General features: G+C 71.1%; 43 protein-coding genes and 2 tRNA genes (1 of these 45 only partly in view). 31 read left to right on the forward strand and 14 right to left on the reverse strand.

All coding sequences use genetic code 11. From position 1 onward, the window contains the following. Window positions 1–483: 483 nt before the first annotated feature. Window positions 484–3,057 (reverse strand): aminopeptidase N, encoded by a 2,574-nt coding sequence (gene pepN / locus IE260_RS05785; RefSeq protein ID WP_189869370.1) that lies wholly within the window; start codon window positions 3,055–3,057, stop codon window positions 484–486. 112 nt (window positions 3,058–3,169) lie between these two features. On the opposite strand from pepN (IE260_RS05785), the gene IE260_RS05790 reads away from it, so the two are divergent. Next, entirely contained in the window at window positions 3,170–3,646 is a 477-nt protein-coding gene (locus IE260_RS05790) for a DUF1203 domain-containing protein (RefSeq protein WP_189869371.1), read from the forward strand. Here IE260_RS05790 and IE260_RS05795 read toward each other — a convergent pair. Both IE260_RS05795 and IE260_RS05800 read right to left on the reverse strand, forming a co-directional pair. Next, complete coding sequence (locus IE260_RS05795; RefSeq protein WP_189869372.1) at window positions 3,643–4,659, reverse strand: aspartate-semialdehyde dehydrogenase; 1,017 nt, start codon at window positions 4,657–4,659, stop codon at window positions 3,643–3,645. The genes IE260_RS05790 and IE260_RS05795 overlap by 4 nt on opposite strands. Window positions 4,660–4,789: 130 nt before the next feature. Beyond that, a complete protein-coding gene (locus tag IE260_RS05800) occupies window positions 4,790–6,901 on the reverse strand; it encodes a TerD family protein (RefSeq protein ID WP_229880435.1) in 2,112 nt (703 codons plus the stop codon). Between the two features lie 140 nt (window positions 6,902–7,041). Here IE260_RS05800 and IE260_RS05805 point away from each other — a divergent pair, with 140 nt between their 5' ends. Beyond that, window positions 7,042–7,578: an RNA polymerase sigma factor gene (locus IE260_RS05805; RefSeq protein WP_189869374.1), complete on the forward strand. Its 537-nt coding sequence runs from the start codon at window positions 7,042–7,044 to the stop codon at window positions 7,576–7,578. A 1-nt stretch (window position 7,579) separates the two neighbouring features. Then, window positions 7,580–8,311, forward strand: coding sequence for a hypothetical protein (locus IE260_RS05810; protein ID WP_189869375.1), 732 nt, complete (start codon window positions 7,580–7,582; stop codon window positions 8,309–8,311). Window positions 8,312–8,379: 68 nt separating this feature from the next. On the opposite strand, the gene IE260_RS05815 is transcribed toward IE260_RS05810, so the two are convergent. After that, the gene (locus IE260_RS05815; protein WP_189869376.1) at window positions 8,380–11,673 is read right to left on the reverse strand and encodes a S8 family serine peptidase; all 3,294 of its coding nucleotides are present in this window, start codon (window positions 11,671–11,673) and stop codon (window positions 8,380–8,382) included. A 255-nt stretch (window positions 11,674–11,928) separates the two neighbouring features. Between IE260_RS05815 and IE260_RS05820 the strand changes: the two genes are divergently transcribed. After that, window positions 11,929–12,369 (forward strand): NUDIX hydrolase, encoded by a 441-nt coding sequence (locus tag IE260_RS05820; RefSeq protein ID WP_189869377.1) that lies wholly within the window; start codon window positions 11,929–11,931, stop codon window positions 12,367–12,369. An 87-nt stretch (window positions 12,370–12,456) separates the two neighbouring features. Here the strand turns inward: IE260_RS05820 and IE260_RS05825 are convergent, their stop codons facing one another. Continuing rightward, complete coding sequence (locus tag IE260_RS05825) at window positions 12,457–13,494, reverse strand: hypothetical protein (RefSeq protein WP_189869378.1); 1,038 nt, start codon at window positions 13,492–13,494, stop codon at window positions 12,457–12,459. Between the two features lie 199 nt (window positions 13,495–13,693). Beyond that, a complete protein-coding gene (pepN, locus tag IE260_RS05830) occupies window positions 13,694–16,273 on the reverse strand; it encodes an aminopeptidase N (RefSeq protein WP_189869379.1) in 2,580 nt (859 codons plus the stop codon). 146 nt (window positions 16,274–16,419) lie between these two features. On the opposite strand from pepN (IE260_RS05830), the gene IE260_RS05835 reads away from it, so the two are divergent. Continuing rightward, window positions 16,420–17,058, forward strand: a complete 639-nt coding sequence (locus tag IE260_RS05835; protein ID WP_189869380.1) for a mycothiol-dependent nitroreductase Rv2466c family protein — start codon at window positions 16,420–16,422, stop codon at window positions 17,056–17,058. 194 nt (window positions 17,059–17,252) lie between these two features. Continuing rightward, complete coding sequence (locus IE260_RS05840; protein WP_189869381.1) at window positions 17,253–18,038, forward strand: SAM-dependent methyltransferase; 786 nt, start codon at window positions 17,253–17,255, stop codon at window positions 18,036–18,038. A 115-nt stretch (window positions 18,039–18,153) separates the two neighbouring features. Here the strand turns inward: IE260_RS05840 and IE260_RS05845 are convergent, their stop codons facing one another. After that, window positions 18,154–18,795, reverse strand: coding sequence for a superoxide dismutase (locus IE260_RS05845; protein WP_189869382.1), 642 nt, complete (start codon window positions 18,793–18,795; stop codon window positions 18,154–18,156). Between the two features lie 141 nt (window positions 18,796–18,936). Beyond that, complete coding sequence (locus IE260_RS05850; RefSeq protein WP_189869383.1) at window positions 18,937–20,319, reverse strand: amino acid permease; 1,383 nt, start codon at window positions 20,317–20,319, stop codon at window positions 18,937–18,939. A gap of 372 nt (window positions 20,320–20,691) precedes the next feature. Here IE260_RS05850 and IE260_RS05855 point away from each other — a divergent pair, with 372 nt between their 5' ends. After that, the gene (locus IE260_RS05855; RefSeq protein WP_189869384.1) at window positions 20,692–21,273 is read left to right on the forward strand and encodes a biotin transporter BioY; all 582 of its coding nucleotides are present in this window, start codon (window positions 20,692–20,694) and stop codon (window positions 21,271–21,273) included. 4 nt (window positions 21,274–21,277) lie between these two features. Here the strand turns inward: IE260_RS05855 and IE260_RS05860 are convergent, their stop codons facing one another. Then, window positions 21,278–22,603, reverse strand: coding sequence for an FAD-binding oxidoreductase (locus tag IE260_RS05860; RefSeq protein ID WP_189869385.1), 1,326 nt, complete (start codon window positions 22,601–22,603; stop codon window positions 21,278–21,280). Between the two features lie 36 nt (window positions 22,604–22,639). Next, the gene (locus tag IE260_RS05865) at window positions 22,640–24,109 is read right to left on the reverse strand and encodes an amino acid permease (protein ID WP_189869386.1); all 1,470 of its coding nucleotides are present in this window, start codon (window positions 24,107–24,109) and stop codon (window positions 22,640–22,642) included. Window positions 24,110–24,315: 206 nt separating this feature from the next. Here IE260_RS05865 and IE260_RS05870 point away from each other — a divergent pair, with 206 nt between their 5' ends. Beyond that, window positions 24,316–24,801 (forward strand): ribose-5-phosphate isomerase, encoded by a 486-nt coding sequence (locus IE260_RS05870; protein WP_189869387.1) that lies wholly within the window; start codon window positions 24,316–24,318, stop codon window positions 24,799–24,801. Between the two features lie 75 nt (window positions 24,802–24,876). Then, window positions 24,877–25,686: an Fpg/Nei family DNA glycosylase gene (locus IE260_RS05875; protein ID WP_189869388.1), complete on the forward strand. Its 810-nt coding sequence runs from the start codon at window positions 24,877–24,879 to the stop codon at window positions 25,684–25,686. A gap of 19 nt (window positions 25,687–25,705) precedes the next feature. Here the strand turns inward: IE260_RS05875 and IE260_RS05880 are convergent, their stop codons facing one another. Next, window positions 25,706–26,974, reverse strand: a complete 1,269-nt coding sequence (locus tag IE260_RS05880; RefSeq protein WP_189869389.1) for a GNAT family N-acetyltransferase — start codon at window positions 26,972–26,974, stop codon at window positions 25,706–25,708. A gap of 162 nt (window positions 26,975–27,136) precedes the next feature. On the opposite strand from IE260_RS05880, the gene IE260_RS05885 reads away from it, so the two are divergent. Further along, window positions 27,137–28,324, forward strand: coding sequence for a PP2C family protein-serine/threonine phosphatase (locus IE260_RS05885; protein WP_189869390.1), 1,188 nt, complete (start codon window positions 27,137–27,139; stop codon window positions 28,322–28,324). Window positions 28,325–28,337: 13 nt separating this feature from the next. Next, entirely contained in the window at window positions 28,338–28,793 is a 456-nt protein-coding gene (locus tag IE260_RS05890; protein WP_229880438.1) for an HD domain-containing protein, read from the forward strand. Window positions 28,794–28,833: 40 nt separating this feature from the next. Here the strand turns inward: IE260_RS05890 and IE260_RS05895 are convergent, their stop codons facing one another. Further along, complete coding sequence (locus tag IE260_RS05895; protein ID WP_189869391.1) at window positions 28,834–29,982, reverse strand: acyltransferase family protein; 1,149 nt, start codon at window positions 29,980–29,982, stop codon at window positions 28,834–28,836. Between the two features lie 655 nt (window positions 29,983–30,637). Here IE260_RS05895 and IE260_RS05900 point away from each other — a divergent pair. Continuing rightward, the gene (locus IE260_RS05900; RefSeq protein ID WP_123999966.1) at window positions 30,638–30,832 is read left to right on the forward strand and encodes a hypothetical protein; all 195 of its coding nucleotides are present in this window, start codon (window positions 30,638–30,640) and stop codon (window positions 30,830–30,832) included. 71 nt (window positions 30,833–30,903) lie between these two features. On the opposite strand, the gene IE260_RS05905 is transcribed toward IE260_RS05900, so the two are convergent. After that, window positions 30,904–30,977 (reverse strand) — tRNA-Gly (locus IE260_RS05905). Between the two features lie 165 nt (window positions 30,978–31,142). On the opposite strand from IE260_RS05905, the gene IE260_RS05910 reads away from it, so the two are divergent. The 5 genes from IE260_RS05910 (at window position 31,143) to clpX (ending at window position 36,081) form a co-directional block, all read left to right on the forward strand. Further along, window positions 31,143–31,219, forward strand: a tRNA-Pro gene (locus tag IE260_RS05910). A gap of 201 nt (window positions 31,220–31,420) precedes the next feature. Continuing rightward, window positions 31,421–32,818, forward strand: a complete 1,398-nt coding sequence (gene tig, locus IE260_RS05915) for a trigger factor (RefSeq protein ID WP_189869392.1) — start codon at window positions 31,421–31,423, stop codon at window positions 32,816–32,818. A 396-nt stretch (window positions 32,819–33,214) separates the two neighbouring features. Continuing rightward, entirely contained in the window at window positions 33,215–33,820 is a 606-nt protein-coding gene (locus IE260_RS05920) for an ATP-dependent Clp protease proteolytic subunit (protein ID WP_030858107.1), read from the forward strand. A 112-nt stretch (window positions 33,821–33,932) separates the two neighbouring features. Continuing rightward, the gene (locus IE260_RS05925; protein ID WP_308434642.1) at window positions 33,933–34,613 is read left to right on the forward strand and encodes an ATP-dependent Clp protease proteolytic subunit; all 681 of its coding nucleotides are present in this window, start codon (window positions 33,933–33,935) and stop codon (window positions 34,611–34,613) included. A gap of 181 nt (window positions 34,614–34,794) precedes the next feature. Next, entirely contained in the window at window positions 34,795–36,081 is a 1,287-nt protein-coding gene (gene clpX, locus IE260_RS05930) for an ATP-dependent Clp protease ATP-binding subunit ClpX (protein ID WP_188179376.1), read from the forward strand. 69 nt (window positions 36,082–36,150) lie between these two features. On the opposite strand, the gene IE260_RS05935 is transcribed toward clpX, so the two are convergent. Continuing rightward, window positions 36,151–37,092 (reverse strand): hypothetical protein, encoded by a 942-nt coding sequence (locus IE260_RS05935; RefSeq protein WP_189869393.1) that lies wholly within the window; start codon window positions 37,090–37,092, stop codon window positions 36,151–36,153. 137 nt (window positions 37,093–37,229) lie between these two features. Here IE260_RS05935 and IE260_RS05940 point away from each other — a divergent pair, with 137 nt between their 5' ends. The 14 genes from IE260_RS05940 to IE260_RS06005 form a co-directional block, all read left to right on the forward strand. Further along, window positions 37,230–39,854: a valine--tRNA ligase gene (locus tag IE260_RS05940; protein ID WP_189869394.1), complete on the forward strand. Its 2,625-nt coding sequence runs from the start codon at window positions 37,230–37,232 to the stop codon at window positions 39,852–39,854. A 143-nt stretch (window positions 39,855–39,997) separates the two neighbouring features. Next, on the forward strand, window positions 39,998–41,539 hold the full coding sequence (gene folC / locus IE260_RS05945) for a bifunctional tetrahydrofolate synthase/dihydrofolate synthase (protein ID WP_373303314.1): 1,542 nt from the start codon (window positions 39,998–40,000) through the stop codon (window positions 41,537–41,539). Between the two features lie 8 nt (window positions 41,540–41,547). Next, the gene (locus IE260_RS05950; protein WP_189869396.1) at window positions 41,548–41,904 is read left to right on the forward strand and encodes a DUF4233 domain-containing protein; all 357 of its coding nucleotides are present in this window, start codon (window positions 41,548–41,550) and stop codon (window positions 41,902–41,904) included. A gap of 70 nt (window positions 41,905–41,974) precedes the next feature. Beyond that, the gene (gene ndk / locus IE260_RS05955) at window positions 41,975–42,388 is read left to right on the forward strand and encodes a nucleoside-diphosphate kinase (RefSeq protein WP_188179371.1); all 414 of its coding nucleotides are present in this window, start codon (window positions 41,975–41,977) and stop codon (window positions 42,386–42,388) included. Between the two features lie 311 nt (window positions 42,389–42,699). Further along, window positions 42,700–43,719, forward strand: a complete 1,020-nt coding sequence (locus IE260_RS05960) for a rod shape-determining protein (protein WP_028422119.1) — start codon at window positions 42,700–42,702, stop codon at window positions 43,717–43,719. Between the two features lie 211 nt (window positions 43,720–43,930). Beyond that, window positions 43,931–44,887 carry a rod shape-determining protein MreC gene (gene mreC, locus IE260_RS05965; RefSeq protein WP_189869397.1) on the forward strand — a complete coding sequence of 319 codons (957 nt, stop codon included), beginning with the start codon at window positions 43,931–43,933 and terminating at the stop codon, window positions 44,885–44,887. 14 nt (window positions 44,888–44,901) lie between these two features. Beyond that, complete coding sequence (gene mreD / locus IE260_RS05970) at window positions 44,902–45,573, forward strand: rod shape-determining protein MreD (RefSeq protein WP_189869398.1); 672 nt, start codon at window positions 44,902–44,904, stop codon at window positions 45,571–45,573. Window positions 45,574–45,671: 98 nt separating this feature from the next. Then, window positions 45,672–47,927 carry a penicillin-binding protein 2 gene (gene mrdA / locus IE260_RS05975; RefSeq protein ID WP_189869399.1) on the forward strand — a complete coding sequence of 752 codons (2,256 nt, stop codon included), beginning with the start codon at window positions 45,672–45,674 and terminating at the stop codon, window positions 47,925–47,927. Further along, the gene (gene rodA / locus IE260_RS05980) at window positions 47,924–49,123 is read left to right on the forward strand and encodes a rod shape-determining protein RodA (protein ID WP_189869400.1); all 1,200 of its coding nucleotides are present in this window, start codon (window positions 47,924–47,926) and stop codon (window positions 49,121–49,123) included. The genes mrdA and rodA overlap by 4 nt, the downstream gene beginning before the upstream one ends. A 563-nt stretch (window positions 49,124–49,686) precedes the next feature. Continuing rightward, window positions 49,687–51,183, forward strand: a complete 1,497-nt coding sequence (locus IE260_RS05985) for a CYTH and CHAD domain-containing protein (RefSeq protein WP_189869401.1) — start codon at window positions 49,687–49,689, stop codon at window positions 51,181–51,183. A 73-nt stretch (window positions 51,184–51,256) separates the two neighbouring features. Continuing rightward, entirely contained in the window at window positions 51,257–53,206 is a 1,950-nt protein-coding gene (locus tag IE260_RS05990; RefSeq protein ID WP_189869402.1) for a TIGR03960 family B12-binding radical SAM protein, read from the forward strand. Between the two features lie 176 nt (window positions 53,207–53,382). After that, on the forward strand, window positions 53,383–55,308 hold the full coding sequence (locus IE260_RS05995; RefSeq protein ID WP_189869403.1) for a trypsin-like serine protease: 1,926 nt from the start codon (window positions 53,383–53,385) through the stop codon (window positions 55,306–55,308). A gap of 170 nt (window positions 55,309–55,478) precedes the next feature. After that, entirely contained in the window at window positions 55,479–56,297 is an 819-nt protein-coding gene (locus IE260_RS06000; RefSeq protein ID WP_189869426.1) for a TIGR03936 family radical SAM-associated protein, read from the forward strand. A 274-nt stretch (window positions 56,298–56,571) separates the two neighbouring features. After that, window positions 56,572–57,671, forward strand: the 5' end (the start) of a protein-coding gene (locus tag IE260_RS06005) for a ribonuclease E/G (protein WP_189869404.1). Its footprint extends 3,034 nt past the window's final position; the window shows 1,100 of its 4,134 coding nt (coding positions 1–1,100); its start codon is at window positions 56,572–56,574; its stop codon lies beyond the right edge, outside the window.

Here is a 57,671-nt window from a genome sequence, read left to right on the forward strand (position 1 = left end):
GCCGCGGGCGTCGGCCTGGCGGAACCGGGATGTGGCCCGTTCCGACGGCCCGGGGCGCCGGCGATGGTGCGGTGCCTGGGAGCGGTGGGCTCCTGGGCCGGCCCCTGCGGGGGTGCTGCCGAGGCCCTGCCCGGGTGGTTACGCGACGGATTCGGGCCGCGGGCGTCGGCCTGGCGGAACCGGGATGTGGCCCGTTCCGACGGCCCGGGGCGCCGGCGATGGTGCGGTGCCTGGCAGCGGACAGGGTCTCCGGGCCGGCCCTTGCGGGCGTGCTATCAAGGCCCTGCCCAAACGGTCATCGGCGGATTGGGCCGAGGCCGTCGGTGCCGGCCCGGCGGGACGGGGATGTGATGTGGTTCGGCCGTTCCGATCGTGTGGGGCCTGGGGAACGGTGGGTGTCGGGTCGAGTCCGTGCCGACGGTGCAGGAGCGGTTGGAGGCGGCCCGGCGAAGTGCCGGGTCGCCCCCGTCGGCGTACCGGACGCTACCGGGCCGCCGCCGCGTCGGCCGCCTGGGCCTTCAGCGCGCGCTCCACGCCCGAGCGCGACTCCGACACCAGGCGCCGCAGGGCCGCGTTCGGCTCGGCGGACGACAGCCACGCGTCGGTCTTGTCCAGCGTCTCCCGGGACACCTGGACCGCCGGGTACAGCCCGACGGCGATCTGCTGGGCCATCTCGTGCGAGCGGGAGTCCCAGACACCCTTGACGACCTCGAAGTACCGGTCCGTGTACGGCGCCAGCAGCTCCCGCTGGTCGCTCTGGACGAAGCCGGTGATGACCGCCTCCTGGACGGCGTTCGGCAGCTTGTCGGACTCCACGACCGACGCCCAGGCCTCCGCCTTGGCCTCCGGGGTCGGGCGGGCCGCCCGCGCCGTGGCGGCGTGACGCTCGCCCGCCGCCGTCCTGTCACGCTCGTACTCGGCCGCGATCTCGGCCTCGTCGAACCGGCCCACGGCCGCCAGCCGCTGCACGAACGCCCAGCGCAGCTCGGTGTCGACGGCCAGGCCCTCGATCGTCTGCGAACCGTCCAGCAGGCCCTCCAGCAGGTCCAGCTGCTCCGGCGTCCTCGCCGTCGCCGCGAACGCCCGCGCCCAGGCCAGCTGGTGGTCGCCGCCCGCCTCGGCGGCGCGCAGGTGGGCCAGCGTGGCCTCCGTCCAGCGGGTGAGCAGCGCCTCGCGGCCGGCCGGGTCGGCGTAGCTGTCGACGGCCAGCTTCACCTGGCGGTGCAGCGACTGCACGACGCCGATGTCGGACTCCTTGCCGATGCCGGACAGCACCAGCGAGAGGTAGTCGCGGGTGGCGAGTTCCGCGTCCCGGGTCATGTCCCACGCCGACGCCCAGCACAGGGCGCGGGGGAGGGACGCCTGGAAGTCGCCCAGGTGCTCGGTGACGACGGCGAGAGACTGCTCGTCCAGGCGGACCTTGGCGTAGGACAGGTCGTCGTCGTTGAGCAGCACCACGGCCGGGCGGGGCTTGCCGACGAGCTGCGGTACGGCCGTCAGCTCGCCGTCCACGTCCAGTTCCACGCGCTCACCGCGCACCAGCTTGCCGTCGGCGTCCAGGTCGTAGCCGCCGATCGCGATGCGGTGCGGGCGCAGCGTCGGCTCGCCCTTGGCGCCGGCCGGGAGCGCCGGGGCCTCCTGGCGGATCGCGAAGGAGGTGATGACACCGTTCGCGTCCGTCTCGATCTCGGGACGCAGCACATTGATGCCGGCCGTCTCCAGCCACGCCTTCGACCAGGTCTTCAGATCGCGGCCGGAGGTCTCCTCCAGGGCCCCCAGCAGGTCGGTCAGGCGGGTGTTGCCGAACGCGTGCCGCTTGAAGTACGCCTGCACGCCCCGGAAGAACTCGTCCTCGCCGACGTAGGCCACCAGCTGCTTGAGCACGGAGGCGCCCTTGGCGTACGTGATGCCGTCGAAGTTGACGAGCACGTCGTCCAGGTCGCGGATGTCCGCCATGATCGGGTGCGTGGAGGGCAGCTGGTCCTGCCGGTACGCCCAGGTCTTCATGGAGTTGGCGAACGTCGTCCACGAGTGCGGCCACTTCGAGCCGGGCGCGTCGGCCTGGCAGGCCGCCTCGGCGAAGGTGGCGAACGACTCGTTCAGCCACAGGTCGTTCCACCACTCCATGGTGACCAGGTCGCCGAACCACATGTGGGCCAGCTCGTGCAGGATCGTGGCGGCCCGCATCTCGTACGCCGCGTCCGTCACCTTCGACCGGAAGACGTACTGGTCGCGGATGGTCACGGCACCCGCGTTCTCCATCGCGCCCGCGTTGAACTCCGGCACGAACAGCTGGTCGTACTTCTTGAACGGGTACGCGTAGTCGAACTTCTCCTGGAACCAGTCGAAGCCCTGCCGGGTGACCTCGAAGATCGCGTCCGAGTCGAGGTGCTCGGCGAGCGACGGGCGGCAGTAGATGCCCAGCGGCACGGACTGGCCGTCCTTCTCGTACACGCTGTGCACGGAGTGGTACGGGCCGACGATCAGCGCCGTGATGTACGACGAGATGCGCGGGGTCGGCTCGAAGACCCAGACGTTGTCCTGGGGCTCCGGCGTGGGCGAGTTGGAGATGACGGTCCAGCCCTCGGGCGCCTTCACGGTGAACTGGAAGGTCGCCTTCAGGTCCGGCTGCTCGAAGCTCGCGAACACCCGGCGGGCGTCCGGCACCTCGAACTGGGTGTACAGGTACGCCTGGTCGTCGACCGGGTCGACGAAGCGGTGCAGACCCTCACCGGTGTTCGTGTACGCGCAGTCGGCGACCACGCGCAGGATGTTGCGGCCCGTGAGCAGGCCCGGCAGCGCGATCCGGGAGTCCTTGAAGACCTCCTCGGGATCGAGGGCGTCCCCGTTGAGCGTCACCTCGTGGACCGTCGGGGCCACCAGGTCGATGAAGGACTCCGCCCCGTTCTCGGCGACATCGAAGCGCACCGTGGTCACGGACCGGTAGGTGCCGCCCTCCTGCGCGCCGGAGAGGTCGAGATCGATCTCGTACGAGTCAACGGTGAGCAGCTTCGCCCGCTGCTGCGCCTCTTCGCGAGTCAGGTTTGTGCCAGGCACGCGGTCATCTCCTCGATATGTGTCGGTTGCGTCATCCTTCCACGGGACCTGGGCGGAATGCGATGTCCGTTTCCCGCCGGTGAACGGGTCGCTCGCCCCGCACTCTGGGCGCATGACCACGTACACGGCACACCCCATCCCCCCGCGGGTCCTGAAGGAGCTGCGCACCGCCGACGACGCGGGACGCGCACCGGCGCCCTTCACCGACGAGGAGGGCGGCGCACCCCTGCGATGCTGCCTGCGGCACAGCACGCCCGGCGAGCGGATCGCCCTGGTGTCGTACGCGCCGCTGCGCCGCTGGGCGGCCGAGACGGGGGCGGACCCGGGTGCCTACGACGAGCAGGGCCCCGTCTTCATCCACGCCGAGGAGTGCGCGGGGCCGGACGGGGACGGACTGCCGTTCACCAACGCCCACCGCGTCGTCCGCCGCTACTCGGCCGAGGGGCACATCCTGGGCGGGCGGCTCGTCGAGGCCGCCGACGGGTTCGACGCGGCGCTCCGGGAAGCGCTCGACGACCCGGCCGTGGCGTTCGTCCACGTCCGGGCCGTCGAGTACGGCTGCTTCTACTACGAGGTGCGCAGGGGCTAGCCCTTCAGCTCCGCCGCCACCAGCTCCGCGATCTGCACCGCGTTCAGCGCGGCGCCCTTGCGGAGGTTGTCGTTGGAGACGAACAGGGCGAGGCCGTTCTCCACGGTCTCGTCCTTGCGGATGCGGCCGACGTACGACGGGTCCTGGCCGGCCGCCTGCAGCGGGGTGGGCACGTCGGTGACGGCCACGCCGGGGGCGCCGCCCAGCAGCTCCTTCGCGCGCTCCACGCTGATCGGGCGGGCGAAACGGGCGTTGACCTGGAGCGAGTGGCCGGTGAAGACGGGCACGCGCACGCAGGTGCCGGAGACCTTCAGCTCGGGGATCTCCAGGATCTTGCGGGACTCGTGGCGGAGCTTCTGCTCCTCGTCGGTCTCGTTCAGGCCGTCGTCGACGATGGACCCGGCCAGCGGCAGCACGTTGTACGCGATCGGCGCCACGTACTTCTCCGGCTCGGGGAAGTGCGCCGCCGAACCGTCGTGGGTGAGCTTCGGGGCGTCCTCGCCGACCTTCTTCACCTGCTCGAACAGCTCGTCGACGCCCGCGAGGCCGGAGCCGGAGACGGCCTGGTAGGTGGCGACGACCAGGGCTTCGAGGCCCGCCTCGGCGTGCAGCGGCTTCAGCACCGGCATCGCGGCCATCGTGGTGCAGTTCGGGTTGGCGATGATGCCCTTGGGGCGGCTCGCGATCGCGTGCGGGTTCACCTCGGACACCACCAGCGGCACGTCCGGGTCCCGGCGCCAGGCCGACGAGTTGTCGATCACGACCGCGCCCTGGGAGGCGACCTTTTCGGCCAGCGCCTTGGAGGTGGCGCCGCCCGCCGAGAACAGCACGATGTCCAGGCCCGAGTAGTCGGCGGTCGCCGCGTCCTCCACCGTCACGCCGTCCAGGTCCTTGCCCGCGGAGCGGGCCGAGGCGAACAGGCGCAGCTCGGTGACCGGGAAGTCGCGCTCCGTGAGAATCCTGCGCATGACCGTGCCGACCTGACCGGTGGCTCCGACGATTCCGACCCTCACGGTGACTCCCTTTCGTGACGTGCTTGTGCCGGCCTGCGTGGCCGAGGCTTTTCCATCATGCGTCTCTCCCCTGGCCACGTGTCCAATCCTTTGCCCGCGGACCGGGACACGGAAGGGGTGGTGACAGGGCTCACGCCCGGGGTTCGAGGGTCCAGCGGCCGGAGGTCCGTATCTGGAGATATCCGCTCGGAACACGTTGCAGACCGGAAGCCGTACTGATCCGGCGTACCGGTTCCAGGCGTTCGTCCAGCTCCCACAGCACCGGAAGATCGAGCTGGCCGCGCGGTTCGTGCCTGAGCATCACCTCGGCCTCGGGCCCGGTGTGACGTACGACTCCATAGCCCTGTCCCTCGACCGGGTGCGGGCCGAGGACCGGCACACCGGCCAGGTCGGCCGGGTCGAGCCGCCAGCCGGTCTCGTCCGAGGTGGAGACCATGACGTAGCAGTACCCAGCCGGCGAGACCCACACCGGGCCGGTGATCGGGCGCCTCCGGACGGTGTCGGCGGAGATCTTCACCTGCCCGTCGGCCTGCACGGTGTGCGTGGCCAGACCGTTCTCGTCGGACGTGGTGCGGCGCAGGCCGAGCAGCGCGGGCGGGCCGTCGTAGCGGAACACCGCACTGCCCCGGCCCTCCGCGGGGCCGGTGAGTGCCGGCGCCTGCTCGATCGGCAGCAGGCGCAGGCCCCAGTCGCCGACGTCCTCCAGCCTCAGCCGCACCTGGGGCTCGCCCTTGCGGAACAGCACGGTACGGCCGTGCCGCCCGTGCCGGGAGCCCTGCAGGAACTCCTCCTCGTCGTCGTACTCGTCCAGCAGCAGCACCCGGTGGCCGAAGAGCCCCTCGCCCCCGTTGAAGGCGTACTCCAGCAGCGCGGGCCGTCCGGGGGCCGGGTTGACCAGCGTGACGGTCTTCTCGCCGCGGCCGGTGTAGGCGCCGGTGGCCTGCGCGGTGGCCTCGTCGGGCACGGCCAGGGGGCGGGCGGTGAGCTGCCAGGGGCCGTCGGCCTCCAGGAGCACCACGAGCGGGCCGTCGGGGAGCGGCACCGTCTGCCGCAGCGGGTCGGTGTCGTTGACCAGCAGGTCGCGGTCGTCGAGGTCGTGCAGCCGCGTCGCCTCCAGGGTCCACAGGCCGAAGTAGCCGCCGCCGTCGTCGTCGCCGGCGAAGTCCACGTCCAGGTCGGCCACGGGTCCGGTGTAGGCGACGACCTCGGGGCCGTAGCCCTGGAGGGGGCCGGTGCCCAGGCGCCGGAGCACCGACAGGGGCTGGACGAGTACCGTCCAGTCGTTGTCCGCCTCCACGCGCAGCCGCAGGGGGCGGTCCTGCGGGGGCTGGACGAGGGTGCGGCCCCGGAAGTCGCGCAGGGTGGAGTTGTACAGCAGGTCGTCGTCCTTGTTGCGGCGGGTGAGGGTGTGCAGCCCGAAGTAGCCCTCGCCCTGGTGCCAGGCCTCGACGACGACCGGCCCCGGGGGCAGGGGCACGTCCACGGAGACCACGCCGTTGCCGTGGCCGCGCTGGGTGTACGGGTGGAACTCGGGGCCGAAGGAGTGGGGCACCGCGTCCGCAGGCGCGGCGACCGGGGCGACCGGGGCCGCGACCGGGGCCGGGGCGGTCACCGGAGCACCCATCGGAGCCGCAGGCGCACCCATCGGGGCGGCCGGGGCACCCATCGGGGCGGCCGGGGCACCCATCGGGGCCGCCGGGACCGGTGCGGGGGCAGGGTCCGCCACGGCTATCCCGAAGTCCGTCGCCAGCCCCGCCAGTCCCGAGGCGTATCCCTGCCCCACCGCACGGAACTTCCACTGCCCGTTCCTGCGGTAGAACTCCCCGAGCACGAACGCCGTCTCGTTCGTCGCGTCGTTCACCGCGTAGTGCGCCACCACCGCGCCCTCGGCCGTCAGCGCCTGCACGTACAGCCCGGGCACCTGGCCGAAGACCCCGCCGTCGCAGGACCCGGCGATCAGCACCCGCTGGACGGCGGGCTCCACGCGCGGCAGGTCCACCTCCAGCCACTCGGCGAGCTGCCCGCCCCCGTCGGCCGTACCCGCGTGCCGTACGGCCCCCGAGGGATGCGCGGGCTGGTTGTAGAAGACGAGGTCGGCGTCGCCGCGGACCTTTCCGGCGGCGTCGAGCAGCAGGGCGGAGGCGTCCACGGCGGGTGCCCCCGGAACGTTCTGCCGGCAGACGGCGACCCGCAGCGGCGCTGCGGGGACAGGGGTGTTGGCGCCCTTGGTGATGTGCGTCATGAGGCACATGGTGACAGTGGAGGACCTGTGAAGTCGATGGTCGGAAGAAGTGGAGGCCGGGAGTCCGGAAGATCGTTCCCGAACCGGGCGAACGTTTCCCCCCGGACCGGCGTCATAGGGGAAACGCGGCGAGGAGAGGGGTGGCTGTGCTGCGCAGAAAGGCCCGCCGCGGCCAGGGGGACGCCGTACTCGACGACCCGCTGGACGCGGCCCAGGAACGCCGGGTGCGGGCGGTGCTCGCGCTGGGCGGCGTGCCGCAGGCGGACCTGCCGGACGGGGTGCAGCAGGTCCGCCTGCGGCTGCTGGAGCGGGCGGCGAGCGGAAGGGAGGCGCCGCGCGACGTCTCCGCCTGGGCGGCGGTCGTCGCCTCCAACCTCGCCATGGACTGGCACCGGGCCCGGCGCCGCCAGGACCGGCTCGGTGAACGGCTCGCCGCGCTGCGGCACGCGGACCACCCCTCCGGCGAGGACACCAGCCTGCTCTCCCTCGCCGTCGCCCGGGGCCTGGACGAACTCCCCGACGCCCAGCGTCAGGTCCTCGTCCTGCGCTTCTACGCCGACCTGCCGGTGCGCGGCATCGCCGAGGAACTCGGCATCCCGGAGGGCACGGTCAAGAGCAGGCTGCACACGGCGGTACGGGCGCTCAGGGCCCGCCTGCACGAGGACGAGGTGGTGTGACATGGCCGCCGAACACCCCGGTGGGGAAGACGCGCTGATGGCCGCGATCACGGGCGAGCCGCTGCCGCCCGAGGCCCGCACGGACACCGGCCTGCTGGCCGAGTACCGGTCGGCCGAGGCGGACGTCGCCCTGCTGCGCGAGCAGTTGCAGATCATCGGGCGGACGCTGGGCGCCCCGCCCGCGGAGGCCGAACCCACGGCGGCCGTGCACCGGGCCCCGGTACGTGCCCGCCGGCGCCGTCCCCTGGCCCTCGCTCTGGGCGCCCTCGCGGTGACCTGCGCCGGTGCGATGGTGACCGGCCTGGGATGGCTGACGGTCCAGGGCGGCGGCGCCTCCGACGACGCGGCGAAGGGCGCCGCGGCGTCGGACGCGAGGCAGGACTCCGCCGATTCCGGACCGGCCGTCGGCAGCCCGCTCCACCTCGCCTGCTCCCGTCTGGTGGCCGAGGGCACGGTGACCGGCGTCGAGCCGGGGGCCGGTGCGGCCGGGCAGCGGGTCACCGTGCGCCTGACCCGTTCCTACAAGCCCGCCAAGCCGGAGACGGACGAGATCACCTTCGTCCAGGACGAGGACACCGCCGCCCCGCTCCGGCCGGGCGACCACACGCTCGTCAGCATCCCCCGGCACGCGGCGGCCCCGGACGCCGTGCTCGTCGGCGAGGACGACATCGCCCCCGTACGCGCCCGGATCACCGCCTCCCTCCCCGAGTCCCGGACCCTGACCTGCGAATGACCGGCCGGGGCACGGAAAAAGGGGCGGGCGCCCCGCAGAGCGCCCGCCCCCGTGCGTGACGTACCGGACTACGGCACGACCTTCTCGATCCGCACGCTGCCGACGCCTGCGGCCGTGCCGCGCGCGTTCACCAGCTGGACCTGGCCGAAGAACTCGCGGCCCTCCGGAGCGGCGGCCAGCGCGGTGACGCTGCCGGAGACCGTCGCCGACGCGCCCGTGCCGAGCTTCACCGGCGCCGTGTCCACGCTGACCGAGCCGAGGGAGGCGGCGAAGTACACGTCCCGGTAGTCGTACTCCGTGCTGCCGGACGGCACCGAGTAACCCACGACCTTGACGGTGTACGCGCCGGCGGCCGGATCGGCCACGGAGACCGACTCCTCCGAGTCGCCGTCGGCGGACTGCCCGACGACGTTGCCGTCCTTGTCGTAGACCGTCAGGTCCAGGTCGGCGGCCGCGTCGGAGACGCCCCCGATGGCGACGTCCAGCGACGTCGCGCCCTCGGGCACCTCGACCGTGGAGGTCTTCGTCTCACCCTGCGCGATCGACGGACGGGACGTCTCGGCCGAGCCGAGCGGGCCGCCCACCAGCTTGCCGTCGAGGGCGGCGTACCGGTTGGTCACCTTCCAGGAGGCGGTGGCCGGGGTGCCCACCTTGGCCTCGGGCACGGTCACGACCTCGGGCTCGAAGGCCGCGCCGAGGACGGTGACGTCCAGCTCGTAGGGGTTGTCCAGCAGCGGCGAGGTGCGCCGCGACTCGACCTCGATCTCCCAGACGCCGGGCTGCGGGTCGGCGTACGCGCGCACGTCGGGACGGCAGCCGTTGCCGTCGAGGTAGTTGTTGTAGCAGTACGGCGTGGAGGTCGGGTCGACGGGGACGCCGTAGGGGTGGATGGCGATGAACCGGGTCTGGCTCTTGCCCTTCAGCCCGCCGATCGCCACCTCCAGCGTCTTCGCGCCCTCGGGGACGGTCACGAAGTACGACTTGGTGCTGTTGCGCTGCACCGTGTCCTTCGCGGAGAAGGAGTGCTTCAGCGGCGCGGAGACCACGACCGTCGACAGGATCTGCTTGTCGACGCCCTCGGTGCGCGGGTCGTCGACCTCCAGGATGGCGCTCTTCAGGCCGGCGGAGCGCGGCGCGGCCTGCACCTTGACGGTGACCGGCTTGTTCAGCGGCAGGCTCACCTCGTCGGAGCCGACGATCCGGAAGGTGTCCCCGGCGTTGTTCTCGAAGTCCAGCTCGTGCCGGACCGCCTTGTCGGCGCCGGACGTACGGGTGATCGTGATGTCGTACGTCTTCTTCTGCCCGGCCTTCAGGCCGCCCTCGCGGTCGTAGAGGCCGGTGCCCTTGCCCGGGGTCTTCAGGAACTGGTCGATCGCGGTGTCGACCGGTGCCTGGACCGTGTAGTCGTGGGCGGTGGCGCCGTCGCGGATCGCATCCCAGGCGTCCACCACGTCGATGAGGCCCGCGCCCTCCTCGTACGCCTGCACACCCTTGATGTGGTCGGCGGTGGAGGTCAGCGCCGTGCGCAGCTTCGCCGGGGTGAGCTCGATGCCCCGCTGCTTCGCGGCGGACAGCAGCAGCGCCGAGGCGCCGGCGGCCTGCGGGGACGCCATCGAGGTGCCCTGGAGCATGCCGTAGCCGGCCGGCAGGTCGTAGCCCGCCTCCGGGACCGGGGCGCCGGGCAGCCAGGTCTGGATGGTGTTGACCGCGGCGCCGGGCGCGGTGAGCGTCGGCGTGAACCCGCCGTCCTCACGCGGTCCGCGCGAGGAGAAGGGCATCATCGCGTACTTCTTCTCCACCGCGGAGCCGTAGTTGGCGGCCCAGGTCTCCTTGGAGACGGACGCGCCGACCGAGATGACCTTGTCGGCCAGGCTCGGGTCGCCGATGGTGTTGGCGCCGGGGCCGGAGTTGCCGGCGGAGATCACCAGCTGGACGCCGTAGGTGTCGATGAGCCGTGTGTACAGCTCCGCGCGCGCGTTGTTGCCGTCGTTCAGCGCCGGCAGACCGCCGATCGACATGTTGACGATGTCGACGCCGCGGTTGACCACGAGGTCGATCATGCCTTCGGTGAGCGCGACGTTGGTGCAGCCGCCGCTCCAGGTGCAGGCGCGGGAGGAGACGAGCTTGGCGCCGGGGGCCGCGCCGTTCATCTTGCCGCCGAACAGGCCGTTCGCGGCGGTGATGCCGGCGACGTGCGAGCCGTGCTCGGACTCGATCACGCCGATGTTGACGAAGTCGGCCTTGGCGCCGGAGGAGTTGTAGACGACGTCCTTGCGGATCTCGACCACGAACGGCTGGCGCTCGGCCACGTCCGTGGACGGGTCGTCGGTGCCGAACCACCCGATCTGGAAGCCGTCCTTGTACGGCTTCATCGGCGTGTCGTCGCCGAAGTCGTGGTTGTCGTTCAGGTCGACGCGGACGGTGCCGGCCGCCGCGTCGTAGAGGACGCCCCAGGAGTCGGTGGTGTCGCCGTCCCGGTTGGCGTCGCCCGCGGCGTCGCCGCCGGTGGTGTACGACTCCAGGAAGGTGCTGACCCGGTAGGAGCCCGCGGGGGCCGTCCAGGTCTCACCGTTGTACGTGAAGGTGGGCCCGGAGACGTCGGTCAGCATCGGGCGCCAGGTGCGGTCGCCGTCGACGACCGGGTCGGTCGCGGTCACCCAGTCGACGATCTTGCGCTCGCCGGTGGTGGTCTTCTGCAGCGCCGGGTGGGCGAGGTCCACGCCCGAGTCGAGGATGCCGATGGTGATGCCGCGGCCGTCCGCCTTCGGGTTCTCCTTCACGAAGTCGACGGCGCCCGTCTCGAAGGACGGGTTGTACGGGTTCTCGGCGGGGGTCTTCCGGTTCGGCGCCGGGTAGCCGGTCGAACCCTGGTGCGAGGCGTCCTCCGCGGTGTCCGCGCTCGGCCTCGGGTCGTCCAGCGGTATCTCCTCGCGCAGGTCGATGCCGTGCACGGAGGAGAGCTTCGCGGCGGCCGCGATGGCCGCGTCCGCCTTCGTGGTCGGGACGGTGGCGCGGACGTAGCCGAGCTTGTCGTAGGTCCGGCCCACGGTGCCGCCCTCGACGGCGTCCAGCTCCTTCGCGACCTGCTCGGTGCTGCCGGGCGCGGTGGCGACCATCATCGTGACGTTCTTCTCGCCGTCGGCCTTGGCCTCGGCGAGCAGGTCCGCGTCGTCGGATCCGAGCTTGTCGTGGGCGGACTTGACGGCGACGTCGGCCGGCGGTGCGGCCTGCGGGTCGTCGGCCGCGAGGGCCAGGGGTACGGGCCCGACCGCGCAGAGCGCGGCGACGAGACCCGCGGCCACGGCAATGCGGGCCGCGCGTCTCGCGCCCGGTATCGGATCGCGCTGGGGGGTGTGGGTCATCGGCATCCCTTGTAGGTAAAGGAACGAGCGTGGCGACCGGGGCCGATCGGTCCTGGCCGCGGTCGTCCGGAATGCGATCCCGGACGACCGCTCAGCTTTACGTAAGGGACCGATGTTTGGGGAGAGTTGGCCGGGGCGAAATGGGTTCATGGCGTACTTCCGCCACACGCCAAGGGGGACGTATGGGGCGTGCTGTGACATTCCTGTGGGCCGCACCGCATTTCTCCGCCCGGCGCCCGGGTCTAACGTCCCCTCATGCGCCGGAAAACGAGAGTGGCGGCCTACGCCATATGCGTCCGTGACGGTCAGGTGCTCCTCGCCCGGTCACCAGGGCCCGGCGGGGTGCCCGAGTGGGTGCTGCCGGGCGGCGGCATGGAGCACGGGGAGGACCCGCACGACACCGTGGTGCGGGAGGTGGCGGAGGAGACCGGGTACCGCGTCGAGGTCACGGCCCTGCTCGGCGTGGACTCCCTGCGCCTCACGCGTCCCGCGCGGTTCGGCCGGAGCATGGACCACCACGGTGTGCGGATCCTCTACGAGGCACGGGTCACCGGCGGTGAACTGCGCCACGAAGTGGGCGGCTCCACCGACCTTGCCGCCTGGCAGGACCTGACCGCCGTGCCCGGCCTGACCCGCGTGCCGCTGGTGGACGCGGGGCTGCGGCTGTGGCGCGAACGGCCGCCGGCCGGGCGGTGAGCGGGGGAGTTCCGCACGGCATGAGGAGGGGCCGCCGGCGCGCCGGCGGCCCCTCCTCTCCCCTCCTGGTGCTGCCCCGGTCCGTCACTACCGGGGCAGCACCACGACATACGCGGCGGGTTCCCTGTCTCCCGCCGCCATCAACGCCGTACGGACCACCGCCGCCTGCTGCTCCGAGGAGTCGCGCAGTTTCCGCGGCGTCAGGTGCACGACCGTGATGCCCAGTCGTTCCAAGTGCTCGCGCTTGCGCGCGTATTCCGACCACAGTGCGTCGTCCTCCTGACGGTGGGCGCGGGTGTCCAGCTCCAGGGCCACCGCGTGCTCGGGCCAGTAGGCGTCCACGCCGCCGAGGTGGGGCCCGCCGGGCAGGCTGAGGTCGACGTTCCAGACCGGGTCCGGCAGGCCGTGCTCGCGCACCATCCGGTACAGGCGCTCCTCCGCGATCGCCCGCCCTTCCGCCAGCAGCGAGTCCACCGCGTCCACCACGTGAGGACGGTTCAGCAGCCGGGCCCGGGTCAACTCCCGTACCACCGCGGCCGGCTCGCAGTGTCCGCCGCGCACCGCCTCCGTCAGCAGCCGGCGCACGGCGCCCGCGTCCGTCAGTTGCGCCACCGCGTCGGCCAGGGCCCGTGCCACCGGCGCCACCGGTACGCCGGTGACCTGTTGCGGCGTGGGCAGCGCGGTGGTGCGCACGATCCGGGCGCAGCCCGTCGTCCGCAGTCTGCGCAGCCGGGGGACCAGGACGTCGATGGCGTCCAGGGACGGCAGCGGCGGTGCGGCGCAGAAGCCGTGCAGTGTCAGCGCGGCCAGCCCGGTGATCATGGCCTCCGCGTAGCCGGGGGCGTGTGCCCCGTCGGCTCCTGGTTGGGCCGGGACGCCGGCCGCCGGCTCCCGCGCCGCGTACAGCAGCACCGCGTGCAGGCGTTCGTCGCTGGTCGGCGGCCCCGGGTGGAGCAGGACGACGCCGGGGAGGAGCTGCTGCCACGGCCCGCCGGGCCGGCACTGCTCGTTGGCCTCGGCGACGGAGATGCCGTGCGCCCGGAGCTGAGCGGTCGTCAGCAGACGGCGCCGGCCGTTGGCCAGGTGGTGGAGGGGGCGCGGGGAGAGCGGGGTGTTGTGGGTCATGACCGGGGATTTCCCGCCTCCGGCCCCTGTCTTAACCGCTGTTACACGCCCGTCGACAAATGCGGACAAGATCGCCCTAAAGGACGGGTGTTCGGATGCCGAAAGCCCCTGGTCCGCTCAGGTGCGGGCCAGGGGTTACGGCCTGATTGCCTGAATTCCGTAACGATGACGGAACGCCAAAGCGTTGGCCAGAGATGTGTCAGCCGGCCGCCGCCGCGTCGCACGCCTGTCCGCGCAGCGCCCGCGCCAGGTCGTCCCGCGCCTCCAGCACCAGCCGGCGCAGGGCGGGCGCGGCGCCCTCGTGCGCGGACAGCCACGCGTCCGTCGCCTCCAGTGTGGCGGGCGAGTCCTGGAGCGCCGGGAACAGGCCCCGGACCACGTCCATGCCGATCTGGATGGACCGCTCCGTCCACACCCGCTCGATCGCGGCGAAGTACTTCTCCGCGTACGGCGCGAGCAGTTCCCGCTGCGAGGACTGCGTGAAGCCCGCGATCGTCGCCTCCACCAAGGCGTTGGACAGCGCGTCGGACTCCACCACCTGCGCCCACGCCTGTGCCTTCACGGCCGCCGACGGGCGGGCGGCCAGGCAGCGCACCTGGTGGCGCTTGCCGGAGGCCGTGTCGTCCCGGGCCAGCTCGGCGGCGAGGACACCCTCGTCGGCGGCGCCGTGCGCGGCGAGCGGCTCCAGGAACGCCCAGCGCAGTTCCTGGTCCACGTCCAGCCCGTCGATCTTCTCGGTGCCCTCCAGCAGGCCCCGCAGCAGCCGCAGCTCCGCCTCGTCGGAGGCCACCGCGGCGAAGAAGCGCGCCCACGCCAGCTGGTGCTCACTGCCCGGCGCGGCGTCCCGCAGCTCGCGCAGCGCCCCCTCGGTGAGCAGCCGGCCGCCGGTCTCGCGCCGGGCGGGGGCCGTGTAGTGGACCAGCGCCGAGTTCGCCCAGGCGTGCAGCATCTGCAGCACCCCGATGTCGGACTCGCGCCCCGCGAACCGCAGCACCAGGCCGGTGAAGTCCCGCGCCGGGAGCAGCGCGTCCCGCGTCATGTTCCACAGCGCCGACCAGCACAGGGCACGGGCCAGGGGGTCGGTCAGCGACCCCAGGTGCTCGCGCAGCGTCGCCAGCGAGGTCTCGTCGAAGCGGGTCTTGCAGTACGTCAGGTCGTCGTCGTTGACGAGGACCAGCTCGGGCGCGTCCGCACCGGCCAGCTCCGCGACGACCGTCCGCGGCCCGTCGACGTCCACCTCGGCGCGCGCGTACCGCTCCAGGGACCCCTCGCCGGTACGCCGGTACAGGCCCACCGCCACCCGGTGCGGGCGCAGCTCGGGGTGGGACTCGGCGGCCTCCTGCACGACCGCCAGCTCGTCGACGCGGCCCTCGGCGTCCAGCAGCACCTGCGGGGTCAGCGAGTTGACGCCCGCCGTCTGCAGCCAGGACCGCGCCCAGGCGGCCATGTCCCGTCCGCTGGTCTCCTCCAGCACCGACAGCAGGTCACCGAGCCGGGTGTTGCCGTACGCGTGCCGCTTGAAGTACCGCCGGGCGCCCTCCAGGAACGCGTCCTGGCCGACGTACGCCACCAGCTGCTTGAGCACCGAGGCGCCCTTGGCGTACGTGATGCCGTCGAAGTTGAGCTTGGCGTCCTGCAGGTCGCGGATGTCGGCGGTGATCGGGTGGGTGGACGGCAGCTGGTCGGCGCGGTACGCCCACGCCTTGCGGCGGTTGGCGAAGGTGATCCAGCCGTCGGTGAAGCGGGTCGCGCCGACCAGCGAGAACGCCCCCATGAAGTCGGCGAAGGACTCCTTCAGCCACAGGTCGTCCCACCACTCCATGGTGACCAGGTCGCCGAACCACATGTGCGCCATCTCGTGCAGGATCACGTTGGCGCGGCCCTCGTACGACGCCTGCGTCACCTTCCCGCGGAAGATGTACTCCTCCCGGAAGGTCACCAGGCCCGGGTTCTCCATCGCGCCGAGGTTGTACTCGGGCACGAACGCCTGGTCGTACTTCCCGAACGGGTACGGGTAGTCGAAGTGGTCGTGGAAGAAGTCCAGGCCCTGCTTGGTGACCAGGAAGACGTCGTCGGCGTCGAAGTAGGGCGCGAGCCCCTTGCGGCACAGGGCGCCGAGCGGGATCTCCAGACGCGAGCCGTCGGCGAAGGTCCGCTCGTAGGAGTCCGTCACGTAGTGGTAGGGCCCCGCCACCACGCACGTGATGTACGTCGAGATGGGCTTCGTCTCCGCGAACCGCCACACTCCGTCGGCGCGCTCGCCGACGCCGTTGCTCCACACCGTCCACTCCTCGGGCGCCCGCACCTCGAAGCGGAAGGGGGCCTTGAGGTCCGGCTGCTCGAAGTTGGCGAAGACCCGCCGGGAGTCGGCCGGCTCGTACTGGGTGTAGAGGTAGACCTCGCCGTCCTCGGGGTCCACGAAGCGGTGCAGGCCCTCGCCGGTGCGGGAGTAGGCGCACTGGGCGTCGACGACCAGCTCGTTGTCGGCGGCCAGGTCCTCCAGGACGATCCGGGAGCCGTCGAAGACCTCGCTCGGGTCGAGGTCGCGGCCGTTGAGGGACACCGCGGTCACGCTCGGTGCGATCAGGTCCGCGAAGCTGGTCGCGCCGGGCTCGTTGCAGCGGAAGCGGATGGTGGTGACCGACCGGAAGGTGCGCGGCCCGCCCCCTTCCGCGTCGCCGGTCGCCGAGCGCACGTCCAGGGACACGTCGTACCCGTCGACGGACAGCAGGGCGGCCCGCTCCCGGGCCTCGTCGCGGGACAGATTCTCACCGGGCACGGGCGGCACTCCCTCGGGTGTGTTCACGATGTGGACAGCACCGATCCTGCCATGCGCCCCTGACGCGCCGCAGCCGGGAATGGCCGGGGCCACCACGTGTGTTGCCTGGAGAAACGCTCGGTTGCGCCCGCCTCCTGAGGAGAGACATGTCGGACAAGACTCCCGTCGACTTCTGGTTCGACCCGCTGTGCCCCTGGGCCTGGATGACCTCCCGCTGGGTGCTGGAGGTCGAGAAGGTGCGGGACATCGAGGTCCGCTGGCACCTGATGAGCCTCGCCGTCCTCAACGAGGACAAGCTGGACGAACTGCCCGAGGAGTACCGCGAGCTGCTGGAGACCAAGGCCTGGGGTCCGGTCCGCGTCGTCATCGCGGCCCAGGAGGAGCACGGCACGGAGATCCTCGGCGACCTCTACACCGCGCTCGGCACCCGCATCCACAACCAGGACGAGGGTGCCGGGAAGGAGACCGTCGCGGCGGCCCTGAAGGACGTCGGCCTGCCCGAGTCCCTCATGGACCACTGGGACTCCACCCCGTACGAGCCCCAGCTGCGCGCCTCCCACAAGGAAGGCATCGACAAGGTCGGCCAGGAGGTCGGCACCCCGGTCATCGCCGTGCCCGGTGCCGACGGCGGGCAGATCGCCTTCTTCGGGCCGGTCGTCACCCCCGCGCCCAAGGGCGAGGACGCGGCCAAGCTCTGGGACGGCACCCTCGCCGTCGCCTCCGTCCCGGGCTTCTACGAGATCAAGCGCACCCGCACCAAGGGCCCGGACTTCAGCAACCTGTAGTCCCTCCCCCTCACGCCCCGATTCGGCGGCCTGCTTCCGGAAACGACTCCGGCGGCAGGCCGTCGTCGCGCCGCGGCCGGTGAACGCCCCGCCCCCGAACGGCGATTGGGCCCCGCGCGCGCATCCCGTTCCATGGAGCCGTACGCTCGCCCACGACGACCTCGGCGGCGTACACCACCCCTGACGGAGACCCCATGACGGAGATCGACACCTCGGTGCCGCACTCGGCCCGGATCTGGAACTACTGGCTGGGCGGCAAGGACAACTACCCCGTGGACGAGGCGGCCGGCGACGCCTACACCGCGGTCTTCCCGGGCATCGTCACCATCGCCCGCAGCAGCCGCGCCTTCCTCGGCCGCAGCATCCGCCACCTGGTGCTGGAGGCGGGGGTGCGGCAGTTCCTGGACGTCGGCACCGGCCTGCCCACCGTGGACAACACCCACGAGGTCGCCCAGCGGTACGCCCCGGAAGCCCGGATCGTCTACGTCGACAACGACCCCCTGGTGCTCGCCCACGCCCGCGCCCTGCTCACCTCCAGCCCCGAGGGGGCGACCGCCTACGAGGACATGAGCCTCTTCGAGCCGGAGCGCATCCTCGAGGCCGCCGGGAAGACCCTCGACCTGACCCGGCCCACCGCCCTGATCCTCAGCGGCATCCTGGGCCACGTGGCCGACCACGACCAGGCCCGCGACCTGGTGCGCCGCCTGATGGCCGGCCTGCCCTCCGGCAGCTACCTGTCCGTCAACGACGGCTCGCGGGGTACCGACCCCGACTACGAGCAGGCGCAGGACGGCTACAACGAGACCGGCGCCGTCCCGTACTTCCTGCGCCCCGTCGAGCAGATCGCGGCCTACTTCGACGGCCTGGAACTGGTCGAGCCCGGCGTGGTCTCCGTCCCGCTGTGGCGCCCGGACCCGGCCCCGGACGGCACCGCGCCCCGGCCGATCGGCCAGCACGGCGGCCTCGCCCGCAAGGCCTGACCGGCCCCCACGCACAGGAAGCCCCCGCGAGTCACGTCCTCGCGGGGGCTTCCCTTCATCCGCCTGCCGTCGCGAAGGGTGAGAAGACGATCACGAGGCAGGACGACTCGGCCGGTCAGGGGGCCAGCAGCAGCACGTCGGCACGGGACTTGGCCGCCTCGTGGCGCCTGGCCACGTCCTGCCAGTTCACGACCTGCCACATCGCCTCGATGAAGTCCACCTTCTGGTTCCTGTACTGCAGGTAGAAGGCGTGCTCCCAGGCGTCGAAGACCAGGATCGGGGTCGCGCCCTGGCCCACGTTGCCCTGGTGGTCGTAGACCTGCTCGACGATCAGCCGGCCGCTCAGCGGCTCGTACGCCAGCACGCCCCAGCCCGAGCCCTGCGTGGTCGCGGCGGCCTTGGACAGCTGCGCCTTGAAGGCCGCGAAGGAGCCGAAGGACTGGGCGATCGCGTCGGCGAGTTCGCCCACGCCGTCCTTCTCCAGCGGCTCGCCGCCGCCGTCACCGGTCATGTTCTGCCAGTAGATCGAGTGCAGGATGTGCCCGGAGAGGTGGAAGGCCAGGTTCTTCTCCAGGCCGTTGATCGAACCCCACGACTCCTTGTCCCGCGCCTCGGCGAGCTGCTCCAGCGTGTCGTTGGCGCCCTTCACGTAGGCCGCGTGGTGCTTGTCGTGGTGCAGCTCGATGATCTCGGGGCTGATCACGGGGGCGAGCGCGGAGTAGTCGTACGGCAGTTCAGGAAGCGTGTAGACGGGCATGGCGGAATCCCCTCCGACCTCTTATTGCAAAAGACTTGCAAGTGCACGCTAGCAGCAAGAGGCGGCCCGGGGGTGTCCGGCGCACGCGAAAGGGCCCCCGCACGGATCCGTCTCCGTGCGGGGGCCCTCGGGGCAGAGAGGTCAGCCGCGTGCCCGCGCGCGCTGCCAGGCGTAGCCGACGGCCGCCAGGACCAGCGTCATCCCGCCCGTCGAGTACAGCTGCACCCGGGTGTCCGGCTCACGGGCCATCAGCACGAACACCGCGGCCATGCCCGCCAGCGCCACCCAGGTCAGCCACGGGAACGCCCACATCCGCACGACCAGTTTCTCGGGGGCCTCCCGCTCCAGACGGCGGCGCAGCCTGAGCTGGGAGACGGCGATGAAGATCCAGACGACCAGGATGACCGCGCCGATCATGTTCAGCAGCCAGGAGAAGACGTCGTCGGGCCGCCAGTAGCTGAGCAGCACGCAGGCGAAGCCGAAGAGGGAGGAGACGAGGACCGCGATCCTCGGCACGCCGCCGGAGACCCGGCCCAGCGCCTTCGGGCCCTGGCCGCGCTCGACCAGGGAGTAGGCGATGCGGGAGGCGCCGTAGATGTTGGCGTTCATCGCGCTCAGCAGCGCCACCAGCACGACGACGTTCATGAGCTGGCCGGCGCCGGGGATGCCCAGCTCGTCCAGGGCGGCGACGTACGGGCCCTTCTCGACGACCTCCTCGGAGTCCCACGGAACCAGGGTGACGATGACCGCCATGGAGCCGATGTAGAACAGCGCGATCCGCCACATCGCCGTCCGCACGGCGCTCGCCACGCCCTTGACCGGGTTCTCCGACTCGGCCGCCGCGATGGTGACCGTCTCCAGGCCGCCGTAGGCGAACACCGAGGCGAGCAGGCCGATGATCAGGCCGTCGCCGCCGTTGGGCAGGAAGTCGGTCAGGTGCGAGGTGCCGGGGGAGTCGGTGCCGGGCAGCACGCCGGCGATCGCCAGGACGCCCAGCACCAGGAACAGCGAGATCGCGCCCACCTTCAGCGCGGCGAACCAGAACTCGAACTCGCCGAAGTTCTTCACCGCGGCCAGGTTGGTGCCGCAGAACACGACCATGAACAGGGCCACCCACGCCCACTCCGGCGTGCCCGGCAGCCAGCCGTGGACGATCTGCGCGGCCCCGATGCCCTCCAGGCCGACGGCCGTGCACAGCAGCACCCAGAACGACCAGCCCGCCGTGAAACCGGCCCACGGGCCGATCGCCCGCTCGGCGTGCGCGGAGAAGGAGCCCGACGACGGGTGGGCGGCCGACATCTCGCCCAGCATCCGCATCACCAGCATCACCAGGAGGCCGGAGAGGGTGTAGGCGACGACGATCGACGGACCGGCGGCGGCGATGCCGGCCCCGGAGCCGACGAACAGCCCCGCGCCGATCACGCCCCCGAGGGCGATCATCGACAGGTGGCGCTGCTTGAGGCCGTGGGAGAGGGAGACATCGTCCGTCGACTTCGGCGGTGTCCCGGTGGTGGTGCTGGACATGGGGGCGGCTCGTCCAATGCGTGGGGGACGGGGGGCAAAAACCCCCACAGTCTCCGCGCTCGCACCGCTCAGCGACACCGGATGCCCACGATGCGGACAGTCGCGATACGGAACGTGATCGTCCGATTGCTGGCCACCGCTGCTCCGTGGTCTTTGGTGGAACCCCACAGTCGTTGCCGGTGGCCGCCCGGGTGACGCTCACCTCTTCACCCCAGTGACCGGTATCACCCCGGGCCGGGTGTGTGCCGCGTCCTTTGTCGAGAACCCACCATTCCCCCGATCTTCCCTTTGTCATGCGCTGATGGTGATCGCGCCGGGGCGCTGGGATAGCGTCACCGTGTCCCGACATGTCCACACCACCGCGGAGTCCCCATGAGCACCGCTGTAGCCCCCGCCCGCACCGGCCAGGTCCTCGCCGACCTCATCCCTGCCTCCCGAGTGCGGGACGTCGCGCTCGTGGTCGGCGGCGCCGCGCTCACCGGCCTCGCCGCCCAGATCGCGGTGCCCGTGCCGGGCTCCCCGGTGCCGGTGACCGGCCAGACCTTCGCCGCGCTGCTCGTCGGCACCTCCCTCGGGGCCGGCCGCGGCCTCCTCTCGCTGGCGCTGTACGCGCTGGTGGGCATGGCGGGCGTGCCGTGGTTCGCCGAGGGCGGCTCCGGCACCGCCGCCCCGTCCCTCGGCTACGTCTTCGGCATGCTGCTGGCCGCCACCGTCGTGGGCGCCCTGGCCCGCCGCGGCGCCGACCGCTCGGTCTGGCGCATGGCCGGCACGATGCTGCTGGGCGAGGCGATCATCTACGCCGTCGGCGTGCCGTACCTGGCCCTGGCCGCCGACATGTCCCTGAGCGCCGCCGTCGCGGCCGGCCTCACCCCGTTCCTCCTCGGAGACGCCCTGAAGGCCGCCCTGGCGATGGGCGTGCTGCCCACCGCCTGGAAGCTGATCGACAAGCGCTGACGCGTCAGACGTTCTCCCGGAAGAGGTTCGCCGGGTCGTACCGCGACCTGAGCACGGCGAGCCTCTTCCGCGTTTGTGCGTCCCACAGGCCCTGCGGGCGGTCTCCCGCGCCGAAGGCGAAGTTGAGCGAACGCCCGATCGTCTCCGGGGCCAGCGGGGCGAAGGCGGCGTCCAGCCGTTCCCGTGCCGCCATCCGGTCCCCCACGGACAGCAGGCGCACGAGGAACCGCCCGGCACGGTGGGGCACCGAGTTCGGCGCGGGCACGGCCAGCGCCCCGCCCAGATGGTTGATCTGCACGACGCACATGGCGCCGGCCGCGTCCGGCCCGGTGCTGACGAGCAGCTCGCCGGCCCCGGCGAGGTCCAGTTCGCGCAGCACCGCGCTGTCCCCGTAGTAGGCGTGCGGGAAGTCCGGATCGCTGTGCACGGTGTGGCTCTCGGTGTACGGCATCTCCCGCAGCGAGTCGGCGAGCGGCGGCCCGATCCGCCGCAGCGGGGCGACGATCCGGTCACCGTCGGTGCCGGTGTGCGCGACCCGTACGGAGATCACGTACCGCCCCCGCAACGGCTCCGGCAGCGCCGGCAGGTCCGGGTACGGCACGGCCGCGAAGGACGAGGTCAGCCCGTCGGGGACGGTCCGCGTCCACTCCTCCCAGGCCCGCAGCACGGCCGCCGCCCCGACCCGGCGCCCGTCGAAGGAGACCGAGCCGCCGTACAGCGTGGCGACGGGCACGAGGCCGGTCTCCATCGCGGTGACGACCCCGAGACCGCCCCCTCCGCCGAGCAGCGCCCAGTACAGGCCGGGCTCCGACTCCCGCGTGACGTGCCGCAGCCGCCCGTCGGCGGTGACGACGTCGAGGGAGCGCACGTGGTCGGCCGCGTACCCGAACCGCCGGGCCAGGATGCCGAGCCCGCCGCCCAGTGTGTATCCCACGGCTCCCACGGACGGGGCGGAGCCGTTCAGCGGGGCCAGGCCGTGCGGAGCGGCGGCCGTGACGACCTGCCCCCAGCGCACGCCGGCCTCGAGCCGGGCGGTACGGGTGCCGGGGTCGACGCTCACCCCGTCCATGCGCCGCGTGGTGATCAGGACCCCGCCCTCGGACGGCCCGGGCAGCCCGTGCCCGGTGGCCTGGACGGCGACCCGCAGCCCCCGCCGCGCCGCGTACCGCACCGCGGCGACCACGTGGTCGGCCGAGGAGGCGGCGAAGACGGCGTCGGGACGGTGGGCGAATCCGGTCTGGAAACCGGCGAGCTCGTCCTCGTACCCGGGATCGCCGGGGCGGAGGACGAGCTCGTCGGAGGTGTGCCGTGGAGTGTTCACGATGTCCATGGCGGGCATCGTGACGGCATTACTTGACAGGTTCCGTCAGCTTTTACCGGCCGTGCCGGCCACGGCGGCCTCGTCGGCCGCCCGCCGTCCGCCCGTGACCTTCTGCTTGACGACGGCGACGGCGACGACGACCGCCGCGACGAGCAGCGACAGCAGCACGGTCGTGCGTCCGTTGTGCTCGGTGTCGGTCAGCATGTAGCCCAGCACGAAGACGATCAGTGCGGCGGCCGCCCAGGTCAGGTACGGGTACAGCCACATCCGCACGACCAGCTTCTCCGGCGCCTCGGCCTTGATGATCTTCCGCATGCGCAGCTGCGAGAAGCAGATCACCAGCCAGACGAACAGGGCCACGGCACCCGAGGAGTTGACCAGGAAGAGGAAGACGGAGTCCGGGAACTTGTAGTTGAAGAAGACGGCGACGAAGCCGAACACCACGGACACGAGGATCGCCGTCCGCGGCACGCCGCGCGCGGTGGTACGGGCGAACGCCTTGGGGGCGTCACCGCGCTGGCCGAGCGAGAAGGCCATGCGGGAGGCGGTGTAGAGCCCGGAGTTGAGGCAGGACAGCACGGACGTCAGCACGATGAAGTTCATGATCTGACCGGCGTTCGCGATCCCGAGGGAGTCGAGGGCGGCCACGTAGGAGCCCTTGTCGATGATCGACTGGGAGTCCCAGGGCAGCAGGGCGACGACCACGAAGATCGAGCCGAGGTAGAACACGGCGATGCGCCAGATGATGCTGTTGGTCGCCTTGGTGACGGCCCGCTGCGGGTCCTCGGACTCGCCGGCGGCCAGGGTGGGGATCTCGCTGCCCATGAAGGAGAAGACGACGAGCAGCACGCCGGTGAGGATGGCGCCGGGCCCGTTGGGCAGGAAGCCGCCGTGTTCGGTCAGGTTGGACAGACCGGCCTGGTCGCTGTCCACGCCGGGCAGCAGGCCGAAGACGGCCAGCCCGCCGACGACGATGAACGCGGCGATGGCGACGACCTTGATGCCGGCGAACCAGAACTCGAACTCGCCGTAGGAGCCGACCGAGGCGAGGTTGGTGGCGGTCAGCACCACCATCACGATGAGGGCCCAGCCCCACTGGGGCACGGCCGGTATCCATCCTTCGAGGATCGCGGCCCCGGCGGTGGCCTCCACGGCGAGGACGACGACCCAGAAGAACCAGTAGAGCCAGCCGATGGAGAATCCGGCCCAGGGCCCGAGCGCGCGGTCGGCGTGCGCGGAGAACGAACCGGACGTCGGATTGGCCGCCGACATCTCGCCCAGCATCCGCATCACCAGCACGACGAGCGTGCCGACGAGGGCGTAGGACAGGAGGATGCCGGGACCGGCGGTCGCGATACCGGAACTGGAGCCCACGAACAGGCCGGCTCCGATGACACCGCCGATGGCGATCATCGAAAGGTGGCGGTTCTTGAGTCCGGCCTGCAGCCCGGACCCGGGTTCTCCGGGGCTTCCGGGGCCGCTTTCGGCCTTGGTCATGGTCGGCTGCGAGGTCATGGGGAGGTCTTCCTTTGCGCCGGTTGAGCCGTTTCCCGTACAAGCGGTGTACGAGCCGGACCAGTGAAACGGAGGCGGACCGATTGGGGAACCTTTGATTCCGGATTGTTACTTGAGCTTTCCCTGAGCTTCTATAAAATCGATCAAGCTTTTTCCGTGTGACACCCGACGCTGCTGCCCCGCGACGCACGTGTCACACTCGACGCATGCGCGTGTATCTCGGCTCCGACCATGCGGGCTACGAACTCAAGAACCACCTCGTCGAGTGGCTCAAGGCGGCGGGCCACGAGCCCGTCGACTGCGGCCCGCACATCTACGACGCCCAGGACGACTACCCGCCCTTCTGCCTCCGCGCCGCCGAGCGGACGGCCGCCGACGAGGGCTCCCTCGGCATCGTCATCGGCGGCTCCGGGAACGGCGAGCAGATCGCGGCGAACAAGGTGAAGGGTGTCCGGGCGGCCCTGGCCTGGAGCGAGGAGACGGCCGAGCTCGGCCGGCAGCACAACAACGCCAACGTGGTCGCGGTCGGCGCCCGCATGCACTCGCTCGAGGACGCCACGAAGTTCGTCGAGACCTTCCTCAAGACGCCGTTCTCCGGTGACGAGCGTCACGTCCGCCGCATCGACATGCTGTCGTCCTACGAGACGACGGGCGACCTCCCGCCGATCCCGCCGCACCACCCCCAGCAGTAACCCGTCCCCGTACCGGGCCCCGGACCAGGCATCTCCCCGCGGGCCCGGCGGGCGGGCCGAGAAAGGACGACCTCCGTGCCGGAAGGGCACACGATCCACCGGCTGGCCGAGGACCACGCCGCCGCCTTCGCCGGCACGGCCGTGCGCGTCACCAGCCCGCAGGGCAAGTTCTCCGACGCCGCCGCCCTCCTCGACGGCACCGTCCTGCACACCGCCGAGGCCCACGGCAAACACCTCTTCCTCGGCTTCCCCGCCACCGGCTGGGTCCACATCCACCTCGGCCTCTTCGGCAAGGTCACCTTCGGAGCGACCCCCGCGCCGCCGCCCACGGACACCGTCCGCCTGCGCCTGGTGGGCGACACCTCCTACGTCGACCTCCGCGGCCCCACCACCTGCGCCCTGATCACGGACCCCGAGAAGCAGGCGATACACGACCGCCTCGGCCCCGACCCGCTCCGCCCGGACGCCGACCCCCGCACCGCCTACGCGCGCGTCTCCCGCAGCCGCACCACGATCGCCGCGCTGCTGATGGACCAGAAGGTCATCGCCGGCGTCGGCAACGTCTACCGCGCCGAGGTCCTCTTCCGGCACGGCATCGACCCGTACCGGGCGGGCAGGGACATCACCCCCGCCGAGTGGGACGCGATCTGGCAGGACCTCGTCGAGCTGATGCGCGAGGGCGTCCGGAACAACCGCATCGACACCGTCCGCCCGGAACACACCCCCGAGGCCATGGGCCGCCCGCCCCGCGTCGACGACCACGGCGGCGAGGTCTACGTCTACCGCAGGGCCCGCCAGTCCTGCCACGTCTGCGGCGGCGAGGTCCGCACCGCCGACCTCGCCGCCCGCAACCTCTTCTGGTGCCCCGCCTGCCAGCGCGCCTGACGTCGGCTCCCACCCGGCGTCAGAACCCGTGCGGAAGCCACGGCGCCACGTCGGACGCGAACCCCACGGACGCCTCCGCCAGCGCCCCCGGCCGCAGCTCCCGCACCCGCCCGGCGGCGGCCAGCGCGCCCAGCGTCACGCCCCCCAGGTAGGCGGCGCCCAACTCCCGCACCGACAGGGCGAGATCGGCCGCGTCCGCCGTACGCTCGCAGGACGCGCCCTTCGCGTCGCCGGACAGCCGCCAACGTCCCTGGTTCCAGGGGCAGAAGGCGTCCTCCACCTCGAAGACGACGTCCACCGGCGCCTGGTACGTCCGCGCCGCCAGCGCGGCCCCCACGTCCACCAGCCGTACGTACAGCCCGTCCCGGACCCGCGGTTGGCACCGCCGGATGTCCGACACCTGGTACTGCCACGCCTCGTCGACCGGCCGCCCGCGCGCCGTCAGCGTCGTCGTCAGGTCGACGTCGAAGAGGAAGCGCCACAGCGCCGCCTCGGTCGCCGGGTCCAGCCCGGCCAGGGCCTCCAGGACCACCGTGCCGTTGTGTCCGGCGGGCCCCCAGGCCGGCCGCACCCGGAACCGCGCGTACCCGGTGACCGCCCCGTCCCTGCGGGCGACCACGCACTGCAGCGGCGACGCACCGTCCCGCCCGCTCTCCGGGTCCAGCAGTCCCAACCGCTCCCAGCCGGGCCGCCGGGCCAGCATCCCCGGCCGCCCGGGCACCAGCCGGGCGTACACCGCCTCGCACTCGTCGAGGACGTCGGCGGGCGCCGCGTACCGCAGCCGTACCTCATCGGTGCCGTCCGGCACGGACAGGCGCACCCGGCCGGTGTCGATCTCGGCGCTGACCTGGAAGGTGGCGGCGCCGTACCCGAACCGGCCGTAGATCGCCGGCTCGGAGGCCGTCAGCACGGCCAGCGGCTCACCCCAGGAACGGACGTCGTCCAACTGACGCCGCATCATCGACGTCAGCACACCCCGCCGCCGGTGCGTGGCGGCGACGCTCACCATGGTGACGCCCGCCGCGGGCAGCTGCGCACCGCCGGGCACGGTCATCCGGAAGCTGAACGCCCCGGCCGTCCCGACGCATTCGCCCCCGTCCCAGACGCCGAGGGAGCGGTCCGTCTCGGTCAGGGAGTTCCACAGCTCCTTCTCGTCGGCGGACTCCGGGACGCCGCTGAAGGCACGGATCAACGTGCCGTACCACTTGTCCCATTCGTCCTGCCGTAGGGGTCGCGGTCCGGTCGCCGATCCGGTGCCGTCGGTGCTGCCAGTGCCGTTGTCGCCCATGGACCATGCCTATCAGGGCCGTGCGGGGCGGGCGAGAGAATTTCTCCCGGACGGGCGCGCGGCGGCGCCCGTTGGAGTTCACTGTGAAGCCGGGCCTCGGACGGGGGACAAGTGGGACCTCCCGTGCCAAGCGACCGGTCCGATGGATAGGGTCCCGAACTAATGGCAGCAGGACGACAGCGGCGCGCGGAAGCCGAGACGTTCACGGCCCGGTTGAAGAAGCAGTGGCACCGGGCCCGCGTCGGCGTGCGCAGATCCGCCGTCGACCACTTCCGCGGCGACGGCTCGGACTGGATCGCGCTGGCCGGCCTGCTGCTGACGATCCCGGTGATCGCGGCGACCACGATGGCCAACTCGGTCTGGTGCTCACCGGCCGCCCTGGTGCTGCCGATCGTCGCCGGCGGCCTGCTGCTGCGCCCCGCGAGCCTGCTCGGCCTGTACGCGGCGGCGGCCACGGCACTGATCGTGGAGTCCGTGCAGCTGGGCCCCTACACGGAGGGCCCGTCCAGGGTCACCCCGGGCGTGGTCCTCGTGGTGGCCGCCTGCGGCTTCTTCGGACTGCTGCTCGCCCAGTTCCGCAGCCGGGTCGGCGTGCCGTGGCGGCGCGGCAGCACCATGCTGTTCGACCTGCGCGAACGCATCCGCGTCCAGAGCAAGCTGCCCAAGCTGCCGCCGGGCTGGCACCGCGAGATGGCGCTGCGCCCGGCCGGCGGCCAGTCCTTCTCCGGCGACTTCGTGGTCGCGGCCCGCACAGGCGGCGGCCGGACCCTGGAGGTGGTCCTCACCGACGTCTCCGGCAAGGGCATGGACGCCGGCTCCCGCGCGCTGCTGCTGTCCGGGGCCTTCGGCGGACTGCTGGGCAGCCTGCCCCCGCACGCCTTCCTGCCCGCCGCCAACGGCTACCTGCTCCGCCAGGACTGGGACGAGGGCTTCGCCACGTCCATCCACCTGGTCCTCGACCTCGACTCCGGCGACTATGAGCTGTACTCCGCCGGGCATCCGCCGGGCCTCCAGCTCAGCGCCGGTACCGGCCGCTGGGAGGAGAAGGCCGCCGAGGGACCGCTGCTGGGGGTGTACGACGGCGCGCAGTTCGACTCGGTGAAGGGCTCGCTGCGGCCCGGCGACGTGCTGATGCTGTTCACCGACGGACTGGTGGAGACCTCCGACCGCGACATCGTCGAGGGCATCGACCGCCTCACCGGCGAGGCCGACCGCTATGTCGCCGGCGGCTTCCACGGCGCTGCCTGGCACCTGATCGAGGCGGTCGCGAAGGACGTCAACGACGACCGGGCGCTCCTGTTGATCTGCCGCGAGGGGCCGACGGCCCAGGCCCTGACGGCGAGCGACTGAGACACTGGCCGGCGTGTCCGACACCACACCACTGACCCTGGCCGACGTCGAGGCCACCGCCCGCGCCGCCCACGCCGGCCAGACCGACAAGGCGGGCCGGCCGTACGCCGAGCACCTGCGGGCCGTCGCCGAGGGGGTACGCCGGCGCGGCGGGGACGACGAACAGATCGCGGCGGCCTGGCTGCACGACGCCGTCGAGGACGACGCGCTCCCGGAGCGGTGGCTGCGCGAGGCCGCGCTGAGCCGCCGCACCAAGGACATCGTCCTCGCCGTCACCAAGCGGGCCGGGGAGCCGCCCGAGGCGTACGCCGCCCGCATCCTCGCCACACCGGGCGCCCTGCTGGTGAAGGAGGCCGACCTGGCGCACAACGCGGATCCGGCCCGGCTGGCGGTCCTCGACGAGCCCACCCGCACACGACTGACCGAGAAGTACGCGCGGATGCGCGCGCTCCTCGGCCTGGGCGGCTGAAACGGAGGTCCCGGCCGCACCGGGACCTCCTGCCTGCCGACTAGACCGCGACCTTCCGGCTCGGCTCGCGTGCCTCACCGGCCTCACGGGCCTCGTCGTTCGGACGGGCCTCGCGTTCCCGGGCGGCCTCGCCCGCGTCCCGCTTGAACGCCCACTCCATCCGGGGTTCCACCACGCACCGCAGGGTCCGTTGCACGGGCTTGGTGCACAACAGCGTGACGGCGGCGGCCCCGAGGACGGTCAGACCGATCTCGCCGAGCGGGCGGTCCAGCACGGGCGCCTTGAACCAGCCCTCGTAGGTGCCGGCCTTCACCAGGAAGCCGTGCAGCAGGTAGCCGTAGATCGTGCCCGCGCCCAGCGCCGTGAACCACATGCGCCGGCCCGGCACCCAGGCGAAGAAGCAGGCCGTCAGGACCACCGAGCAGCCGAAGAGCGCGAGCGTCAGCACGGGCCCGGTCCACCAGGGGGCGCCCGCGTCCTGTGCGGGGGCGTTGCGGTAGAACCAGCCCGTCTCCATGCGCGGCACCGACCACCACGCGACGGCCACCGCCGCCGCGACCACCGGCACCGCCGCGATCCGCACCGAGCGGCGCCGCACCAGCGCGAAGTGCTCGGGCCGCAGCACCAGACCCAGCACGAAGCACGGCAGGAACTGCAGCACCCGCTGCATGTTGAGGTCGTTCCCGACCGAGGGGGCCATGGAGGCCAGGGCCGCGATGCCGAGCGCGATCGGCAGCGGCCACCGGACCGTCTTCCAGATGGGGGTGGTCAGCCGCCAGACGAACAACGCGCAGAGGAACCACAGGAGGTACGTGGGGTCGAGCAGGCTGATGTCGTGGCCCGGGACGTCGTCTCCGTAGCGCCGGTGCAGCGCGTAGGCCACCTCGAAGACGACATACGGGACGACGACGCCGGTGATCAGCCGCTTGACGCGTTTGGGACTCAGGTCGAAGCTGCGCGAGAAGTAGCCGGAGATGATGATGAACGCCGGCATGTGGAAGGTGTACACGACCCGGTACAGGGTCTCCACGGTCCGGTTGCCGTCGAGGATCTGCCCCCAGGCGTGCCCCACGCCGACCAGCACGATCGCCAGGTACTTGGCGTTGTCGAAGAACGCGTCGCGCTGCTTGCTCGGTTGTCGGGGGAGTGGAGTCCTGCGGTCGCCGTGCGGTCGCAGCGAGGTCGTCATGCAACCCCCCGCCGGAAACTCGGCGAGTCGGTGCATGACCTCGCTGCTCTGATGGGGGACGAGGCAGCGTAGAACATCTGAGGCACCCTAGCGTTGTCCGTGTGAATCCGTAAAACCATCGACGTCATTCCGGTATTCGGATCCCAAGTGCACTGCGAGTACCCCGTATTTCGGGGAACTTGACCTCGTTGCCCGCGTGACGGCCCCCACACCTCCACGCCTCGGCGGGTGTCGCCGAGTCTCTCCAAGTGCCCAACTTGTCCTGACTCTTCATGACTAACCCGGTCATAAGTCCGGCGGGCGACTCTGCTGGAATGTCCCCTTCAATGCCCTTTCAACGGCCGATCGCGGGCCCCTCGATGTGCCTGCGGCAACAATTCGAAATGCCTGCGAACGCGATGTGTGGGCATGGAAACGAACTGGTCGGAATTCATGACGGGAGTGCACTGTCGAATTTCTGTGCGGCATACGCGTGTCGGGGCGCCCGCCGTGCCCGCCCGCACGCTCGGGCGCACGCCGGCCGACCGGAACCGGCCGGACGATGTGTCACCTGCCGCATGACGCGGCCCGGTTGGTGGCACGATGGTTCTGGCGGGGGCGCGCGGGGTTGCGCCCCCGGGCCGGGAGAGCGGACCGACCGAGGGTGTGATCAGTTGTGGCCATTTCACTGTCAGTGGTGCTGCTGTTGGCGATCATCCTGGTGGTGCTGCTGCGAGGGGGCTCCATCAAGGCGGGCCCGGCGATCGTCGCCGTCCTCTTCGGCTTCTTCCTCGCCTCGACCGGCATGGCCGACGACATCCAGCGGTTCCTGAACTCGATAGCGGAGACGATCAACTCCATCCAGTTCTAGGCACCCGCCCCTCCCCGGACGCACAAAGACCTCCGGCCCGGTCCCTTGACGGAACCGGGCCGGAGGTCCGGTGGAGCGGGCGACGGGAATCGAACCCGCGTAGCTAGTTTGGAAGACTAGGGCTCTACCATTGAGCTACGCCCGCACGGCGCGCACCGCAGGTCGGCGACCGCGGCACTGCAGGCATCGTAGCGGGTCGTCCCCCTTCACCGCACACCCCGTTTCCGTCGACCCCGGACCTTCGCGGACGCTCGGGAAAATGAGGCGCTCCCCACTGCCTGGCGGCATGTACCCTACGTGTCGCACCAGACGGGGTGTGGCGCAGCTTGGTAGCGCGTCCGCTTTGGGAGCGGAAGGCCGTGGGTTCAAATCCCGCCACCCCGACCATCCACCGGCCGTCCGGGGTCGTCGACCGGCCATCCGGCCGATCACCTGGCGTGATCACCTTTTGGGTGGCGTAGCCGCTGCCGTTACTATGCAAGCTGCACGCCCGTGTGTCTCAGCGTCTGCAGTCTCCGGGCGGCGAAATCGGCCGGGCCCCTCTGGCTCCGGCAGAACCCAAGAAGTCAGCCACAAGGAGACCGAACCGTGAAGAGCGCCGTGGAGACCCTGAACCCGACCCGGGTTCGGCTCACTGTCGAGGTGCCCTTCGAGGAGCTCAAGGACAGCCTCGACGCGGCGTACAAGAAGATCAACCAGCAGGTCACGGTGAAGGGCTTCCGCAAGGGCAAGATCCCTGCCCGCGTCATCGACCAGCGGTTCGGCCGCGGTGCCGTGCTGGAGGAGGCCGTCAACGACGCGCTTCCCAAGTTCTACACCGACGCGGTGAACGAGGCCGAGCTGAACCCGCTCGGCCAGCCCGAGGTCGACATCACGGAGCTGAAGGACGGCGAGACGCTGAACTTCACCGCCGAGGTCGACATCCGCCCGACCCTCGAGATCCCGGACTACTCCGGCATCGAGGTCGAGGTCGACGCCGTCGAGGTCACCGACGAGGACGTCGAGAAGTCCGTGGAGCAGCTGCGCGAGCGCTTCGCCTCCACCTCCCCGGTCGAGCGCGCCGCCGAGGACGGCGACGTGGTCACCATCGACCTGGAGGCCAAGGTCGACGGCGAGGTCCTCGAGGACGGCATCGCCAACGGCGTCTCCTACACCATCGGCTCCGGTGAGCTGCTGGACGGCATCGACGACGCCGTGAAGGGCCTGGAGGCCGGTGGCGAGACCACCTTCACCTCCGAGCTCAAGGGTGGCTCGGCGGCCGGCCGCGAGGCCGAGGTCACCGTCAAGGTCACCCAGGTCGCCAAGCGGGAGCTGCCCGAGCTGGACGACGACTTCGCGCAGCTGGCGTCCGAGTTCGACACCCTGGACGAGCTGAAGGCCGACAGCCGCAAGCGCCTGGCCAACATGAAGCAGTACGACCAGGCCACCCAGGCCCAGGAGCGCGTGCTGGACAAGCTGCTCGAGCTGGTCGAGGTCCCGGTCCCCGAGAAGCTCCTCGAGGACGAGATCAACACCCGCAAGCACAACCTGGAGCACCACCAGCTCGGTCAGATGGGCCTCACCCTCGACAAGTACCTGGAGCTCCAGGGCAAGACCGCCGAGGAGTTCGAGACCGAGACCCGCGAGGCCGCGGTCAAGGGCATCAAGACCCAGTTCGTCCTGGACGAGCTGGTCAAGCAGGAGAAGCTCAACGTCAACCAGGAGGAGCTCACCGAGCACCTCATGCGGCGCGCGGCCTCCTCCGGCATGTCCCCCGACCAGTTCGCGCAGGCCGTCGTCGAGCAGGGCCAGGTCCCGCTGCTCGTCGGTGAGGTCGCCCGCGGCAAGGCCCTGGCCGTCGTGGTCGAGAAGGCCACGGTCAAGGACACCAACGGCGAGATCGTCGACCTGGACGACGAGGAGGACGAGGCGGAGACCGCCGAGGCCGCCGCCGAGGCCCCCGAGGCCGAGGCCGCCGAGGCCGCCGAGGAGAAGAACGAGGGCTGACCCTCGCGTCACCTCTGACGGACGTACGACGGGCCCCGAGACGCGCATGCCTCTCGGGGCCCGTCGCGTCGTCCGGCCCCGGGGGTCGCGGGGAACCATGCGACAGGCCGTGACCCACCCGTGCCCGCCCGCGACCGGCAGGTTCACGGCGAACCCCACCCGGGGGCCCGGGGCGCGGCCCCCGCGACGGCGACACCAGCGCCGGGCGGCAACCAACCTGCGCTCACAGCGAACACCGCCGGAACCGGGATGGCGCCGCAGGCCCACCGCGTTAGGGTCCATGAATACGAGGGCAGGGGAGTCCCCGAACAGCGCCGGACGGCCCCACGCCCCGGCAGAACACGTGAGACGGCCCGGCGCCGTCGTAGACGAGCAGGTGGATACGTGACGAATCTGATGCCCTCCGCCGCCGGCGAGCCTTCCATCGGTGGTGGCCTCGGCGACCAGGTCTACAACCGGCTGCTCGGCGAGCGGATCATCTTCCTCGGTCAGCCGGTGGACGACGACATCGCCAACAAGATCACCGCGCAGCTGCTGCTCCTTGCCTCCGACCCGGACAAGGACATTTACCTGTACATCAACAGCCCGGGCGGTTCGATCACGGCCGGCATGGCGATCTACGACACCATGCAGTACATCAAGAACGACGTGGTGACGATCGCCATGGGCCTCGCGGCCTCGATGGGTCAGTTCCTGCTCAGCGCGGGCACCCCGGGCAAGCGCTTCGCCCTGCCGAACGCCGAGATCCTGATCCACCAGCCCTCCGCCGGCCTGGCGGGTTCGGCCTCGGACATCAAGATCCACGCCGAGCGGCTGCTGCACACCAAGAAGCGGATGGCCGAGCTCACGGCCCAGCACACCGGCCAGACGGTCGAGCAGATCACCCGCGACTCGGACCGCGACCGCTGGTTCGACGCCTTCGAGGCCAAGGAGTACGGCCTCATCGACGACGTCATCGCCACGGCCGCCGGCATGCCGGGCGGCGGCGGCACCGGGGCCTGAGCCGCTCCCCACGGGGCCTCCGGGTCCCGTGGGAACGAGCCGAGCCCTCTGCGGGCCCAGCGCGCCCCAGCCAGCCCCGAGCGACCGCCTCAGCCCCTTTCCAGGAGACACTGTGAACGACTTCCCCGGCAGCGGCCTGTACGACCGCACGCGCGCCGAGTACACCGGCCCCGCGGCCGAGTCCCGCTACGTCATCCCGCGCTTCGTCGAGCGCACCTCCCAGGGCATCCGCGAGTACGACCCGTACGCGAAGCTCTTCGAGGAGCGCGTGATCTTCCTGGGCGTCCAGATCGACGACGCCTCCGCCAACGACGTCATGGCGCAGCTGCTGTGCCTGGAGTCGATGGACCCCGACCGGGACATCTCGGTCTACATCAACAGCCCCGGCGGCTCCTTCACGGCGCTCACGGCCATCTACGACACGATGCAGTACGTGAAGCCGGACATCCAGACGGTCTGCATGGGCCAGGCGGCCTCCGCCGCCGCCGTCCTGCTGGCCGCCGGCACGCCGGGCAAGCGCATGGCGCTGCCGAACGCCCGCGTCCTGATCCACCAGCCCTACAGCGAGACCGGCCGCGGCCAGGTCTCCGACCTGGAGATCGCCGCCAACGAGATCCTGCGGATGCGCTCGCAGCTGGAGGAGATGCTGGCCAAGCACTCCACCACGCCGGTCGAGAAGATCCGCGAGGACATCGAGCGCGACAAGATCCTCACGGCCGAGGACGCGCTGAGCTACGGCCTGATCGACCAGATCATCACCACCCGGAAGATGGACAACGCCTCCCTCCGCTGAGGCGGGAGGCTGTATCGTCTGCCGCCCCTTGGCATGGTTTGGCGCGTTTCACGTCAAAGCGAACCGTGCCAAGGGGGGCCCGAACGGGGGGCCCGGCAAGGTACCGTCGACATAAGGCAGCACCAGGAGCCGCTGGACTCGAACGTGTCCAGGCGTCTCCCAGGCGAAGGGGAAGCACACCGTGGCACGCATCGGTGACGGCGGCGATCTGCTCAAGTGCTCGTTCTGCGGGAAGAGCCAGAAGCAGGTCAAGAAGCTCATCGCAGGGCCCGGTGTGTACATCTGCGACGAGTGCATCGATCTCTGCAACGAGATCATCGAGGAAGAGCTCGCCGAGACCAGCGAGGTGCGCTGGGAGGAGCTTCCGAAGCCCCGCGAGATCTACGAGTTCCTCGAGGGGTACGTGGTCGGCCAGGAGGCCGCCAAGAAGGCCCTCTCCGTCGCGGTGTACAACCACTACAAGCGGGTCCAGGCCGGTGAGAACGGCGGCGCCCAAGGCCGGGACGACGCCATCGAGTTGGCGAAGTCCAACATCCTGCTGCTCGGCCCCACGGGCTCCGGCAAGACCCTGCTGGCCCAGACCCTCGCCCGCATGCTGAACGTCCCGTTCGCGATCGCCGACGCCACGGCGCTCACGGAGGCCGGGTACGTCGGCGAGGACGTCGAGAACATCCTGCTGAAGCTGATCCAGGCCGCCGACTACGACGTCAAGAAGGCCGAGACCGGGATCATCTACATCGACGAGATCGACAAGGTCGCGCGGAAGAGTGAGAACCCGTCGATCACGCGCGACGTGAGCGGCGAGGGCGTCCAGCAGGCGCTGCTCAAGATCCTCGAGGGCACCACGGCCTCGGTCCCGCCGCAGGGCGGCCGCAAGCACCCGCATCAGGAGTTCATCCAGATCGACACGACGAACGTCCTGTTCATCGTGGGCGGCGCCTTCGCCGGCCTGGAGAAGATCATCGAGGGCCGTGCGGGCGCCAAGGGCATCGGCTTCGGCGCGACGATCCGCTCCAAGCGGGAGCTGGAGTCCAAGGACCAGTTCGAGGAGGTCATGCCGGAGGACCTGGTCAAGTTCGGCATGATCCCCGAGTTCATCGGCCGCCTCCCCGTGATCACCAGCGTGCACAACCTCGACCGCGAGGCGCTCCTGAAGATCCTGGTCGAGCCGCGTAACGCGCTGGTGAAGCAGTACCAGCGTCTGTTCGAACTCGACGGGGTGGAGCTGGACTTCGAGCGAGAGGCCCTGGAGGCCATCGCCGACCAGGCCATCCTCCGCCAGACCGGCGCCCGCGGCCTGCGCGCCATCATGGAGGAGGTCCTCCAGGGCGTGATGTACGAGGTCCCGTCCCGCAAGGACGTGGCCCGCGTCGTCATCACGGCCGACGTCGTCCTCTCCAACGTCAACCCGACCCTCATCCCGCGGGACTCGCGCGGGCGGGGCTCCGGGGAGCAGAAGACGGCGTAGCCGTCGCCGTACGCACGCCGAAGGGGCCCGGTCGAGCGACCGGGCCCCTTTCGCGTGGTGCCGACGGCGTCAGGCCTTGACGCGGACTTCCTTGCGGAGCTTGGTGGTGAGGTCCACCGCCACGTCCTTGCTGATGCCCGTGGTGACCTCACCGGGCGACACCATGGCGATGGTGCTGTAGTCGGCCCACGCGCAGAACCAGTCGGTCTTCTCCTTCTTGGTGACCGGGTTCTTGCCCTGGGCCGCCTGGCACCTCATGACCGCGCCGTCGAGGTCGACCTCCTCGGCCTCGCCGACGAGGTCCGCCTCGGTGTCCGTGCTGCCGGAGGAGCCCTCCTCGGAGGACTTCTTCATCTCGGCGAAGAGCTTGTCCAGCGCCGCCTCGGGGTCGGCGATCTCACCGTAGGCACCGGCGTACGTGATCGTCTTGAAGTCGGACGGGGCCGAGCTGGGGTCGCTCGGGTCGTAACTCGTGGGGTCCGCCGTGGAGTACACGGCGACGACGGACTTGCCGTTCTTGACGCCGGACTTCTCCAGGTCACTCGCGGAGTCGTCGCCGCCGGCGCCGTCCTCGGAGACCCGCTTGTAGTCGGTGAGCACCGTCGCCGGCGTCGTCAGCTTGTGGGCGCCGTCGTCCTCGATGCCGCCCGCGCCGCCGCCCCCGCCGAGGACGAAGTACGCGCCGACGCCGATCGCGGCCACGACCGCCACCGCGCCGATGATCAGGCCGGTCTTCTTCTTGCCGCCGCCCGCGGCCGGAGGCTGGGGCATGCCGTAGGGCTGCTGGCCGTACGGGGGCTGCTGGCCGTAGGGGTTCGGCTGCTGCGGGACGCCCTGCGGGGGCTGCTGCGGGTAGCCGTAGCCCGGCTGGGGCTGGGGAGGGGGCGCCTGCTGGGGGTAGCCGTAGCCGGGCTGGGGGGCCTGCGGCGGCTGGCCGTACGGTCCCGGCTGGCCGTACGGTCCGGGCTGCTGGGGCTGCCCGCCGTACGGGCCCGGCTGGTTGTGACTCATTCCTGGGTTCCCCTCCAGATGCTTACGTGGTGCTGACATCCTGACGCAGATATGGCGTGCGCAGGTCACCGGGGGGCGCACCGTTACAAAGGAATGGCGTTTCGGGACTGGGCCGTGACGCCCTTAAACTGACCCCCGTGACCGACAAGACTCAGCAGCCGCAATCAGCGCCCACGACCGAACTGCCGACCCAGTACACGCCGGCCGAGGTAGAGGGGAAGCTGTACGAGCGCTGGGTAGAACAGGGCTACTTCGAGGCGGACGCGGGGAGCGACAAGCCGCCGTTCACCGTCGTCATCCCGCCGCCGAACGTCACGGGCAGCCTGCACCTCGGGCACGCCTTCGAGCACACGCTCATCGACGCCCTGACCCGCCGCAAGCGGATGCAGGGGTACGAGACGCTGTGGCAGCCCGGCATGGACCACGCCGGGATCGCGACGCAGAACGTCGTCGAGCGGGAGCTCGCCAAGGAGGGCAAGTCCCGGCACGACCTGGGCCGGGAGGCATTCGTCGAGCGGGTCTGGCAGTGGAAGTCCGAGTCCGGTGGGCAGATCAGCGGACAGATGCGACGCCTCGGTGACGGCGTCGCCTGGTCGCGTGAGCGCTTCACCATGGACGAGGGGCTGTCCCAGGCCGTCCAGACCATCTTCAAGCGGCTCTACGACGACGAGCTGATCTACCGCGCCGAGCGCATCATCAACTGGTGCCCGCGCTGCCTGACCGCGATCTCCGACATCGAGGTCGAGTACCAGGACGACGACGGCGAGCTCGTCTCGATGAAGTACGGCGACGGGGACGACACCATCGTCGTCGCCACCACCCGCGCCGAGACCATGCTCGGTGACACCGCCGTCGCCGTGCACCCCGAGGACGAGCGGTACAAGCACCTGGTCGGCAAGCTCATCAAGCTGCCGCTCACCGACCGCTCCATCCCGGTCGTCGCCGACGAGCACGTCGACCCCGAGTTCGGCACCGGCGCCGTCAAGGTGACGCCCGCCCACGACCCGAACGACTTCGAGATCGGCCAGCGGCACGACCTGCCCGCCGTCACGATCATGGACGAGCATGCCGTGATCACCGCCCACGGCCCCTTCCAGGGCCTGGACCGGCTGGAGGCCCGCTCCGCCATCGTCGCCGCGCTGCGCGCCGAGGGCCGGATCGTCGCCGAGAAGCGGCCGTACGTCCACTCCGTCGGCCACTGCTCGCGCTGCAAGACCACCATCGAGCCGCGCCTGTCCATGCAGTGGTGGGTCAAGGTCGGCCCGCTGGCCAAGGCGGCCGGCGACGCGGTCCGTGACGGCAAGGTCAAGATCCACCCGCAGGAGATGGAGAAGCGGTACTTCGACTGGGTCGACAACCTGCACGACTGGTGCATCTCGCGCCAGCTGTGGTGGGGCCACCGCATCCCGGTCTGGTACGGCCCGAACGGCGAGGTCGTCTGCGTCGGTCCCGACGAGCAGCCGCCGACCGGCGAGGGCTGGCACCAGGACTCCGACGTCCTGGACACCTGGTTCTCGTCCGGCCTGTGGCCGTTCTCCACGCTCGGCTGGCCGGAGCAGACCGAGTCGCTCGCGAAGTTCTACCCGAACTCCGTCCTGGTCACCGGCTACGACATCCTCTTCTTCTGGGTCGCCCGGATGATGATGTTCGGCCTGTACGCCATGGACGGCACCCCGCCGTTCCACACCATCGCCCTGCACGGCATGGTCCGTGACCAGAACGGCAAGAAGATGTCGAAGTCCTTCGGCAACGTGGTGAACCCGCTGGACTGGATGGACAAGTACGGCTCCGACGCGCTCCGCTTCACCCTGGCGCGCGGTGCCAACCCGGGCGTCGACGTCCCGATCGGCGAGGACTGGGTCCAGGGCTCCCGCAACTTCGCGAACAAGATCTGGAACGCCACCCGCTTCGCGCTGATGAACGGCGCGACGGTCGACGGGCCGCTGCCGGACGCGTCGAAGATGTCCTCGACCGACCGCTGGATCCTCTCCCGTCTGAACTCGGTCGTCGCCGAGGTCGACGTGTACTACGAGGACTACCAGTTCGCGAAGCTGTCGGACGCGCTGTTCCACTTCGCCTGGGACGAGGTCTTCGACTGGTACGTCGAGCTCTCCAAGACGACGTTCCAGGCGGGCGGCGAGGCGGCCGAGGTCAGCAAGCGCGTCCTCGGCGAGGTCCTGGACGTCACGCTGCGGCTGCTGCACCCGGTGGTCCCGTTCGTGACGGAGACCCTGTGGACCACGCTGACCGGCGGCGAGTCGGTCGTCGTCGCGGACTGGCCGGAGGACTCGGGCTTCCGGGACGTCGACGCCGAGCGCGAGATCGAGACGCTCCAGTCGGTGATCACCGAGGTCCGCCGGTTCCGCGCCGACCAGGGTCTCCAGCCCGGTCAGCGGGTCCCGGCCCGGCTGTCGCTGGCCGGCACGGCGCTCGCCCCGCACGAGGCGGCCGTCCGGCAGCTGCTGCGGCTGCAGCCGGAGGGCGACTCCTTCACGGCCACGGCGACGCTGCCGGTGGCGGGTGTCGAGGTGGCGCTGGACCTGTCCGGTGCCATCGACGTGGCCGCGGAGCGCAAGCGGCTCGCGAAGGACCTCGCGGCCGCGGAGAAGGAGAAGGCGCAGGCCAACGGGAAGCTCGGCAACGAGGCGTTCCTCGCGAAGGCGCCGGATCACGTGGTGGAGAAGATCCGGACGCGGCTGGCCAAGGCCGACGAGGACATCGCGCGGATCCAGGCGCAGCTGGAGCGGCTGCCGCAGGCGTAGGCGCCCGTACGTGGAGGAAGGCTCCCGGTGCCCTGTCGGCGCCGGGAGCCTTCACGCTCCCAGGGGCGCGGGGAACCGCGCGAGCAACCAGCGACGGCCCGCAGCCGCGCGACAGGACAAGCCACCCACAACCTCTGTCGGCGATGCTCCGTAGACTGGTCCCCGTGAGTGAGCTCCCCCCGCACGACAGCAGTGAGCAGTCGGACCCCGGTGAATCGTTCGACGAGATCATCGCGGCCGAGACCGACCGTGACCCCGATCTCGCGGTCATCGAGGCCGGCAGCCGTACCCTGCGGACGCAGGGCGGCCCGCCGCAGGCCGATGTCCCCGCGCGGCCTGAGGATCCCGAGGTGGACAGGGCCCTGCGCGAGGTCGAGGCGGAGCTCGCGACCCGCTGGGGCGAGACCAAGCTGGAGCCGTCCGTCGCGCGCATCGCCGCGCTGATGGACGTGCTGGGCGAGCCGCAGCGGTCGTACCCGTCCATCCACATCACGGGGACCAACGGCAAGACCTCCACCGCCCGCATGATCGAGGCCCTGCTCGGCGCCTTCGAGCTGCGCACCGGGCGGTACACCTCCCCGCACGTGCAGTCCATCACCGAGCGGATCAGCCTGGACGGGGCGCCGGTCTCCCCGGAGCGGTTCATCGAGACGTACCAGGACATCAAGCCGTACGTCGAGATGGTGGACGCGCAGCAGGAGTACCGGCTGTCCTTCTTCGAGGTGCTCACGGGCATGGCGTACGCCGCCTTCGCCGACGCGCCCGTCGACGTGGCGGTCGTGGAAGTGGGGATGGGCGGCTCCTGGGACGCCACCAACGTCATCGACGGGGACGTCGCCGTCGTCACGCCGATCGACCTGGACCACACCGACCGGCTCGGCGAGACGCTCGCCGCGATCGCCGGCGAGAAGGCCGGCATCGTCAAGCAGGACGCCACCGTGATCCTGGCCCAGCAGCCGGTGGACGCGGCGCAGGTGCTGCTGAAGAAGGCCGTGGACGTGAACGCGACCGTGGCGCGTGAGGGGCTGGAGTTCGGCGTCGTCGCCCGGCAGGTCGCCGTCGGCGGGCAGCTGCTGACCCTGCGCGGGCTCGGCGGCGAGTACACCGAGATCTACCTGCCGCTGCACGGCGCCCACCAGGCGCACAACGCCGCCGTGGCGCTCGCCGCCGTCGAGGCGTTCTTCGGCGTCGGGGCGCAGCGTCCCGAGCCGCTCGACGTCGACACCGTGCGCAAGGCCTTCGCCGCCGTCGCCTCACCGGGGCGGCTGGAGGTCGTGCGGCGTTCGCCCACCGTCGTGCTGGACGCCGCACACAACCCGGCCGGCGCGCGGGTGACCGCGGAGGCGGTCGGGGAGGCGTTCCAGTTCAGCCGGCTCATCGGCGTGGTCGGCGCGAGCGGCGACAAGAACGTGCGGGGGCTGCTGGAGGCCTTCGAGCCGGTCTTCGCCGAGGTCGTCGTCACCCAGAACTCCAGCCACCGCGCGATGGACGCCGACGAGCTGGCGGCGATCGCCGTCGAGGTGTTCGGGGAGGACCGCGTGCAGGTCGAGCCGCGGCTGCCGGACGCGCTGGAGGCCGCGATCACGCTGGCCGAGGAGGAGGGCGAGTTCGCGGGCGGCGGCGTGCTCGTCACCGGTTCCGTCATCACCGTCGGCGAGGCCCGGCTGCTGCTGGGGAAGGGCTGAGGAAACCCGTGCGTACGCTCTGTGCATCGACCCTTATCGGCGAGTTCTTCGTCATCGGCTTCGCCGGGCTGGTCGCCATGAAGGACCCGGACCTGTCCATGGGGACGGTGTGGACGGTCAGCGGTATCGCGATGTTCCTGTGCCTGGTGCTGTGCGGCGGGGTGACCCGGCCCGGCGGCATCGCCTTCGGCTGGGCGCTGCAGATCGCGCTCGTCGCCTCCGGGTTCGTCGTGCCGACGATGTTCTTCCTCGGCGTCGTCTTCGCGGCCCTGTGGTGGGCCTCGGTGCACTACGGGCGGAAGATCGACGAGGCGAAGGCGAGGTTCGCGGCCCAGTCCGACGCGTCTACACCTGACGCTGCGTGACGGGCGCTCCGACACGCCCGGTAACCTCAGTCATCACCTCGCACAACCTCACATTCCAAGGAGCCCCGTCGTGACCCAGCGCACCCTCGTCCTCCTCAAGCCCGACGCCGTCCGTCGTGGCCTGACCGGCGAGATCATCAGCCGTATCGAGCGCAAGGCCGGCTGGCAGATCACCGCGCTGGAACTGCGCACCCTGGACACCGACACCCTGGAGCAGCACTACGGCGAGCACAAGGGCAAGCCGTTCTACGAGCCGCTGGTGGCGTTCATGTCCTCCGGCCCGGTCGTGGCGATGGTCGTCGAGGGCGAGCGGGTCATCGAGGGCGTGCGCGCCCTGGCCGGTCCGACCGACCCGATCGCCGCCGCCCCCGGCTCCATCCGCGGGGACTACGGCGTGATCGTCCGGGAGAACCTGATCCACGCCTCGGACTCCGAGGAGTCCGCCGAGCGCGAGCTGAAGATCTTCTTCCCGGGCCGCGTCTGAGCCCTTCGGGATACTGACACACTTTTTTTCTGACGCCGCGTCAGCCATTCGGCGCATCGTCGACCTGGGCGGCCGCACAAAAGCGGCCGCCCCGCGGCATATGCGTGCCGATCGGGGGAACGGATGCCACCGTTGGCCCGTCTCCACAAGCGAGGCGCTGCGCCATCTGCTGACAATGGCGAAGACCCTCGCGCAGTGTTCGCGAAAGCGCGTCTACGATGGAAGCCTTCACGTCACTGCACCCACCTCGCCTACCTGAAAAGCCCTCAAAAGCTCGTGGGAAGGCCAGTCGAATCCTGATGGGGAACTCAATGTCGTTCATCGGCCGTGACATGGCTGTCGACCTCGGGACCGCCAACACGCTGGTGTACGTCAGGGGTCGCGGAATCGTACTCAACGAGCCGTCCGTCGTCGCGATCAACACCAACACCGGTGGCATCCTCGCGGTCGGTGCCGAAGCGAAGAAGATGATCGGGCGCACGCCCGGCAACATCGTTGCCGTGCGTCCGCTGAAGGACGGCGTCATCGCCGACTTCGAGATCACCGAGCGGATGCTCCGCTACTTCATCCTGAAGATCCACAAGCGGAGGTACCTGGCTCGTCCGCGGGTCGTCGTCTGTGTGCCCTCGGGCATCACCGGCGTCGAGCGCCGCGCCGTCATCGAGGCGTCGTCCCAGGCCGGCGCCCGCCAGGTGCACATCATCGAGGAGCCCATGGCCGCGGCCATCGGCTCCGGCCTGCCGGTCCACGAGGCCACGGGCAACATGGTGGTCGACATCGGCGGCGGCACCACGGAGGTCGCGGTCATCTCCCTCGGCGGCATCGTCACCGCCCAGTCCATCCGCGTCGCGGGCGACGAACTGGACAACGCGATCATCCAGCACGTGAAGAAGGAGTACAGCCTTCTTCTGGGTGAGCGCACGGCCGAACAGATCAAGATCACGATCGGTTCGGCGTACGACCTCGACACCGACGAGCACACCGAAATCCGCGGCCGGGACCTCGTCTCCGGGCTGCCCAAGACGGTCGTCATCTCCGCCGCCGAAGTGCGCAAGGCGATCGAGGAACCCGTCAACGCCATCGTCGACGCCGTCAAGACGACCCTCGACAAGTGTCCGCCCGAGCTGTCCGGCGACATCATGGACCGGGGTATCGTCCTGACCGGCGGCGGCGCGCTGCTGCGCGGCCTCGACGAGCGGCTGCGCCGGGAGACCGGCATGCCGATCCACATCGCCGAGGACCCGCTGGACAGCGTGGCGCTGGGCTCCGGAAAGTGCGTGGAGGAGTTCGAGGCGCTCCAGCAGGTGCTGGACGCGCAGCCCCGCAGATGACGTAACACTTCGGTTCCGCCGTACGAGACGATCTCCTCTCGTGCGGCGGATCGTTGATATAGAGACACAGAGACATACAGACATGAGGCCGTCCACAACGTGCGCTCCCGGGCGGCCCGGGGCGTCGGCCCTGCAACAGCTGAATCCCCCCAATTCCTGAACACCGCAACGAATTTCCCGAATTCCGACGAGGAAGGCACGGCCGCCGCACGTGAGGGACACGAAAGAGAGCCGGCTGCTCCTGGTGCTGCTGATCGCCGTCGCGTTCGCACTGATCACGGTGGACATCCGCGGCGGGGAGGATTCACCGGTCGACGGTGCCCGGCAGGCCGCGGCCACCGTCTTCGGCCCGATCGAGAACGGGGTGTCGGCAGCGGTCGACCCGGTCGGCAACGCGGTCTCCGCGATCCGCGACTCGGGTGACCGGCACGACCGGCTCGCCGAACTGGAGACGGAGAACGCGGCCCTGAAGGCGAAGCTCGGCAGCGACGACCGCGGCCGCAGCCGCCTGAAGCAGCTCGACAAGATGCTGAAGCTCGCCGGCGCGGGCCAGTACGGCATCAAGGGCGCCCAGGTCATCGCCATAGGAGCCGCGCAGGGCTTCTCCTGGACGATCACCATCGACGTCGGCGCGAACGACGGCATCAAGCGGGACATGACCGTCCTCAACGGCGACGGACTGGTGGGGCGCGTGACGACCGTCGGCCCGAACACCGCCACCGTGCTGCTCGCCAACGACCCCGACTTCACCGTCGGCACCCGCATGGAGGCCGGTGACGAACTCGGCTTCGCCTCCGGCCAGGGCGACCGCCCGCTGCGCGTCGAACTCCTCAACGGCAAGGCCGACGTGAAGAAGGGCGACCGCCTCGTCACCTTCGGCTCCCAGGCCGACAAGCCGTTCGTGCCCGGCGTGCCCGTCGGCGTCGTCTCCCGCGTCGACCCCTCCGGCGGCGACCTGACCCGCACGCTGTACGTCACGCCCTACGTCGGCTTCACCAAGCTCGACATCGTCGGCGTCGTCGTCCAGGCCCCGAAGAAGGATCCGCGCGACACGGTGCTACCGGACAAGCCCCAGCCGAAACCCACGCCTACCGTGACGGTGACCGTGACCCCGTCCGCCGAGGCGCCCGCCGACGGCGAGTCGCAGCCCGAGCAGCCCGAGCAGTAGGAGCTTTCAGTCCCATGCGCGTCAACCGGATCCTGCTCTCCGTCTCCCTGGTCGTCGTCGCCCTGGTGATCCAGGTGAGCATCCTCGCCCGTCTCCACCTGCCCGGTGCCGTCCCCGACCTGCTGCTGCTCACCGTCCTCGGCCTCGCCCTGGTCTACGGCCACGTCGGCGGCGCCCTCATCGGGTTCGGCGCCGGACTGCTCGCCGACCTCGCCCCGCCCGCCGACCACGCCGCCGGCCGCTACGCCCTGGTGCTCTGCGTCATCGGCTATCTCGCCGGGCTCGCCAAACCGGACAACGGCCGGCTCAGGTCCGCCACCGGCCCCATGGTCGTGGTGGTCGCGGCCGCCATCGGCACCACCCTGCTGTACGCCGGCGTCGGCGCCCTCGTCGGCGACACGGCCGCCCGCCATGTCGGCCTGCCCGGCCTGCTGTTCACCGCCGCCCTGTACGACCTGCTGCTCGCCCCCTTCGTGGTCCCCGGCATCATGGCCCTGGCCCGCCGCGCGGAGAACGACCCGCTGGCCGAGGCCAACTCCGCCGCCCGGACCACGGACATCTCCTCCGGCTGGCTCTCCTCGGGCACCGGACTGCGCATCGGCAGCCAGCGCGGCGGACTGCGGGTGAAGGCGGCGCGGGCGCGGGTCGCCCGGGCCGGACGCATCAAGGGGGTCAAGCGGCTGTGACGACGACGTCCCGCCCGTACGACCGCGCTGTGACGGCAACTGCTCACTCGTACACCCGCGTCGATGCGTACGCACTCTGAGAGGGGGAGGCAGCCGCAGTGACCAACATTCCCGAGACCGGTCGGAGCACCCGCGTCCAGACCCGGCTCGTCGTCATCCAGATCCTCGTCCTCTCCCTCCTCGGGACCCTCGGCGGCCGGCTCTGGTACCTCCAGATCCGCCAGGGCGACGAGTACGCCAAGGAGGCCAGCGGCAACCACGTCCAGCAGGTCGTCCAGCCCGCCGTACGCGGCTCGATCCTGGACGCGCGCGGTGTGGCGCTCGCCGACAACGAGACCCGGCTCGTCGTCTCCGCCTCCCGTACCGACCTGCTGAAGATGAAGGACGACGGCAAGGCCGTCCTGACCAAACTCGCCGGCGTCCTGGGCATGAAGCCCCAGGAGGTCATGGAGAAGGTCCGGCTGTGCGACGCCGAGACGCCGCAGCCGTGCTGGAACGGCTCGCCCTACCAGCCGATCCCCATCACCGACGAGGCCACCCCCAAACAGGCCCTGCAGATCCGCGAGCGTGCCGAGGACTTCCCCGGCATCACCGCCGAGCCCCAGGCCGTACGCCGCTACACCAGCCCCGGCAAGGCCAACACCGCCCAGGTCCTCGGCTACCTCTCGCCGGTCACCGACGAGGAGATCCAGAAGGCCCAGGACACGGAGTCGCCCTACCTGCGCTCGGACCAGGTCGGCCGTTCCGGCCTGGAACGCCAGTACGACAAGGCGCTGCGCGGCAAGGCCGGCGTCACCCGCTACGAGGTCGACAACCTCGGCCGCGTCATCGGCCAGGCCGAGTCCGACGCCGCCCAGCCCGGCTCCAACCTCGTCACCAGCATCGACTCCCGCGTCCAGCGGGTCGCCGAGTACGAGCTGAACGAGGCGATGAAGGCCGCCCGCAAGGAGATGGACCGCAACACCGGCCGGACCTACGAGGCCGACGCCGGCGCGGTCGTGGTGATGGAGGCCAAGACCGGCCGCGTCGTCGCCATGGCCTCCAACCCGACGTACGACCCCAACGCCTGGGTCGGCGGCATCTCCGCCGCCGACTACAAGAAGCTCACCGGCAAGGACTCCAACTACCCGCTGCTCAACCGGGCCACCCAGGGCCAGGCGGCCCCCGGCTCCATCTTCAAGGTGGTCTCCTCGGCCGCCGCGGTGGAGGCCGGCTACGACTTCGACGGCCGCTACGACTGCTCCAGCTCCTACTCCGTCGGCGGTCAGGTCTTCAAGAACTTCGAGTCGGCCGACAACGGCGCGATCACCATCGGCCGCGCGCTGGAACTCTCCTGCGACACCGTCTACTACCGCCTCGCGCACGAGGAGTGGAAGAAGGACGGCGGCATGAACCCCAAGAAGCCCAACGACTACTTCTACAAGGCCGCCCACCAGTTCGGCCTCGGCAAGGAGACCGGCATCGACCTGCCGAACGAGGTCACCGGCCGCGTCCCCGACCGGCAGTGGAAGCAGGAGTACTGGGAGGCGAACAAGGACGCCTGGTGCAAGACGGGGAAGAAGGACGGTTCCTACGTCGAGAAGATCTCGTACGAGAACTGCCTCGAGGGCAACAAGATGCGCGCCGGTGACTCCATCAACTACTCCATCGGCCAGGGCGACACCCTCGTCACCCCCATCCAGATGGCCACCATCTACGCGGCCATCTCCAACGGCGGCACCCTGTACGACCCCACCATCGGCAAGGCGGTCGTCAGCCCCGACGGCAAGCAGGTCGACGAGATCGAGCCCCGGTCGCACGGCAAGCTGCCGATAAGCAAGACCACGCTGGCCAAGATGGACGACGCCCTCGCGGGCGTCGCCACCCGCGGTACCGCCGCCTGGCGGTTCGGCGGCTGGCCGCAGGACAAGATCCCGATGCACGCCAAGACCGGTACCGCCGAGGTCTACGGCAAGCAGACCACGTCGTGGTTCGCCACGTACACCAAGGACTACGCGATCGTCATGACGATCTCCCAGGGTGGTACGGGTTCCGGCGCCTCCGGTCCCGCCGTCCGCAACATCTACGACGCGCTGTACGGCGTGTCGGACGACGGGGCGATCGACAAGAAGAAGGCGCTGCTGCCCGAGCCGGTGAAGACCCTGCCGAAGATCAAGGCGGACGGCACCATCGCCTCGCCGAAGGTCTCCAAGGACCCGGTGAAGGACCTGCAGCCGACGGACGGGGCCTCGGAGGCCGCCACCGAGCAGGGCGGGAACGCACCCGCCGACCCGCAGGACCAGCAGGCGACCGTGAACCCGCCCGACACGGGCAACCGGCAGACCCGAAGGCGGAAGCGGAGGGCGCGCGCATGACCGGGGCGAACAGTTTCCAGGTCTCCGGGTACGGGCCCGAGCGAGCCGGCTGGACCCGGCTGTTCGCCCGGGACTCGATGACGCGGCGGCTCGACTGGCCGATACTGCTGTCCGCGACCGCGCTGTCGCTGATGGGCGCGCTGCTGGTGTACTCCGCGACCCGGAACCGCACCGAGCTCAACCAGGGCGACCCGTACTACTTCCTGGTCCGGCACCTGTTGAACACCGGTATCGGGATCGCCCTGATGATCGCCACGATCTGGCTGGGCCACCGGACGCTGCGCACGGCCGTGCCGGTGCTGTACGGCGCGTCCGTGTTCCTGATCCTGCTGGTGCTCACGCCGCTCGGCTCGACCATCAACGGCGCGCACTCCTGGATCAAGCTGCCCGGCGGATTCTCCCTGCAGCCCTCGGAGTTCGTGAAGATCACGATCATCCTGGGCATGGCGATGCTGCTGGCGGCGCGGGTGGACGCGGGAGACCGGCCGTACCCGGACCACCGGATCGTGCTGCAGGCGCTGGGCCTGGCCGTCGTACCCATGCTGATCGTGATGCTCATGCCCGACCTCGGGTCGGTCATGGTCATGGTCATCATCGTGCTGGGCGTACTGCTCGCCTCCGGTGCCTCCAACCGGTGGGTGTTCGGGCTGCTCGGCGCGGGGGCGACCGGGGCGATCGCGGTGTGGCAGCTGGGGATCCTGGACGAGTACCAGATCAACCGCTTCGCGGCGTTCGCGAACCCCGAGCTGGATCCCGCGGGCGTCGGCTACAACACCAACCAGGCGCGCATCGCGATCGGGTCCGGGGGGCTGACGGGCTCCGGTCTCTTCCACGGGTCGCAGACGACGGGCCAGTTCGTGCCGGAACAGCAGACGGACTTCGTCTTCACCGTCGCCGGCGAGGAGCTGGGGTTCCTCGGGGCCGGTCTGATCATCGTGCTGCTCGGTGTGGTGCTCTGGCGCGCGTGCCGGATCGCCCGGGAGACGTCCGACCTGTACGGCACGATCGTCGCGGCCGGGATCGTGGCGTGGTTCGCCTTCCAGACCTTCGAGAACATCGGCATGACCCTGGGCATCATGCCGGTGACCGGCCTGCCGCTGCCGTTCGTGTCGTACGGCGGGTCGTCGATGTTCGCCGTGTGGATGGCGGTGGGGTTGCTGCAGTCGATCACGGCGCAGCGGCCCATGTCGGCGTAGGCCTGTGGCGCTTGGGCCGGGGTGCCTGCGGGTGCCTGTGGCGCTTGGGCGGGGGTGCCTGCGGGTGCCTGCGGCGCTTGGGCGGGGTGCCTGCGGCGGCCTGTGCGGGTGCGGTGGGGGTGCGTGTGGCGCCATCGGTTGGGTGGTGGGTCGGGGCCGTGCCGGGGGGTGTCCGTCCTCGGAACGGCGCGGAATCGGTGGGTGACCATCTGACTGGCGTTGACGCGCCAACCGCTGCGGGCGGACACCCCCCGACACGTCCCCTTCTCGCCGTACGCGACTGCGGGTCCGTTCGACCGCGGGCTGCCGCGCCGCCGTCGTGCCGCGTTACCGCGGGCAGTCGTGCCTCCCCCAGTGCCTGAACGGCCTGGGAGGTACCCCCAGGGGCGGCACGGGTGGGCGCGGCGGCACCCCACAGGCGCCGGGTTGCGCGACGCACCTCCGGCCCGCACTCACGCCGTGCAACCGGCGAATGCCGGACCAGCGCATCCATGCCGGGTGACCCACGCCGGACCAGTGGCGCACCCCGTGACCCACCGCCCATCCGCCGCTAGATTCACCACATGGCGGACACCAAGCGCGAGGTCGAGCGGAAGTACGAGTCGGACGACAGCGGCCTGCCCGACCTGACCGGCGTCGCCGGTGTCGCGGCCGTCGTCGACAAGGGCGTCGCCCACCTCGACGCCACCTACTACGACACCGCCGACGAACGCCTCGCCGCGTCCTCGATCACCCTGCGCCGCCGCACCGGCGGCTCCGACGCCGGCTGGCACCTGAAACTGCCCGTCGCCCCGGACGTCCGGGACGAGATCCGCGCCCCGCTCTCCGACAGGGTCCCCCGCGCCCTCGCCGGCCTCGTCCGCTCGCGCGTTCGCGACCACGCCCTGTCACCCGTCGTCCGCCTGCGTTCCGACCGCGACGTCCGCCACCTCGTCGACGCGGACGGCGGGCTCCTCGCCGAGGTCAGCGTCGACGCCGTCCACGCCGAACGGCTCTCCGGCGGCGCCGCCCAGTGGACCGAGATCGAGGTGGAGCTCGCCGACGGCGTCGACACCGCCTTCCTCGACAAGGTCGACAAGCGGCTGCGCAAGGCCGGCGTGCGCCGCTCCGCGGCCGCGTCCAAACTGGCCCGCGCCCTGGCAGACACGGCGCCGAAGAAGCGCCGGATGGCGAAGGAGACCCCGGCGCCCGTCACCGCCGGCGACCACGTCCTGGCCTACCTCCGCGCACAACGGGACGCTCTCGTCGAGCTCGACCCCGCCGTACGGCGCGACGTGGCGGACTCCGTGCACCGCATGCGCGTCGCCACCCGCAGGCTGCGCAGCGCTTTCCGGTCGTACGGCAAGGTCCTCGACCGGGCGGTGACCGACCCGATCGGCGCGGAACTGAAGTGGCTCGCCGCCGAGCTGGGCGCCGGACGCGACCAGGAGGTGCTCACCGAGCGGCTGACCGCGGCGGTGGACGAGCTGCCCCGCGCTCTGCTCTCCGGCCCCGTCCGCACCCGGCTGCGCACCTGGTCGCACGCCCGGCGCGGCGGCTCCCGGCGCCGGCTGACCGCCGTACTCGACGGCCCTCGGTACCTGGAGCTGCTCGACGCGCTGGACGCCCTGATCGACGGGCCGCCGCTGCGGGGGCCGGCCTCGGGACGGCCGAAGAAGGTGATCGGCGCTGCCGTGCGGAAGGACTTCGCCCGCCTGTCCTCGCTGGTCGAACAGGCCCTCGCCCAGCCGGCGGGGCAGGAACGCGACCTGGCGCTGCACGAGGCCCGCAAGCAGGCCAAGCGGACCCGGTACGCGGCCGAGGCGGCGTCCGGGGCGCTCGGGGACGCGGCGGGCGCACTGGTGGCATCGATGAAGTCGCTCCAGGGGCTGCTCGGCGACCACCAGGACAGCGTGATGGCCCGAGAGGCGCTGCGCGACCTGGCCCGGCAGGCGCACGCGGCGGGGGAGAGCACCTTCACCTACGGGGTGCTCTACGGGCGCGAGGAGCGGCGCGCGGCGGACGACGAGGCGGCGCTGCCCGGGACGTGGGAGGCGGTCCGCGGCGGGACGGTCCTCTGAGGCGGTGCGGGGGACCTCCTGCGTCGGGTTAGTCTGGATGGTCACCCCTGTCAGCACACGAAGGTTCCGTGAGATGCCTGCCGAAGCCGCCGAGTCTGTGTTCCCGCAGCTCGAAGCTCTGCTCCCGCATGTGCAGAAGCCGATCCAGTACGTCGGCGGAGAGCTCAACTCCACGGTCAAGGACTGGGACTCCTGCGACGTCCGCTGGGCCCTGATGTACCCGGACGCCTACGAGGTCGGTCTGCCCAACCAGGGCGTCATGATCCTCTACGAGGTACTGAACGAGCAGGAGGGCGTCCTCGCCGAGCGCACCTACAGCGTGTGGCCGGACCTGGAGGCGCTGATGCGGGAGCACCGCGTCCCGCAGTTCACCGTGGACAGCCACCGTCCTGTGCGCGCCTTCGACGTGTTCGGGCTGTCGTTCTCGACCGAGCTCGGCTACACGAACATGCTGGCCGCCCTGGACCTGGCCGGCATCCCGCTGGAGTCCAAGGACCGCGGGATCGACGACCCGGTCGTCCTGGCCGGCGGGCACGCGGCGTTCAACCCCGAGCCGATCGCCGACTTCATCGACTGCGCGGTCATCGGCGACGGCGAGCAGGCCGTCCTGGAGATCACCGCGATCGTCCGTGCCTGGAAGGCGGAGGGCCGGCCCGGTGGCCGCGAGGAACTCCTGCTGCGCCTGGCGAGGACGGGCGGGGTGTACGTCCCCGGTTTCTACGACGTCGAGTACCTGCCGGACGGCCGTATCGCCCGTGTCGTGCCGAACCGCTCGGGCGTGCCGTGGCGGGTCAGCAAGCACACGGTGATGGACCTCGACGAGTGGCCCTACCCCAAGCAGCCCCTGGTGCCGCTGGCCGAGACCGTCCACGAGCGCATGTCGGTGGAGATCTTCCGCGGCTGCACCCGCGGCTGCCGTTTCTGCCAGGCGGGCATGATCACCCGTCCGGTGCGGGAGCGCTCGATCACCGGCATCGGCGACATGGTCGAGAAGGGCCTGAAGGCGACCGGCTTCGAGGAGGTCGGTCTGCTGTCGCTCTCGTCCGCCGACCACAGCGAGATCGGTGACATCGCCAAGGGCCTCGCGGACCGCTACGAGGACGACAAGATCGGCCTGTCGCTTCCCTCCACCCGCGTCGACGCCTTCAACATCGACCTGGCCAACGAGCTGACGCGCAACGGCCGCCGCTCCGGCCTGACCTTCGCCCCCGAGGGCGGGTCCGAGCGCATCCGCAAGGTCATCAACAAGATGGTCTCGGAAGAGGACCTGATCCGTACCGTCGCGACGGCGTACGGCAACGGCTGGCGCCAGGTGAAGCTGTACTTCATGTGCGGTCTGCCCACCGAGACGGACGACGACGTCCTGCAGATCGCCGACATGGCGACGCGCGTGATCCAGAAGGGCCGCGAGGTCTCGGGCTCCAACGACATCCGCTGCACCGTGTCGATCGGCGGCTTCGTCCCCAAGCCCCACACCCCCTTCCAGTGGGCCCCGCAGCTGTCGGCCGAGGAGACGGACGCCCGGCTGCAGAAGCTGCGCGACAAGATCCGCGGCGACAAGAAGTACGGCCGTTCCATCGGCTTCCGCTACCACGACGGCAAGCCCGGCATCGTCGAGGGCCTGCTGTCGCGCGGTGACCGGCGGGTGGGCGCGGTCATCCGCGCCGTCTACGACGACGGCGGCCGCTTCGACGGCTGGCGCGAGCACTTCTCCTACGACCGCTGGATGGGCTGCGCCGACAAGGCCCTGGCGGCGTACGGCGTCGACGTCGACTGGTACACCACCCGCGAGCGCTCCTACGAGGAGGTCCTCCCGTGGGACCACCTCGACTCCGGCCTCGACAAGGACTGGCTCTGGGAGGACTGGCAGGACGCCCTCGACGAGACCGAGGTCGAGGACTGCCGCTGGACGCCCTGCTTCGACTGCGGTGTGTGCCCCGCCATGGACACGGAGATCCAGATCGGCCCGACCGGCAGGAAACTGCTGCCGCTGACGGTCAAGAAGGCCGCGCCGACGGGCTGAGCGGCCCGCGGAGTGGCGTACATCACGATGCATGTGTGACGTACAGTCAGTTTGCGTGATTTCGGAGGATGGACGAGATCACGAACGCGGTCTTACATGACTGAGGTCGGGGTCCGCCGGTGTGCCGGCGGACCCCGACCTCAGTCAGTTCCGGTCGGACCATCCCTAGGACGGCAATGAAGGCACGCAACAGGACCGCGTCGTATCCCGAACGTCTCAGACGCCTCGGACGGAGCACCCTGGGCAGGGCGGCGGCGCTGCTCGGGACGGCACCGTTGCTGCTCCTGACCACCGCGCCGGCGAACGCGGTGGTCGGCAGCCCCGCCGGTGGAACCGGTTACGGCTTCACCGCGCGGCTGCTGCTCGGAGACCACGAGCGGGCCTGCTCGGGTGCCCTGGTCTCCCCCGAGTGGGTTCTCACGGCCGCCAGTTGCTTCGCCGTCGACCCGGTCGCCGACCTCACGGTCCCGGCCGGCGCGCCCCGGGTGAAGACCGTCGCCACCGTCGGTGGCGACCAGGCCCGTGACGTCGTGGAACTCCGGCCCCACGGCGAGCGTGACCTCGTACTGGCCCGCCTCGCCCAGCCGGTGACGGGTGTCACCCCCGTCGCCGTCGCCACCGCGGCGCCCGCCGCCGGCCAGGAACTCGTCGTGGCCGGCCACGGCCGCACGGCGCAGGAGTGGGCACCGCTCGACCTGCACACCGGGACGTTCTCCGTCAGCGCGGTCGACGGCGGCGACGTCACCCTCAGCGGAGTGGACGGCGCCGCCGTCTGCCAGGGCGACGCCGGCGGACCCGCCGTCCGCACCGTCGACGGCAGGCCGACGCTCGTCGCGATCAGCAGCCGCTCCACCCAGGTGGGGTGCTTCGGCGTCGACACCGCGGAGGGAACACCCAGCGAGGCGATCAGCACCCGGGTCGACGACCTGCGCGAGTGGGTCGCCGCCAACGCCGTAGCGACCCCGCTCTCCGACTACGACGGCGACGGCCGCAGCGACGTCGGCGTGCTCTACGACAACGGCCGGCAGGCCGACGGCACCAACCGCACCGCGTGGTGGACGTTCGCCAGCACCGGCACCGCCTTCGGCGAGCCGACGCGGAAATGGGACAGCAGCGGTTCCACCAGTTGGGACTGGAGCCGGTCGAAGGTCGTTTCGGGTGACTTCGGCGGTGACGGCCGCGGTGACGTAGCGGTGCTGTACGACAACGGCACCCAGGCGGACGGTGCGAACCGGACCACGTTGTGGACGTTCTCCAGCACCGGTACTGGTTTCGGTGCGCCGGTGAAGGTCTGGGACAGCAGTGGTTCCACCAGTTGGGACTGGAGCCGGTCGAAGGTGGTCTCCGGTGACTTCGACGGTGACGGTCGTGGTGATGTGGGTGTGCTGTACGACTACGGCACGCAGGCCGATGGTGCGAACCGTACGGGGCTGTGGACGTTCTCCAGCACCGGTACCGGTTTCGGCAAGCCGGTGAAGGTCTGGGACAGCAGTGGTTCCATCAGCTGGGACTGGGACCGGTCGAAGGTGGTCTCCGGTGACTTCGACGGTGACGGCCGTGGTGATGTGGGTGTGCTGTACGACAACGGCACGCAGGCCGATGGTGCGAACCGGACCACGTTGTGGACGTTCTCCGGCACGGGGTCGGGTTTCGGTGCGCCGGTGAAGGTCTGGGACAGCAGTGGTTCCACCAGTTGGGACTGGGACCGGTCGAAGGTGGTCTCCGGTGACTTCGACGGTGACGGTCGTGGTGATGTGGGTGTGCTGTACGACTACGGCACGCAGGCCGATGGTGCGAACCGTACGGGGCTGTGGACGTTCTCCAGCACCGGTACCGGTTTCGGCAAGCCGGTGAAGGTCTGGGACAGCAGTGGTTCCATCAGCTGGGACTGGGACCGGTCGAAGGTGACCGCCGGTGACTTCGACGGCGACGGCCGCGGCGACGTAGCGGTGCTGTACGACAACGGCACGCAGGCGGACGGTGCGAACCGGACCACGTTGTGGACGTTCTCCAGCACCGGGACCGGCTTCGGCAAGCCGGTGAGGACCTGGGACAGCACCGTGTTCGGCAGCTGGAACTGGGGACGCAGCGAACTCGCCTGACCAGGCGCTCCGTACCGGCGCGGGCCCCTGAGGCAGGCCCGCGCCGGGTGCGGCGGACACCGTACGGCCGCCCCGAGAAGGCCCGGCCGGTGGCCCGGCGGGAACCTTCGCGCGCCGAGGCACGTACTCTTGGTAGCAGTACGACCGCACTCACGAAGGACTGAACGACACTGGGCAAGCGACAGCCCGAAGGCCCGCCGCCGGTACCCGCGGTACAGCGCATCCGACTGCGTTACACCAAGCGCGGCCGCCTCCGGTTCACCAGCCACCGTGACTTCCAGCGCGCTTTCGAGCGTGCGCTGCGCCGTGCCGAGGTGCCGATGGCGTACTCGGCAGGGTTCACACCGCACCCGAAGGTGTCGTACGCCAATGCCGCACCCACCGGCACGGGCAGTGAGGCGGAGTATCTGGAGATCGCGCTCACCGAGGTGCGCGACCCGGAGCAGCTCAGGCTGCTCCTCGACGAGTCGCTGCCCACCGGGCTCGACATCGTCGAGGCGGTCGAGGCCCGGACCTCCGGGCTCGCCGACCGGCTGACGGCTTCCGTGTGGGAGCTGCGGCTGGACGGCGTGGAGCCGGCGGACGCCGAGCGTGCCGTCGCCGCCTTCGAGGCGGCCGAGACCGTCGAGGTGCAGCGCAGGACCAAGAACGGCGTCCGCACCTTCGACGCCCGCTCCGCCGTCGTGGGTCTCCAGAGCTCACCAAGTCATCGTTCGCCGGCTGATAGGCCGACCGACCAGCCCTGTGCGATACTGCGGCTGGTTGTTCGGCACGTGACGCCTGCCGTACGACCCGACGACGTCCTGTCCGGTCTCCGCGCCGTGGCCGACCTGGCGCCGCCGGTCCCCGCAGCGGTGACCAGGCTGGCGCAGGGGCTGCTCGATGAAGAGACCGGCACGGTGACCGACCCGCTCGCGCCCGACCGCGAGGCAGCAGCGACCGAGCCCCAGACGGCCGGCGCCACTGCCGCCGCGACGGCGCCGGCGTAAGGAAGGTCCCGCGTAGGGACGGACGTCGTAGCGCCGCCCTCGAACTCGGGAGCCACCTGGGTCGGGCAGCGCACCGACCACAAGACTTTCGCCAGGCCGTGCACGACAAGGCGTACGGAACCGGCGAGACAGGACACAGAGAGCTCCCGAGCGGCGCCCGCGCCCCGGACGGCGGCAACCGCGCACCGCGCGAGCCGCGGACGTCACCGGATGTCGACACGGTCGACGCCGGACCAGGTGCGGCGCCCGGGAGCCTGACGGGAGAAACGCCCGCATGCTCGGACCGAACGAATCCACAGAGCCCGTGAAGGGCTCCGCATCGAACACCCCCAGCGACACCCTGCCGCCGCGTCGTCGGCGCAGGGCCGCGTCCCGGCCGGCGGGTCCGCCGGCCGGCTCCTCCGACACCCCGGCGGAGACCGTCGCGCCGGCCGTGGCGTCGGCCGCGGCCGACGAGGTGGCCGAGGAGACCGTCGAGGAGACCGCGGTCACCACGGTGGCCTCGGAGCCCGAGGTCCTCGCCGGTGAGGTCCGCAAGGACGAGGACGAGAAGAAGGACGGCGGTGAGCCCGCCTCCGCGGCCCGCCCCCGTCGTCGCGCGGTGCGCCGCGCCTCCGCGCCCGCCGGTTCCCCGGCGGCGGCGGAAGCGGCCGAGACCGTCGTCCCGGTGGCCCCCGCCGCCGAGGCCCCGGCCCAGGCCGAGCCGGCCGCCGCCGAGACTCCCGAGCCCGCCGAGGACGCCGCTCCGCGGCGTGCGCGTCGTCGTGCCAAGCGCACGGTGACGTCGCCGGCCGCGTCTGCTGCTGCCGAGGTGCCGGAGACGGCTCCGGAGCCCGCGGAGACGGTGGTGCCGGCCGAGGCCGCGGAGACTCCCGAGCCCGCCGAGGATGCCGCTCCGCGGCGTGCGCGTCGTCGTGCTACGCGCACGGTGACGTCGCCGGCCGCGTCTGCTGCTGCCGAGGTGCCGGAGACGGCTCCGGAGCCCGCGGAGACGGTGGTGCCCGCCGAGGCCCCCGAGCCCGCCGAGGACGCTGCTCCGCGGCGTACCCGGCGCCGGGCCACGCGGCGCGTGTCCGTCCCGGCCGCCGAGGCCGCGCCCGCAGCCGAGGCTCCTGAGGCTCCTGAGGCCGCCCAGGCCATCGAGGCCACCGTGCCCGCCGAGGTCCCCGCCGCCGAGACGCCGGAGGACGCCGCACCGCGTCGTACCCGCCGTCGAGCCACCCGCAAGGCCGCCGGCGGTTTCGCCGCGCCGGCGCAGACCGCCGCGGCGGCGTCCGACGAGACGGACACGCCGCCGCGCCCGGCGCGCCCCGCCGTCGCCGTGTTCCAGCCGCCCGTGTTCGCCGAGCCCAAGTTCCAGACGCCCGAGCGGGC

The sequence above is a fragment of the Streptomyces viridiviolaceus genome (assembly GCF_014650995.1).
GTDB classification, from domain to species: Bacteria; Actinomycetota; Actinomycetes; order Streptomycetales; family Streptomycetaceae; genus Streptomyces; species Streptomyces viridiviolaceus.

Bases quoted from the DNA above. Each gene is read 5' to 3' on its own strand.
- IE260_RS05885 (WP_189869390.1), top strand. From the start codon at position 27,137: ATGGCAGCAGGACGACAGCGGCGCGCGGAAGCCGAGACGTTCACGGCC.
- IE260_RS05855 (WP_189869384.1), top strand. From the start codon at position 20,692: ATGAGCACCGCTGTAGCCCCCGCCCGCACCGGCCAGGTCCTCGCCGAC.
- IE260_RS05995 (WP_189869403.1), top strand. From the start codon at position 53,383: ATGAAGGCACGCAACAGGACCGCGTCGTATCCCGAACGTCTCAGACGC.
- IE260_RS05815 (WP_189869376.1), bottom strand. From the start codon at position 11,673: ATGACCCACACCCCCCAGCGCGATCCGATACCGGGCGCGAGACGCGCG.
- IE260_RS05895 (WP_189869391.1), bottom strand. From the start codon at position 29,982: ATGACGACCTCGCTGCGACCGCACGGCGACCGCAGGACTCCACTCCCC.
- IE260_RS05870 (WP_189869387.1), top strand. From the start codon at position 24,316: ATGCGCGTGTATCTCGGCTCCGACCATGCGGGCTACGAACTCAAGAAC.
- mreD (WP_189869398.1), top strand. From the start codon at position 44,902: ATGCGCGTCAACCGGATCCTGCTCTCCGTCTCCCTGGTCGTCGTCGCC.
- IE260_RS05800 (WP_229880435.1), bottom strand. From the start codon at position 6,901: ATGACGCACATCACCAAGGGCGCCAACACCCCTGTCCCCGCAGCGCCG.
- IE260_RS05960 (WP_028422119.1), top strand. From the start codon at position 42,700: ATGTCGTTCATCGGCCGTGACATGGCTGTCGACCTCGGGACCGCCAAC.
- IE260_RS05865 (WP_189869386.1), bottom strand. From the start codon at position 24,109: ATGACCTCGCAGCCGACCATGACCAAGGCCGAAAGCGGCCCCGGAAGC.
- IE260_RS05845 (WP_189869382.1), bottom strand. From the start codon at position 18,795: ATGCCCGTCTACACGCTTCCTGAACTGCCGTACGACTACTCCGCGCTC.
- IE260_RS05840 (WP_189869381.1), top strand. From the start codon at position 17,253: ATGACGGAGATCGACACCTCGGTGCCGCACTCGGCCCGGATCTGGAAC.
- IE260_RS05810 (WP_189869375.1), top strand. From the start codon at position 7,580: ATGGCCGCCGAACACCCCGGTGGGGAAGACGCGCTGATGGCCGCGATC.
- IE260_RS05990 (WP_189869402.1), top strand. From the start codon at position 51,257: ATGCCTGCCGAAGCCGCCGAGTCTGTGTTCCCGCAGCTCGAAGCTCTG.
- IE260_RS05935 (WP_189869393.1), bottom strand. From the start codon at position 37,092: ATGAGTCACAACCAGCCGGGCCCGTACGGCGGGCAGCCCCAGCAGCCC.
- IE260_RS05790 (WP_189869371.1), top strand. From the start codon at position 3,170: ATGACCACGTACACGGCACACCCCATCCCCCCGCGGGTCCTGAAGGAG.
- IE260_RS05860 (WP_189869385.1), bottom strand. From the start codon at position 22,603: ATGGACATCGTGAACACTCCACGGCACACCTCCGACGAGCTCGTCCTC.
- folC (WP_373303314.1), top strand. From the start codon at position 39,998: ATGCTCCGTAGACTGGTCCCCGTGAGTGAGCTCCCCCCGCACGACAGC.
- IE260_RS05850 (WP_189869383.1), bottom strand. From the start codon at position 20,319: ATGTCCAGCACCACCACCGGGACACCGCCGAAGTCGACGGACGATGTC.
- rodA (WP_189869400.1), top strand. From the start codon at position 47,924: ATGACCGGGGCGAACAGTTTCCAGGTCTCCGGGTACGGGCCCGAGCGA.
- IE260_RS05920 (WP_030858107.1), top strand. From the start codon at position 33,215: ATGCCCTCCGCCGCCGGCGAGCCTTCCATCGGTGGTGGCCTCGGCGAC.
- IE260_RS05880 (WP_189869389.1), bottom strand. From the start codon at position 26,974: ATGGGCGACAACGGCACTGGCAGCACCGACGGCACCGGATCGGCGACC.
- IE260_RS05825 (WP_189869378.1), bottom strand. From the start codon at position 13,494: ATGACCCACAACACCCCGCTCTCCCCGCGCCCCCTCCACCACCTGGCC.
- IE260_RS05835 (WP_189869380.1), top strand. From the start codon at position 16,420: ATGTCGGACAAGACTCCCGTCGACTTCTGGTTCGACCCGCTGTGCCCC.
- IE260_RS05985 (WP_189869401.1), top strand. From the start codon at position 49,687: ATGGCGGACACCAAGCGCGAGGTCGAGCGGAAGTACGAGTCGGACGAC.
- IE260_RS05820 (WP_189869377.1), top strand. From the start codon at position 11,929: ATGCGCCGGAAAACGAGAGTGGCGGCCTACGCCATATGCGTCCGTGAC.